45 protein-coding genes, 5 tRNA genes and 2 pseudogenes (1 of these 52 cut by a window edge) are annotated in these 50,928 nt (G+C 61.4%); 28 read left to right on the forward strand and 24 right to left on the reverse strand.

The window, feature by feature from the left end; all coding sequences use genetic code 11:
* Positions 1 to 940, reverse strand: the 5' portion of a protein-coding gene (locus VMH22_01800; protein HTW90430.1) for a M23 family metallopeptidase. Its footprint begins 386 nt before the window's first position; the window shows 940 of its 1,326 coding nt (coding positions 1-940); it begins with the start codon at positions 938 to 940; the stop codon falls past the left edge of the window.
* A gap of 316 nt (positions 941 to 1,256) precedes the next feature.
* Positions 1,257 to 2,114 (reverse strand): hypothetical protein, encoded by an 858-nt coding sequence (locus VMH22_01805; protein HTW90431.1) that lies wholly within the window; start codon positions 2,112 to 2,114, stop codon positions 1,257 to 1,259.
* A 207-nt stretch (positions 2,115 to 2,321) separates the two neighbouring features.
* Here VMH22_01805 and VMH22_01810 point away from each other — a divergent pair, with 207 nt between their 5' ends.
* The 4 genes from VMH22_01810 to VMH22_01825 all read left to right on the forward strand — a co-directional run bounded on the left by VMH22_01810 (position 2,322) and on the right by VMH22_01825 (position 7,690).
* Complete coding sequence (locus VMH22_01810; GenBank protein HTW90432.1) at positions 2,322 to 4,262, forward strand: tetratricopeptide repeat protein; 1,941 nt, start codon at positions 2,322 to 2,324, stop codon at positions 4,260 to 4,262.
* A gap of 215 nt (positions 4,263 to 4,477) precedes the next feature.
* On the forward strand, positions 4,478 to 6,334 hold the full coding sequence (recJ, locus tag VMH22_01815; protein ID HTW90433.1) for a single-stranded-DNA-specific exonuclease RecJ: 1,857 nt from the start codon (positions 4,478 to 4,480) through the stop codon (positions 6,332 to 6,334).
* A gap of 243 nt (positions 6,335 to 6,577) precedes the next feature.
* Entirely contained in the window at positions 6,578 to 7,501 is a 924-nt protein-coding gene (locus tag VMH22_01820) for a polyphenol oxidase family protein (GenBank protein HTW90434.1), read from the forward strand.
* Positions 7,502 to 7,522: 21 nt separating this feature from the next.
* Complete coding sequence (locus tag VMH22_01825) at positions 7,523 to 7,690, forward strand: hypothetical protein (protein ID HTW90435.1); 168 nt, start codon at positions 7,523 to 7,525, stop codon at positions 7,688 to 7,690.
* Here VMH22_01825 and rpsG read toward each other — a convergent pair.
* The 17 genes from rpsG to VMH22_01910 form a co-directional block, all read right to left on the reverse strand.
* A complete protein-coding gene (gene rpsG / locus VMH22_01830; GenBank protein HTW90436.1) occupies positions 7,678 to 8,148 on the reverse strand; it encodes a 30S ribosomal protein S7 in 471 nt (156 codons plus the stop codon). The two genes, VMH22_01825 and rpsG, sit on opposite strands and share 13 nt — an antisense overlap.
* A gap of 9 nt (positions 8,149 to 8,157) precedes the next feature.
* Positions 8,158 to 8,544: a 30S ribosomal protein S12 gene (gene rpsL / locus VMH22_01835; protein ID HTW90437.1), complete on the reverse strand. Its 387-nt coding sequence runs from the start codon at positions 8,542 to 8,544 to the stop codon at positions 8,158 to 8,160.
* A gap of 1 nt (position 8,545) precedes the next feature.
* Positions 8,546 to 12,556 (reverse strand): DNA-directed RNA polymerase subunit beta', encoded by a 4,011-nt coding sequence (gene rpoC / locus VMH22_01840; GenBank protein HTW90438.1) that lies wholly within the window; start codon positions 12,554 to 12,556, stop codon positions 8,546 to 8,548.
* Positions 12,553 to 16,530 carry a DNA-directed RNA polymerase subunit beta gene (gene rpoB, locus VMH22_01845; GenBank protein HTW90439.1) on the reverse strand — a complete coding sequence of 1,326 codons (3,978 nt, stop codon included), beginning with the start codon at positions 16,528 to 16,530 and terminating at the stop codon, positions 12,553 to 12,555. The genes rpoC and rpoB overlap by 4 nt, the downstream gene beginning before the upstream one ends.
* A gap of 89 nt (positions 16,531 to 16,619) precedes the next feature.
* Positions 16,620 to 17,012, reverse strand: coding sequence for a 50S ribosomal protein L7/L12 (rplL, locus tag VMH22_01850; GenBank protein HTW90440.1), 393 nt, complete (start codon positions 17,010 to 17,012; stop codon positions 16,620 to 16,622).
* Positions 17,013 to 17,106: 94 nt separating this feature from the next.
* Entirely contained in the window at positions 17,107 to 17,676 is a 570-nt protein-coding gene (rplJ, locus tag VMH22_01855) for a 50S ribosomal protein L10 (GenBank protein ID HTW90441.1), read from the reverse strand.
* Between the two features lie 2 nt (positions 17,677 to 17,678).
* Positions 17,679 to 18,392 (reverse strand): 50S ribosomal protein L1, encoded by a 714-nt coding sequence (rplA, locus tag VMH22_01860; protein ID HTW90442.1) that lies wholly within the window; start codon positions 18,390 to 18,392, stop codon positions 17,679 to 17,681.
* Positions 18,389 to 18,820 (reverse strand): 50S ribosomal protein L11, encoded by a 432-nt coding sequence (gene rplK / locus VMH22_01865; GenBank protein HTW90443.1) that lies wholly within the window; start codon positions 18,818 to 18,820, stop codon positions 18,389 to 18,391. The genes rplA and rplK overlap by 4 nt, the downstream gene beginning before the upstream one ends.
* A 99-nt stretch (positions 18,821 to 18,919) precedes the next feature.
* Positions 18,920 to 19,444, reverse strand: coding sequence for a transcription termination/antitermination protein NusG (gene nusG, locus VMH22_01870; GenBank protein HTW90444.1), 525 nt, complete (start codon positions 19,442 to 19,444; stop codon positions 18,920 to 18,922).
* Positions 19,445 to 19,455: 11 nt separating this feature from the next.
* On the reverse strand, positions 19,456 to 19,650 hold the full coding sequence (gene secE / locus VMH22_01875) for a preprotein translocase subunit SecE (GenBank protein ID HTW90445.1): 195 nt from the start codon (positions 19,648 to 19,650) through the stop codon (positions 19,456 to 19,458).
* Between the two features lie 9 nt (positions 19,651 to 19,659).
* A tRNA-Trp gene (locus VMH22_01880) sits at positions 19,660 to 19,732 on the reverse strand.
* Complete coding sequence (rpmG, locus tag VMH22_01885; GenBank protein HTW90446.1) at positions 19,731 to 19,877, reverse strand: 50S ribosomal protein L33; 147 nt, start codon at positions 19,875 to 19,877, stop codon at positions 19,731 to 19,733. The genes VMH22_01880 and rpmG overlap by 2 nt, the downstream gene beginning before the upstream one ends.
* 9 nt (positions 19,878 to 19,886) lie before the next feature.
* On the reverse strand, positions 19,887 to 21,089 hold the full coding sequence (tuf, locus tag VMH22_01890; GenBank protein HTW90447.1) for an elongation factor Tu: 1,203 nt from the start codon (positions 21,087 to 21,089) through the stop codon (positions 19,887 to 19,889).
* A gap of 74 nt (positions 21,090 to 21,163) precedes the next feature.
* Positions 21,164 to 21,236 (reverse strand) — tRNA-Thr (locus tag VMH22_01895).
* Between the two features lie 211 nt (positions 21,237 to 21,447).
* Positions 21,448 to 21,518 (reverse strand) — tRNA-Gly (locus tag VMH22_01900).
* 104 nt (positions 21,519 to 21,622) lie between these two features.
* A tRNA-Tyr gene (locus VMH22_01905) sits at positions 21,623 to 21,706 on the reverse strand.
* Between the two features lie 18 nt (positions 21,707 to 21,724).
* A tRNA-Thr gene (locus VMH22_01910) sits at positions 21,725 to 21,797 on the reverse strand.
* Positions 21,798 to 22,016: 219 nt separating this feature from the next.
* On the opposite strand from VMH22_01910, the gene lolA reads away from it, so the two are divergent.
* The 10 genes and pseudogenes from lolA to VMH22_01960 all read left to right on the forward strand — a co-directional run bounded on the left by lolA (position 22,017) and on the right by VMH22_01960 (position 27,844).
* Entirely contained in the window at positions 22,017 to 22,625 is a 609-nt protein-coding gene (gene lolA, locus VMH22_01915; GenBank protein ID HTW90448.1) for an outer membrane lipoprotein chaperone LolA, read from the forward strand.
* Positions 22,626 to 22,709: 84 nt separating this feature from the next.
* On the forward strand, positions 22,710 to 23,114 hold the full coding sequence (locus VMH22_01920; protein HTW90449.1) for a PaaI family thioesterase: 405 nt from the start codon (positions 22,710 to 22,712) through the stop codon (positions 23,112 to 23,114).
* Between the two features lie 48 nt (positions 23,115 to 23,162).
* A complete protein-coding gene (gene rimO, locus VMH22_01925) occupies positions 23,163 to 24,650 on the forward strand; it encodes a 30S ribosomal protein S12 methylthiotransferase RimO (GenBank protein ID HTW90450.1) in 1,488 nt (495 codons plus the stop codon).
* A 162-nt stretch (positions 24,651 to 24,812) separates the two neighbouring features.
* The gene (locus VMH22_01930; protein HTW90451.1) at positions 24,813 to 24,968 is read left to right on the forward strand and encodes a hypothetical protein; all 156 of its coding nucleotides are present in this window, start codon (positions 24,813 to 24,815) and stop codon (positions 24,966 to 24,968) included.
* A 651-nt stretch (positions 24,969 to 25,619) separates the two neighbouring features.
* Positions 25,620 to 25,985 (forward strand): hypothetical protein, encoded by a 366-nt coding sequence (locus tag VMH22_01935; protein ID HTW90452.1) that lies wholly within the window; start codon positions 25,620 to 25,622, stop codon positions 25,983 to 25,985.
* Positions 25,986 to 25,987: 2 nt separating this feature from the next.
* A complete protein-coding gene (locus VMH22_01940) occupies positions 25,988 to 26,197 on the forward strand; it encodes a DUF2281 domain-containing protein (GenBank protein HTW90453.1) in 210 nt (69 codons plus the stop codon).
* On the forward strand, positions 26,182 to 26,661 hold the full coding sequence (locus VMH22_01945) for a PIN domain-containing protein (protein HTW90454.1): 480 nt from the start codon (positions 26,182 to 26,184) through the stop codon (positions 26,659 to 26,661). Before VMH22_01940 ends, VMH22_01945 begins: the two co-directional genes overlap by 16 nt.
* 29 nt (positions 26,662 to 26,690) lie before the next feature.
* Positions 26,691 to 26,876, forward strand: a pseudogene (locus VMH22_01950) (hypothetical protein).
* 94 nt (positions 26,877 to 26,970) lie between these two features.
* Positions 26,971 to 27,174, forward strand: a complete 204-nt coding sequence (locus VMH22_01955; GenBank protein HTW90455.1) for a helix-turn-helix domain-containing protein — start codon at positions 26,971 to 26,973, stop codon at positions 27,172 to 27,174.
* Between the two features lie 301 nt (positions 27,175 to 27,475).
* Positions 27,476 to 27,844, forward strand: a pseudogene (locus VMH22_01960) (site-specific DNA-methyltransferase).
* 49 nt (positions 27,845 to 27,893) lie between these two features.
* On the opposite strand, the gene VMH22_01965 reads toward VMH22_01960, so the two are convergent.
* On the reverse strand, positions 27,894 to 28,496 hold the full coding sequence (locus VMH22_01965; protein ID HTW90456.1) for a restriction endonuclease: 603 nt from the start codon (positions 28,494 to 28,496) through the stop codon (positions 27,894 to 27,896).
* A gap of 33 nt (positions 28,497 to 28,529) precedes the next feature.
* Here VMH22_01965 and VMH22_01970 point away from each other — a divergent pair, with 33 nt between their 5' ends.
* The 7 genes from VMH22_01970 to VMH22_02000 all read left to right on the forward strand — a co-directional run bounded on the left by VMH22_01970 (position 28,530) and on the right by VMH22_02000 (position 37,001).
* Positions 28,530 to 28,829, forward strand: a complete 300-nt coding sequence (locus VMH22_01970; GenBank protein ID HTW90457.1) for a hypothetical protein — start codon at positions 28,530 to 28,532, stop codon at positions 28,827 to 28,829.
* A 6-nt stretch (positions 28,830 to 28,835) separates the two neighbouring features.
* Positions 28,836 to 31,187 carry a hypothetical protein gene (locus tag VMH22_01975; GenBank protein HTW90458.1) on the forward strand — a complete coding sequence of 784 codons (2,352 nt, stop codon included), beginning with the start codon at positions 28,836 to 28,838 and terminating at the stop codon, positions 31,185 to 31,187.
* Positions 31,188 to 31,453: 266 nt separating this feature from the next.
* Positions 31,454 to 32,296 (forward strand): DNA damage-inducible protein D, encoded by an 843-nt coding sequence (gene dinD, locus VMH22_01980; GenBank protein HTW90459.1) that lies wholly within the window; start codon positions 31,454 to 31,456, stop codon positions 32,294 to 32,296.
* A 374-nt stretch (positions 32,297 to 32,670) separates the two neighbouring features.
* Entirely contained in the window at positions 32,671 to 33,324 is a 654-nt protein-coding gene (locus VMH22_01985; GenBank protein HTW90460.1) for a CPBP family intramembrane glutamic endopeptidase, read from the forward strand.
* A 688-nt stretch (positions 33,325 to 34,012) separates the two neighbouring features.
* Positions 34,013 to 34,498: a hypothetical protein gene (locus tag VMH22_01990; GenBank protein ID HTW90461.1), complete on the forward strand. Its 486-nt coding sequence runs from the start codon at positions 34,013 to 34,015 to the stop codon at positions 34,496 to 34,498.
* Between the two features lie 481 nt (positions 34,499 to 34,979).
* A complete protein-coding gene (locus VMH22_01995) occupies positions 34,980 to 35,576 on the forward strand; it encodes a hypothetical protein (GenBank protein ID HTW90462.1) in 597 nt (198 codons plus the stop codon).
* Positions 35,577 to 35,690: 114 nt separating this feature from the next.
* Positions 35,691 to 37,001, forward strand: a complete 1,311-nt coding sequence (locus VMH22_02000) for a tetratricopeptide repeat protein (GenBank protein ID HTW90463.1) — start codon at positions 35,691 to 35,693, stop codon at positions 36,999 to 37,001.
* Positions 37,002 to 37,092: 91 nt separating this feature from the next.
* On the opposite strand, the gene VMH22_02005 is transcribed toward VMH22_02000, so the two are convergent.
* Positions 37,093 to 37,419: an RNA-binding protein gene (locus VMH22_02005; GenBank protein ID HTW90464.1), complete on the reverse strand. Its 327-nt coding sequence runs from the start codon at positions 37,417 to 37,419 to the stop codon at positions 37,093 to 37,095.
* Between the two features lie 392 nt (positions 37,420 to 37,811).
* A complete protein-coding gene (locus VMH22_02010; GenBank protein ID HTW90465.1) occupies positions 37,812 to 38,294 on the reverse strand; it encodes a YbhB/YbcL family Raf kinase inhibitor-like protein in 483 nt (160 codons plus the stop codon).
* Between the two features lie 259 nt (positions 38,295 to 38,553).
* On the opposite strand from VMH22_02010, the gene VMH22_02015 reads away from it, so the two are divergent.
* The 7 genes from VMH22_02015 (at position 38,554) to lnt (ending at position 47,117) form a co-directional block, all read left to right on the forward strand.
* Entirely contained in the window at positions 38,554 to 40,824 is a 2,271-nt protein-coding gene (locus tag VMH22_02015; GenBank protein HTW90466.1) for a glycosyltransferase family 4 protein, read from the forward strand.
* Positions 40,821 to 41,780: a glycosidase gene (locus VMH22_02020; protein ID HTW90467.1), complete on the forward strand. Its 960-nt coding sequence runs from the start codon at positions 40,821 to 40,823 to the stop codon at positions 41,778 to 41,780. The genes VMH22_02015 and VMH22_02020 overlap by 4 nt, the downstream gene beginning before the upstream one ends.
* A gap of 7 nt (positions 41,781 to 41,787) precedes the next feature.
* Positions 41,788 to 42,717: a 1-phosphofructokinase gene (gene pfkB / locus VMH22_02025; GenBank protein HTW90468.1), complete on the forward strand. Its 930-nt coding sequence runs from the start codon at positions 41,788 to 41,790 to the stop codon at positions 42,715 to 42,717.
* A complete protein-coding gene (gene fba, locus VMH22_02030) occupies positions 42,714 to 43,634 on the forward strand; it encodes a class II fructose-1,6-bisphosphate aldolase (GenBank protein ID HTW90469.1) in 921 nt (306 codons plus the stop codon). The genes pfkB and fba overlap by 4 nt, the downstream gene beginning before the upstream one ends.
* Before the next feature lie 231 nt (positions 43,635 to 43,865).
* Positions 43,866 to 44,507, forward strand: a complete 642-nt coding sequence (gene purN, locus VMH22_02035) for a phosphoribosylglycinamide formyltransferase (GenBank protein HTW90470.1) — start codon at positions 43,866 to 43,868, stop codon at positions 44,505 to 44,507.
* Entirely contained in the window at positions 44,500 to 45,516 is a 1,017-nt protein-coding gene (locus tag VMH22_02040; GenBank protein ID HTW90471.1) for a Gfo/Idh/MocA family oxidoreductase, read from the forward strand. The genes purN and VMH22_02040 overlap by 8 nt, the downstream gene beginning before the upstream one ends.
* A 110-nt stretch (positions 45,517 to 45,626) precedes the next feature.
* Positions 45,627 to 47,117 carry an apolipoprotein N-acyltransferase gene (gene lnt, locus VMH22_02045; GenBank protein HTW90472.1) on the forward strand — a complete coding sequence of 497 codons (1,491 nt, stop codon included), beginning with the start codon at positions 45,627 to 45,629 and terminating at the stop codon, positions 47,115 to 47,117.
* Between the two features lie 858 nt (positions 47,118 to 47,975).
* On the opposite strand, the gene VMH22_02050 is transcribed toward lnt, so the two are convergent.
* Positions 47,976 to 50,339: a YncE family protein gene (locus VMH22_02050; protein HTW90473.1), complete on the reverse strand. Its 2,364-nt coding sequence runs from the start codon at positions 50,337 to 50,339 to the stop codon at positions 47,976 to 47,978.
* A gap of 9 nt (positions 50,340 to 50,348) precedes the next feature.
* Positions 50,349 to 50,928: hypothetical protein (locus VMH22_02055; GenBank protein HTW90474.1), on the reverse strand; the 580-nt coding region annotated here is incomplete at its 5' end.

Genomic DNA, 50,928 nt, shown 5'->3' on the forward strand with positions numbered 1-50,928 from the left:
TGGGCTGGGCCATGGCAACCGTCCCGTCGGCGATTGCGCTCACCGGCGTACCGGTCGGCGCTCCGTAGTCAACGCCCGTGTGCTCCCGCCATGTCCGGAGGATTGGATGATATCTCATGCCGAAATAGGACGTCACCTTGGCAAACTGCAGAGGCGACCGCAGCACGGTCTTGCGCAGCGACTGTCCCTTGTCGTTGTAGTAGTCCCAGTGCCCGGACGGACCTGCGTAGTAGAAGCCGTAGAAGTTGCCGGCCTTGCCCTGGAAGTGCGCAGCGTAGACGCGACCGTCCTTGTAGAACTCGGAGTCGACGTAGCACTTGTCGACCAGCAGCTCAAAGGAATCACCCTCGTTGACCTCGGTCAGGAAGTCCACCTCGTAGCCCAGAATCTCGGCGAAATTCACAATCAGCGCGGGCGTCTCGCCGAGGTCGGTCATCGAGTTCCAGAGTGACCCCTTGATGGTGCCGCGAACTACCACGCAGGTGGTGTCGACCGGCTTTGTCTCCTTGCTCGCAGTCGAGCCGTTTGAGTCAAAGTGCACCGAGTAGAATGTCACCGGGTCCTTGCTGTAGGTAACTGCTGAGAGGTTCAAACCCCGGTACGTGAACTTCACCCTGTCTCCGGCCTTCATGCTCCTGAAGTTGAAGTCAGTCTTCGACAGGGCCGTGCAGACATCTTTGACCTGGTCGGCAGAGAGACACCAACGGGCAAGTACCCCGGCCAACACCTCGCCCTTGCTCAAGCTGTCCTTGGCAGCGTAGGTCGAGTCGGAACTGGGAACGTCCGGCCCGCACACCGGACGCTTCACACTGCGCCGCCGGGCGAACAGGAACATCCCCGCCAACAGCGCCAGCAGGACAAGAACCAACCCGACCCACAAGAACGAGCGGGGTTGTCGCACCGGCTTGGAAGGCCCAGTCGGCTCGATGTTCTGTTCCATGGCGACTATCCGGCAACTCCAAATCCGGCCACTGCCGGGCAGGCAGTAAGAGATGGCATGCCGGTTCGGACGCTCAACGGCATCATTGAGTTGTAACTTCTGTGTGCACCAGTCGGGTAAGACTAGCGGCTCAGAAGTCTAAGGCAACACCTGCCGTCCGAAATCCGACACAGGAGATCACCATAGAGGCACGAAGACACCTAGAGGGTGATGATGGTAATCGACACTCTCCGTGGGCGCTCCGCATGCCTGTCCGCGCTTCGGACACTTCTGACTTCTGAAATCTAGCTTCCGGCTTCTGACTTCGTCCAAGAGCCTACCGCGGCAGGTCTTCCTGAATTGTCACGCCCGCCTTCACGGCTGCCACGACGTCCGACGCCCGGCCGAAAGTCGTCACGTCGCCGGACACACTCGATCGCGAGGCGTCGCATTCCGGGCAAGGATGGAATGTGACCGAGAAGTCCCCGCGTAGGGCCCAGCTTTCGACTATTGACTTCTCCCCTTTCGCTTCCCGGACCTGCAGATAGAGCATCTCGGGCAACTCGACTTTGGCGAACGACGCCACGGTCCCGCACTGCTCGCACGGTCTCTGGACTCTGGTTCCGACCTCGAACCTGGCCTTCTCCAGCACTTCGTCGGGCAGGTCATTGTACTCGTATGTGCGTATCAACTGCCGACCTCCGCCCGGGCCGGAACCCTCTGCCATCATCAGCCATATCTTGTCGAGCACGGGATTGTCGTCGTGGACGGAGAGCACATACCGAGCCCTCTCCTCACCGGTCAATAGTTCCCGCGCCCGGCGCTCATCGAGCTCGGCGCTCTTGATCGTCTCCTGCCTTAGCTTCACCCTGCGCCGGCCCTCGGCAATGAACCCGGCCAGCTCTTCATCCTCGTACCTGAGCTTCGGGTCCATGTAGCGGATGAGCATCTTGATACGGTAGATGGCCGTACGGTCGAAGAAGAAGATGGCAGGCCAGGCCACGACGTACGCAAACCCGCGGAGAATCCCGACCAGGATGTCGAGCGAGAACTCTGAATCCGAGCGGTACTCACCATCCAGATAGTACAGACTGAGGTGATACAGAACGGCTATGGTGATTCCGGTCAGGAACCAGAGGGCGAAGATAGGCACCGCAACCGATACGAGTTCCCGGGCCACATCTGTATCAAGCATCGCTCCCCCTTTCGGCCCTGGTCGGTCCACTGGTCGCCGCGACGACCAGCCGCTGAGGGCGGTCTGGCAAGCCACCCGCGACAACGCCTGCAGGTATCATCGTACCTCTTCACAGGATAGACATCCGCCATGCACAAGTCAAATCGGATACACACGGCGGTCGCTGGCCTTGACCGGACAGGGCACGCCTCATATACTCCCGCAACGATGTCACGCCCGGAGAAGCGGCTCACCGGCCTGGGACGCAATTCCAAGCCTCAGAATGGCTTGGGTCGTGTCACGCGCCAGGACAGCCGCACCTGGCTGTTCTTCGCACTCGCGCTCACGTTCTTCATGCGTCTCTGGTTCATCCTCGGTATGCGCGGCAACCCCTTTTCGACTGTCGGGCCGCAGATGCTCGATTCCTATTACTATCACCGCTGGGCAATCGAGATAATATCGGGCAACTTCTGGGGCTCGGACGTCTTCTTCCTGCGGCCGCTCTACCCCTACCTGCTCGCGCTCATCTATGCCGTTTTCGGCCGGCACGTCTTCGCCGTTCAATTCATCCAGACTGTGCTTGCCACCATCTCCTGCCTCCTTCTCTACGAAACGACCCGGCACGTCTTCGGCAGGAGACCCGCCATCTTCGCGTCCTTCGGCTTCGCCCTGAACGGAATCCTGGTATTCTACACCGGCACGCTGCTCTACGTCGAAATCACAGTCCTGCTGAGCCTGCTCTTTCTGTGGCTGCTGCTCATCGCGGGCAAACGCATCTGGCTCTGGATTGCGGCGGGCGTCTGCTTCGGCCTGCTCGTCGTGTGCAGGCCGGAGCTGCTCCCGATTCTGCCATTCACGCTTCTGTGGCTATGGCGCAGACAGACCGCTGACCGCCAACCGGTGACCGCCAACCGCGCCCTCCTCAATCCAACCCACTCCCCAGAAGAGCAAGGAAGAACATGGACACGCGGACCAGCCGCGCTGACGGTTGCGGCGCTTGTGGTGATCGCGGTCGTGCCGATACGGAACTACGTCGTCGCCCGTGACCCGGTCCTGTTCACGGCCCACTCCGGCATCAACTTCTACTACGGGAACAACGCCTCGGCAGACGGAACGTGGCAGCCGACCGCCGAACTCGAACGCGGCCCCGGATTCTCACACGAACGGCTGAAGCGCGTCAGCCGGACCATCAACGGCCGTGAGCTTAGCTGGTCCGCGGCATCAGCCTACTGGACCAAGCAGGGCCTCAGTTTCATCACTCACCAGCCGCTCACGTACTTCCGCCTGCTCGGCCGCAAACTCCTCCTCTTCCTGAGCAACTACGAGGTGCCGAATGACTACTACCCGGAGACCGCCCGTGCCGCATCTTTGCCGCTGAGGTTGGCCTTTGTAAATCTTGGGCTTGTGCTTGGGCTTGGGCTCCTGGGCATGATCTGGGCATGGCCGAAACGCCGACAGGCGCTGCCTGCGTATCTGTTCGTCGCCGCGTATCTCCTCTCTTCCTTTCTCTTCTACGTGCTCTCGCGCCTCCGCGCGCCGGTGATTCCATTTCTTCTGATGTTTGCTGGCTTCGGCCTGAACGAACTGGTCGGAGCATACCGACAACGCCGCCTCGTTCGAGCCGCAACCGGCCTCGCGATTGCCGTCGCGGCCTACCTTGGTTCCGGCCTGATTCCGGTCCAGCGACAGACCTACTCGGCCCAGGCATGGACCCAGGTGGGCAACACGTTCCTCAGTGAACGCAAGATCGGGCCTGCCATCGACGCGCTCACCCGCGCACTCACGGTCCAGCCGAATTCGTATGCGGCCCGCTACAGCCTGGTCATGGCCCTGGCCGGCGCGGGCAAAACGGACCAGGCAGAAGCCGAGTTCTCAGAACTGGCCAAGGCTGCTGCCTCGTCTTCAGAGGGACAAGCCCTTGCCCGCCTCGCTGCGGCCCGCATCGCCATCGCCCGCCGCGATTTCGCACAGGCAGCCGCACTCTATCGACAAGACCTTGCCCAGTACCCGGACGATGCCGAGACCTGCTACATGCTCGGCCTGGTTTACATCAGCATGGACAGCCTTGCACAGGCCCGCGAGCAACTGTCCCGAGCCGTTGCTATCGACCCGGGCCAGGATGCCGCCCGCGATGCACTGAAGGCGGTCGAATCGCGGCTCCAGCATTGAAGCAAGAACCCCGTGCGGAGATCTCACCACCAAGACACCAAGGCACAAAGAGACATTACCACGGATTGACACTGATCAGCAGGGATGGATGCAGCGTGAATTCCAACTGTCCGCGAACCGCATCTGTGAGTATCCGTGTTCATCCGTGTTTCACCAAGTCGTCCTGCTTTCTTCGCCCCGCTTGACCCCGAGGCCCATACTCAATAGAACTTACCGTGCCCACGGTTAAGCCCACTCACCGCTGGCGGCTTCCCGCGCCGCCGGGAGACGACGCATCCACTCTTAGCCTTGAACTCCATCTCCCCGAATTGGCCGTGGACCTCCTCCTGCGCCGAGGATACTCGACTGCGGAAGATATCCGTGCCTTCCTCGACCCATCCCCTGCCCGACTTCGCAAACCCGACCTGCTACCCGACATCGTCCCCGCGACCGAGCGCATAATTGCCGCAATCAACCGACGTGAACGCATCCTCATCTACGGAGACTACGACGTTGATGGCGTGACCGGCACTGTCCTTCTGGTTTCTGTTCTCAACCAGCTCGGAGCCGATGTCCTATACTACCTGCCGCACCGTGAGGCCGAAGGCTACGGTTTCTCGGCTCAAGGCCTCCAGTTCGCGGTCGAGCAGGACGCAAGGCTGATTGTCACCAACGACTGCGGCTCAAATGACCACGACACTCTGGCTGCGGCGAAGGACGCAGGAATCGACGTCATCGTCACGGACCACCATGAACTGGCAGTGGCCAAGGACAAAGGACAAAGGACAAAGGACAAAAGCGGACTCCCCCCGGCGCTGGCGGTAGTCAACCCGAAGCGGGTGGATTCGAAATACCCGTTCCGCGAGCTGGCCGGCGTGGGGGTGGCATTCAAGCTCGCCTGGAGTGTACTCTCTGCCCTGAACCGCACCAAGGAAGAACTCCTCGCCCTGCTCGACCTCGTTGGGCTCGGCACCATCGCCGATATCGTCCCGCTCACGGATGAAAACAGAGTCCTCGCACGCATCGGCCTCAACGCCATCCGGCGCAGCTCTCGTCCGGGCATGCAGGCGCTACTCAGAGTCGCCGGCATCACGGACAAGGCCCTCACTTGCTACAACATCGGGTTCATGCTCGCCCCACGTCTCAACGCCGCAGGCAGGGTCGGCCACGCCGAGATAGCCGCACGGCTGCTCCTGACGCAGGACGAATCCGAAGCCGCCACCCTCGCGGCTGAACTCGACAGTCTGAATCGGTCACGCCAGTCGCTCGAAGAGAGAATCCTCACCCAGGCAGCCGCACTGGTCGAAGCCGGGCGGCTTGCTGACCGCCGGGCGATTGTCGTCGCCGCCGAGGGTTGGCACGAGGGGGTCATCGGCATCGTCGCGGCCAAACTGGTTGACCGCTTTTCCCGTCCCTGCATCGTGGTCGCGTTGAAGGACGACAGGGGCAAGGGATCGGGACGCTCGGTCACCGGCTTCAATCTCCACGCCGCGCTTACCGCCTGCTCCGGGTACCTGCTTACCTTCGGAGGGCACAAATACGCGGCGGGCCTGAGCCTCACGCGCGAGAACCTCTCTGGCTTCAGTTCGGCTCTCGCCGATTACGCGGACGGGTTTCCCGAGGAAATTTTCGAGCCGACCCTGCACATCGACGCGGTTGCGGCGATTGAACAGGTTGACGACGCGTTCGTCACCGCGCTAGAGAAATTCGAGCCCTTCGGCCCGGACAATGCCACTCCGCTCTTCGCCTCGCTCGGCATCGAAGTTGTGGGCTTTCCGCAGGTAGTCGGCAAGAGCCGGAATCACCTGAAGCTCAAGGTTCGCGCCGGCGAGCGCACGATCGACGCCATGGCCTGGGGCCGAAGCGCGGAAATCGTCAACCTCGGGGAACAGACTGAGGCTAAGGTCAAATCCGGCGCCTCTACCTTGACCTCGACCTCAACCTCTGCGAAGCTCGACATCTGCTACTCGGTCGGCCGCAACACCTGGAACGGCCGCACGTCAACCCAGCTCACACTCCGCGACCTTAGAACGGCCCAGGCTGCTGGGCCAGACTCAGGGACCGGGGATCAGGAATCGGGGGACAAGGATTGAACAAAGCGAAGCCGAATACGCGTGCAATGAGGTCGCAGACTCCAACCGCCGTGAATCCGCGACGATCTGCCAGACTGGTGATGCTTCTCTCCTGGTCCGCAAGTCCGCAGCTTGCTCTTTGCATCCTGCATCTTCTTGGCCTGTCTGCCTCATGACCCATCAGCGTAGTCTGCAACTGGTCATCACCGCGTCCTTGGTCCTACCTTCTGAGTTCTGCCTTCTGCCCTCTGACTTCGGCCGCCCATGATTCCTTCCTGGCATCTCTCGTCTGCGAACGAAGTCGAGTACTTCGAATATTCGCCCAAGTCTCGGCTCGTGCTCGCCTTCTTCACGCGCCGCGGCGGCGTGTCTAGTGGCGTATACGAATCGCTCAACACCTCGTTCCAGGTCGGTGATGATGCCGGCAACGTGGAGAGGAATTTCGCACGCGTCCGCCTAGCTCTCCGGCTGCCCGCGATACTCACGGTGAGACAGACGCACTCGGACATCGTCCTGCCCATCACCGATGAACCGACTCCGTCAGAGGCACTCGAAGGTGACGCCTGCATCACAAGCCGCGCAGGGCTTGGCCTCGGACTAAAGGTCGCAGACTGTCTGCCGGTGTACATGTACGCGGCCGACTCAAGCTGCATCGGCATCGCCCACTGCGGCTGGCGCGGTACCGTTGCCCGACTTGCGGAGAAGACCGCGCAACGGATGTCGCGTGAATACTCGGTGCCCCTGCACAATCTGAGATTCGCGCTCGGTCCCTGTATCTGCCCCGACCACTACGAAGTCGGCCAAGACGTGCGGCAAGAATTCGCCAAGACATTCCCCGACCCGGACCGATTCCTGTCGCCGGTCATAGAGACTGACTCTGCTCGCCACTCGCCATCCGAATCGAGACGGGGACTTTCCAGTAGCGAAACAGGGACAGTCTCGCGACACGTTCCTCGCGTCGCCCCGTGCGCCTGTCCCCGTCTTCGCGACTCCCAGGCACTGTCCCCACTGCCGCCAGTCAAGCTCCGTCTCGATCTCCGGGACGCCAACCGCTGGCTGCTGACCGAGATTGGTCTGACCGAGTCCGAGTCGCTGTCGCTCTGCACGCTTGAGGACGAGAAGCTCTTCTACTCTGCCCGCCGCGACAAGGTCACCGGCCGCAACCTCGCCGTCATCGCCCTCCACTGAGCCGGAAGGCTCGATCCGTTGATGAACACGGACGTGCAGATGTGTAAGGACGTCATTCGCGCTCGCATGGCCATCGGTACTTGGCGACTGTTTCTATGCTGGGTCGGAAACTCGGGAAAAGGGACGCGGCACGGGAGTTCGTGCCGCGTCAAAGTCGCAGTGCTGGCGCTAGTTCGCTACCAGCGGTAGTGGGCGAAGGCGCGGTTGGACTCGGCCATCTTGTGCGCGTCTTCCTTCTTCTTGACCGCCGCGCCTTGGTTGCGGCTGGCGTCGAGGAACTCGCTGGCGAGCCTCTGGATCATCGTGTGCTCGTTGCGAGCGCGGGCCGCCATGATGGTCCATTTGATGGCGAGGGCGTCGCGCCGCTTAGGTCTGACCTCCATCGGTATCTGGTAGGTAGCGCCGCCGACCCTGCGCGGCCTCACTTCGAGCACCGGCTTTACGGCGTTCATGGCCTTCTGGAATATGGCGTAGCCGTCCTCCTTGGCCTGTTCCTGAGCCAAGTCAAGCGCTCCGTAGAAGATGCGCTGAGCCGTGGTCTTCTTGCCCTGCCACATGAGGTTGTTGATGAACTTCGTTACAAAGGTCGATCCGTGACGCGGATCAGGTACCATCGTCCGCTCTTCGGCAGTACGTCGTCGTGACATGATTCTGCCTTATGACGCCGCGCCCGGCTTGGGCCGCTTGACGCCGTATTGAGAGCGCGCCTGCTTCCGGCCTTCAACGCCGGTCGTGTCCAAGACCCCGCGAACGACGTGATAGCGGACGCCGGGCAGGTCCTTGACACGGCCGCCCCGCACGAGCACGATGGAGTGTTCCTGCAGGTTATGACCTTCACCCGGAATGTAGCAGGTAACCTCGTACCCGCCTGCAAGCCGTACCTTACACACCTTGCGCAAGGCCGAGTTGGGTTTCTTGGGTGTTGTTGTGTAGACCCGCGTGCAGACGCCGCGTTTCTGGGGGTTGCCCATCAGGGCCGGCGTCTTGGACCGGCTGTGTATTGCCGTCCGCGGCTTGCGGACGAGCTGGTTTACTGTCGGCATGCTATAAAGCCTCCTCTACCTTCTCCTGCGACTCCTCGGCGACCAGTTTGATGCGGGCATACTCGCGGTATCCGGTGCCCGCCGGAACCAGCCGACCGACAATTACGTTCTCTTTCAATCCTTTGAGCTTGTCTTCCTTGCCGGAAATGGCGGCCTCGGACAGCACCCGCGTCGTCTCTTGGAAGGATGCGGCGGACAGGTAACTCTCGGTCAGGAGCGCGGCCCGGGTGATGCCCAGCAGTATCGGCTGGTAGCTCGCCGGCCGCATGTTCTCGGTGATGAGCTTCTGATTCTCGTCCAGCACGCGGCGGCGCTCGGCGATCTCGCCTTCGATGAAGTTCGAGTCGCCAGCATCCTCGACTTTTACCTTGCGCAGCATCTGCCGGACGATGACCGAGATGTGTTTGTCGTTGATCTTGACCTTTTGCAGACGGTACACGGCCTGGATCTGGTTGGTGAGGAACTCCTGCACCGCCATCCAGCCCCGCACCCTGAGCACTTCGTGCGGATCGACCGCTCCTTCGCAGAGCTTGTCGCCGGCGCCGACCGGGTCACCGCTCTGAACGAGCAGGTACTTGCCGTACGGGATTTCGTACTCTTTCTCGGTGCCGCCTTCGGACATGACTTTGACCTCGCGGATACCCTCGCGCGGCTCGCCGACGTTCACGGTGCCGTCGATTTCCGATATCGTCGCTGGTTCCTTGACGCGTTTGGCCTCGAACAGCTCGGCGACCTTGGGTAGACCACCGGTGATGTCGCGGGTCCGGCCCATTTCGCGCATCAACCTGGCCAGGGTGTCGCCGGGCAGCACTTCAGACTTGTTGTCGACCACGAGGTAAGCCCCGGCCGGCAGCGCGTGCGATTCTAGCACTTTGCCCTTGGGCCCGACAACGGCGACGCGCGGGTGGAGCCGGTGGCCTCTGTCCTCGGTGATAATTCGCTGCATGCGCTCGGTCCGCTCGTCGATATCCTCGCGCAGGGTCACGCCTACCTCGACGTCGTGATACATTATCTGACCCTTGGACCGGGCCAAAATCGGGATCGAGTAAGGCTCCCACTCGAACAGGGTATCGCCCTCTTTGACTTCCTGGCCGTCGTGAACGCGGACGGTGGCTCCGGCCGGGACGCTGAACGGAACCATGCGGTCCTTGGCCACGAGCACGAGCCTGCCCTGGTCCGGTGCGACAGTCTCGCCATCGGTTCGCTTCACCGTGACCAAGCCCTCGTACTTGACCTTGCTCGGGAACTTCGCGGTCGCCTTGGTCTGTTCGGCCACACGGGATGCAACGCCACCGACGTGGAAAGTCTTGAGCGTCAGCTGGGTACCGGGCTCACCGATGGACTGGGCAGCGACCACGCCAACCGCTTCTCCGATTTCGACGACCGAGCCGGTCGCCATGTTCCGGCCGTAGCACTTGACGCACAGACCGGAACGTGCTTCGCAGGTGAGCACCGAACGCACCCGCACCGACTCGATACCGTAGTCTTCGATTTCCTCAGCTGCCTTGTCGCTGATCTCACCACCGGCGGCAACGATAACCTCACCCGACACCGGATTCACGACGTCGTCGAGCGAGAATCGTCCGGCGATACGTTCGGACAGAGGTTCGACGATGTCCGCACCTTCGCGCAGCGCCGTCACTTCCTGCCCCAGAATCGTACCGCAGTCGTCGGTAGTGATAACCACGTCCTGTGCGACGTCAACCAGCCGGCGGGTGAGGTACCCGGCCTCGGCGGTCTTTAGGGCGGTGTCGGTGAGCCCCTTGCGCGCGCCGTGAGTCGAGATGAAGTATTCCCAGACCGACAAGCCCTCACGGAATGAGCTCTTGATCGGTGTCTCGATAACTTCCTCGCCGACCGACCGTCGCTGCGGCTTGGCCATGAGTCCGCGCATGCCGCCGATCTGGGCGGCCTGGGTGCGCGAGCCGCGCGCGCCCGAGTCGATGAGCATGAACACCGGGTTGAAACCGCCCTGGTCCTCGCTCAGTCGTTTCATCAGAGCCTCTTCGACCTCGGCGGTTGCAAGGGTCCAGGTGTTGACGACGAGGTTGTACTTCTCCGCGTCGGTCATCAGTCCGCGGTCATAGGCCCGGTGTACCTTCTTCAGGTCACGCTCGCTGCGTTCCAGAATCTCGTACTTCTCCCTTGGCACCACGACGTCGTCCACGCCGATTGAAAGTCCGGACCGCGTCGCCTGCTCGAACCCGATGTCCTTGACCGCGTCAAGCAACTGCGCGGTCGCCTCAAGACCCATGTTCCGGCTGCAGTAATCCACAAGTGCAACCAGCTTGTCCTTGGGAAAGTCCTCGTTCACGAAGCGGAGCTGGTCGGGCAGCACCTCGTTGAATAGCACCCGCCCCACTGTCGTGTCGTATATCTTGCCGTTGTATCGGAATCTCACCGGGTCGTGTACGACAAGCTCACCAAGGTCGTAGGCCGAGTGGACGGTCGCGAACTCGTCGAAGGAACCGACGGGCTCGGTGCGGTCACGTCGTTTCTTAGTAATGTAGTAGACGCCGATGACGATGTCCTGCGACGGCGTCATCAGCGGCCGGCCGTGGGCGGGCGACAGAATATTGTGCGATGACAGCAGCAGTACCGACGCCTCGATAATCGCCTCAGGAGTCAACGGCACGTGGACCGACATCGTATCGCCATCAAAGTCGGCGTTGAACGGCGGGCAGACGAGCGGATGGATGCCGATCGCACGGTGCTCAGCCAGAATCGGGAAGAATGACTCAACCGACACCCGGTGCAGGGTCGGAGCACGATTGAGCATCACCGGGTGGTCTTTGGTGACTTCCTCGAGCACCTCCCAGACCTCGGGCGCTTCGCGTCGGTACATACTCTTTGCCCCGCGCTCACTTTCGGCTAGACGGCGTTCTTCCAGCCGCCGCAGGATCATCGGCTTGAACAATTCGAGCGCCATCTCCTTGGGCAGACTGCACTGGTGGAGTTTTAGAGCCGGGTCAACGACGATGACCGAACGGCCCGAGTAATCCACGCGTTTGCCGAGCAGGTTGCGTCGGAACCTCCCCTGCTTACCGCGCAATGCTTCGCAGAGAGACTTGAGCGGCCGGTTGCCGCGTCCCCGAACCGGGCGCGGTCTGGTCTCGTTGGAGAAGAGGGTGTCAACCGCATCCTGCAACATCCGCTTCTCGTTCTTGAGAATGATGTCCGGGGTCCGGATTGACAGCAAGTGCTTGAGCCGATTGTTGCGGACTATCACCCGCTTGTAAAGGTCGTTCAGGTCCGACGTGGCGTAGCGGCCGCCTTCAAGCGGCACTAGCGGCCTCAGGTCAGGCGGAATCACCGGCAGCACGTCGAGAATCATCCACTCCGGGCGCGCGCCCGAAGCACGGAACGCCTCGACGACGCGCAGCCGCCTGAGCAGGTTGAACCGGCGCGAAGTCTCGTGCTTGATCCTTGCGCGCAGTTCCGCAGCCAGATCGTCGAGCTCGATCCGCGACAAGAGGGTCTTCAGCGCCGGCGCGCCCGAAGCCGCCTCCAGACCATCGGACTTGGGGCTGATCTTCTTCAGCTCATCCTCGGTGATCAGGTCCATCTTCTTGTAGGCAGAGTTACCCGGTTCGATGACGACATAGGCTTCGTAGTTTAGTATCGTCTCGACCTGGTTGATGGAGAGCGCGAGCATCAAACCAATCTTCGAAGGTGGCACCTGGTAGAAGAGCGTATGGGCCACCGGCACTACCAACTCGACGTGCCCCATCCGCTGCCGGCGCACCGCCGAGGTCGTGACCTCGACCCCGCACCGGTCGCAGACTATGCCCTTGTACCGGATCTTCTTGTACTTGCCGCAGTTGCACTCGTAGTCCTTGACCGGCCCGAATATCCGCTCACAAAAGAGCCCGTCGCGCTCCGGCTTCTGGGTCCGGTAGTTGATGGTCTCGGGCTTGATGACCTCGCCGCTCGACCAACTCCGGATTGTCTCGGACGAGGCGATTCTCAGTCTGAGCGAGTCGAAGTCGAAGAAATCCCGGTCGGTCATCATGCGGTCTCCTTTCCCCGTTCGGGGATGAGCTCCAGCCCGAGCCCCTGCAACTCCTTGACGAGCACCGCAAACGAGGCCGGAGTCCGAGGCCGCGGCGGGTTCTTGCCGCGAATCAGGGACTCGTAGAGCGCGCTCCGTCCATCGACGTCGTCGGACTTGATGGTAAGCATCTCCTGCAGAGCGTGAGCCGCACCGTACGCCTCCAGCGCCCAGACCTCCATCTCGCCGAACCGCTGGCCACCGAACTGGGCCTTGCCGCCCAACGGCTGCTGGGTGATAAGCGAGTAGCGACCGGTCGAGCGGGCATGAATCTTGTCATCCACCATGTGGATGAGCTTGACCATGTACATCATGCCGACTGTCACCTTGCCGTCGAACTTCTGGCCGGTCCGCCCGTCATACATCGCTATCTTGCCTTCCTCGGGCAGGCCTGCCTTGCGCAACTCGACCTTGATCTCCTCCGGCGTCGCGCTCTCGAATACCGGGCAGAACGCCTGATAGCCGAGCACCTTCGCCGCCCAGCCGAGATGGGTTTCGAGTACTTGTCCAAGATTCATGCGGGACGGAACGCCAAGCGGATTCAGAACCATGTCCACGGGCATGCCGCGCATGCCGCGGACGGTTTCGCTGGATTCTTTGCTGTCGGCCTCGACCGAAATGTAGGGCATATCCTCGACCGGCAGCACTTTTGAAACCACGCCTTTGTTGCCATGCCGGCCTGCCATCTTGTCGCCGACGGCGAGCTTACGCTTCTGGGCGATGAAAATCGTTATCCACTTCAGCACGCCGTGCGGCAGCTCGTCCCCGCGCGTCACGCGGTCGGCCTCCTGCTTCCGTTCTTCTTCAGCCGAGACCAGTGCCTCGTCATAGTCCTTCGCCGCCGCCCGGATTTCGGCCTGCAGCTTCGGGCTCGATACAAGCTGCTCAATGTTGCGGACGTCGGTGAACTCCTCGGACCGCAGGAACTCGTCGGTCATCGGCTGCCCGGCCTTGTGCAGAATCTTGCCCTTGCCGTCCTTGGCATTGGCAGCCGCCTTCTGCCCGCGCAGAGCTGACCGCACGCGTTCGTCACGTCGTTCCTGCAGGAACTCCTTCTTGAGGTTGTAACGGTGCCCGGCTTCGGCCACGCGCTCTTTCTCCAGCCGCCGGCTCATCGCGTCGCCGAGCTTGCGCGAGAGAATCCGCTGCTCAATCACTACGCCGAACACCCCCGGTTCCACGCGCATGGATGTGTCGCGGACGTTGGCCGCCTTCTCTCCGAATATGGCGCGCAGCAGCCGTTCCTCGGGCGTGAACTCGGTTTCGCCCTTGGGTGTGATACGGCCGACCAGGATGTCGCCCGGTCCGACCTCGGCTCCGAGCCGGATCACACCGAACTCATCCAGATTGCGCAGCTCGTCCTCGGTCGCGCCCGGGATGTCGCGAGTTATCTCCTCGGAGCCCAGCTTGGTCTCGCGAGCCTGGATTTCGAACTCCAGGATCTGAATCGAGGTGAAACCGTCTTCCTTGATCAATTCCTCGGAGACGACGATGGCGTCTTCATAGTTGTAGCCGCGCCACGGCACGAATGCGACGAGCACGTTGCGACCCAGCGCAAGCTGGCCGTCCTGCGTGGCCGGACCGTCCGCCAGCAGGTCGCCCTTCTTCACGCGGTCTCCGGCCCTGACCACCGGTCGCTGGGACAGGCACGTGTACTGGTTTGACTTCTTGTACTTCCTGAGCTTGAACTCGGTCGGCCCGTGGTCGGTGCGAAGGACAACGGACCGCGCATCCACCCGCGTTACCACTCCGTCGCTGGGAGCGAGCAGTATCGCACCCGATTCGGCCGCGAACTTGCCTTCGACGCCGGTCGCGACCAACGGCTTCTCCGGCAGGAGCAGCGGCACGCCCTGACGCTGCATGTTGGCGCCCATTAGCGCCCGGTCCGCGTCGTCGTGCTCAAGGAAAGGCACCATCACCGTCGACGGCGCGAAGATCTGCTTGGGCGAAACGTCCATGAAGTCGACCTGGTCCGGCGGCAGCGACACGACGTCACCCCTCCGGCGGCAGATAACGTCCTCATCGGCGAAGCGGTGGTCGGGCGTCAGCTTGCTCGTGGCCTGCGCGATCGCATAGTGGTCCTCTTCATCCGGGTTGAGATAGACCTCCCGGCCCTTGCCGACCATGACCTTTCCCTCGCTCACCCGCCAGTACGGCGTGGTCATGAATCCGTATTCGTCAACCCGACCATAGGTCGCCACCGTCGAGATCAGTCCGATGTTCGGGCCTTCTGGTGTCTCAATCGGACAGATCCGGCCGTAGTGAGAATAGTGGACGTCCCGCACTTCGAAGCCCGCAGTCTCTTTGGTCAGTCCACCCGGACCCAGGGTTGACACCCTCCGCTTGTGCGTCAGCTCGGTCAGAGGGTTGGTTTGCTCCATGAACTGGCACAGCTGGCTCTGGGTGAAGAACTGCATGATGGCATTGGCCACGACGCGCGTGTTGACCAGTTCCTGAGGCGTCAGCAGGCTGTCATCGATGAACGCTGCCCGCTCACGGATATTCTGCGCCAGCTGCATCAGGGCGGCGCGGAACTGGTTCTCGAGCAGTTCGCCCACGCGCTTCACCCTGCGGGCGGAGAGATGGTCAACGTCGTCAGCCTGGTACCGGATCGGTTCGGCAACCGTCTTCCGGCCTCTGGCACCCACGATTTTCTCGGCCTTCTTGCCGCGCCCCTCGTCGTAGTACGTCATCTCAAGTTCGGCCCTGCGCTCGTACCAGTGGTACTGGTCCGGCAGCAATTCCTGTTCCTTGAGTCCGGCGAACGTCTTGTCGCGTTCCTCCGACGAACCGGCATCGTAGCGGATCTGGTACAGCCGGCCTTCACCGGCAAACAGGAGGAGGTGCGAGACAATCTCCAGCACGTCATTCCTCTGCAAGCCGGTCTGGCTGAGTGGGACCTTGGCCATGAGCCGCTGGTTTAGCTTGTACCGTCCGACTGCGCCAAGGTCAAACCGCTTCTCGTCGAAGAGCATGCCGAGGATTACCGACTCGGCCAGTTCAATCGAATGGGGCGCGATTGAACGCAGCCGGTAGTAGATGCGTTTGATGGCATCTTCCTTCGACGTGGTTCGGTCCGAGCGCAGAGTGTTGGCTACGATGTCGAGCCCGGCCGGGTTTCCTTCGACCACCCATCCCTCGGTGACGTCCTTCGACGACAGGAAGTCAAGCAAACCCTCAGTCACGTACTCGCCGGCGCGCGCCCATGACTCGCCCGACTCGGACTTGATGTCCCGGGCCAGAACCTGCCCGGGCGCGAACGCCTGCTGAGTTACGCGAAACAGCTTTGCGACGATGTCTTCGTGGGAGTAACCGATCGCCCGCATGAAGGTCGCGGCGGAGATCCTCCGCTTTCGGTCAAGCAGCACGAGCATTGAGTTATGTTTGTCCACGACCAGCTCGAACCAGGCGCCGCGCAGCGGCACCAGCAACGCCGAGAACTCGTCGCCGTCGCGGGAGAAATAGACGCCCGGCGACCGGTGGAGCTGACTGACGATCACCCGCTCGACCCCGTTGATGATGAACGTACCGTTGGCGGTCATCCATGGCAGCTCGCAGATGAAGACTTCCTGTTCGAGGATGTCCTTGACTCTATCGCTGCCCGGCGCGGCCTGCCCTTCGGCTGAGACGAACTCCTTCTTGACCATCCGAAACACGACCTTGAGCGGCATCGAGTAGTTGACGCCCTTGGCCATGGCTTCGTCCGGTGTGTACTTCGGCTCGCCGAAATTGTAGCCGACGTACTCCAGCCGGAAGTTCTTGTGCGCGTCCTCAATCGGGAACGTCTCCCGCAGCACGCCCTCGAGCCCGCGCGGCTCGCGCCGTGCCGGGTCGCTGTCGAACTGGGCGAACTCTCGGAAGGAATCGAGCTGCAGCGAAAGCAGGCTCGGAATCTCTAAGTGAGTAGAGCTCCTAGAGAAGTCTAGCTGTTCCATTCTGCGAGCCTCCCCCGTGATCGGTCGATAACAGGAATGACTGACTGCGAATCACGAACCGTGATTCTGACTCTCGTCACTCGCCGCTTCTACTTGATCTCGACCTTGGCGCCCACCTCTTCGAGCTTCGCCTTGATCTTGGCGGCGTCTTCCTTCGTCACGTTCTCCTTGACCACGCTCGGGGTCTTGTCGATGATGTCCTTGGCCTCCTTCAACCCGAGCTGGGTGACAGCACGCAGTTCCTTGAGCACCTGTATCTTCTTGTCACCGACCGATACCAGCGTCACGGTGAACTCGCTCTGCTCCTCTGCCTTCGCTTCGGCCGGGGCAGCAGCGCCGGCCGCCGGCATCGGGCCGGCCGCCATGAACGCCGGAGCCGACACGCCGAACTTCTCCTTCAAGGTCTTCACCAACTCTGCCAATTCGGTAACTGTCAGGCCTTCGATTGTCTCGATGACCTGCTGGATTTTGGTTTCCGCCATCAATCCTCCTGGACTGTTAAACTGCCGCAAGCGACTGCGGCAAACCTATCGATCCCGTCGTTATGAAGCAGCAATTCTATTCTCAACTCTTGTCTCACGCGGCAGCCGGCGCTTCGGAAGCAGGGGCTTCGGAAGTCGGAGTCGCAGGTGTCGGCCGGTCTTTGACCTGGTCGAGCACCCAGACCAGGTCAGACAGCAACCCGTCGAGGCTCATCACAAGCCCATAGATGGGACCCTGGAGCACGCCCACGACCTCGCTGCGAAGTTCGCTCTTGGTCGGCAACCCGGCGATGAAATCGAACTGGCTGGCCGGGTACAGCACCCGGTCCAGGTACGCTCCCTTCACCTTCAGGGCCGCCATCTTCTTCATCTGCTCGCGGATGGTCCGGGCCGGTGCGACCGGATCGTCGCCGGCGAATACCAGCGACGTGGGCCCGGTCAGGAGCTTCTCAATGTCGGCCGGCACGCCGCTCTCGATCAACGCCCGCAGCGCCAGCCGGTTCTTGACGACGCGCACCTTCACCTTCGACTCGCCCAGCTTGCGGCGGAGGGCGTTGAAGTCGTTGGCGGCGAGCTTCGTGAAATCAATGAAGTAGAGAGCCGAGGCCTTGCCGATCCTTTCCTTCAGCCCGGCTACGGCATCAACCTTCACCTGCTTGGGCATGGCTAAGCTCCCTTCCTGGCTGTATCAAGGAACTCGCGGACGTCGACTCTGACGCCCGGTCCCATGGTCGACGACAGCACGATATTGTGAACGAACTGACCTTTGGCCGTCGCCGGCTTGGCCCGGACTATTTCGGCAACAAAACTGCGAACGTTCTCAGTAAGTTTGTCCGGCTCAAACGATGCCTTACCAACTAGCGCGTGAATGTTGCCCGTCTTGTCGGTGCGGTACTTGATTCGGCCGCCCTTCAGACTCTTCACGGTCGGGGTCACATCAAATGTCACGGTCTGGGTCTTGGGCGACGGCATCAGGCCGCGTGGCCCCAGTACCTTGCCCAGGCGGCCCACCGCCGACATCGTGTCGGGTGTGGCAACCGCGACATCAAAGTCGAACCAGCCGCCTTGGACCTTCTCCACCAGGTCTTCGAAGCCCGCGTAGTCGGCCCCGGCTGCGAGCGCCTCATCCACCTTCTCGCCCTTGGCAAAAACCAGCACCTTCACCTGTTTGCCGGTGCCGTTGGGCAGGGAAACCGTGCCCGAAACGAGCTGGTCGGTCTTCTTGGGATCGATTCCCAGCTTGATGGCGATGTCGACCGATTCGTCGAATTTGGCCGTCGCGTTCTGCTTGACCAACCCGACCGCCTCGGCAAGCGGATGCAGTTGCTGGTGCTCGAGCTTCTCCGCGAGCGAACGGAAGCGCTTGCTGTGCCGTCTCATGATTCCGCCACGTTCATGCCCATCGCGCGGGCCGTTCCTTCGATAATCTTCATCGCGGCTTCGATGTCCGCCGCGTTCAAATCACGCATCTTCCGTTCCGCAATCTCCCGGACAGCCTTGCGGCTGACCGTGCCGACCGTTGCCCGGTTAGGCTCTCCCGAGCCCTTGGCCAGGCCGGCCGCCTGCTTTAGGAGTACGGACGCGGGTGGGGTCTTGGTGACGAACGTGAACTTCCGATCCGAGTAGACGGTCAGAACAACCGGGATCACCATGCCGGGAGTCTCCTTGCGGGTCGCCTCGTTGAACGACTTGATGAACTCCGCAATGTTTACTCCGTGTTGGCCCAGGGCCGGGCCGACCGGCGGTGCCGCGGTTGCCTGGCCGGCCGGGATCTGGAGTCTCACGACCGCCGCAACCTTCTTAACCATTACTCGCTCCTCCTAGCATCATTGTCGAATGCCGAATGACGACTGCCGAATTGCGGAACGTCCGGTAATCGGAAATCGTCAATCTCAAATCGTAAATCCCTATATTGGCTGGACGTCAAGGAAGTCCAGATCAATGGGTGTGGGCCGACCGAAAATCGTGACGATGACCTTCACCCGTCGGCGTTCGGCGAATAGTTCATCCACCGTTCCCGTGAATCCGGCGAACGGTCCTTTGGCCACCTTGACATTCTCGCCCTTCTCAAACGGAGCCTCGGGCTCGGCCTGGTCGCGCCCCCGCTCGATCTGATCGAGCATGGCTGTCACCTCGTCCTCGGACAACGCCATCGGCTCGATCTTCGTCCCCAGCAGATGGGTAACCCCGGGCAGAGAGGTAATCATCGTCAGCGACTGCTCGTTCAACTCCATCTCGACTACGATGTAGCCCGGATACAGCCGCCGCTCCTCGGCGACGATCTTCGACTTGCGCACCCGCGCCACCTTTTCGGCCGGCATTATCACACGGCCGAACAGCCCAGGCTGATTGAGCCGTTCAATCGCCTTCTCCAGCAACTCTTTCACCCGCTTCTCGCGGCCGGTATAGGTATGGACGACGTAGAACTTCATGCGTCCTGAGCCTACTTGAGGATAGCGCCCAGCAGGTGGGAGAAGATGAAGTCGAAGACTCCGATGAATAGCGACATCACGGCCGAGAACAGAAGCACTACCAGCGTCGTGGTCCAGAGCTCCTTGCCCCGCACCCACGACACCTTCTTCATCTCGGCCACCACATCGGCCAAGTAGTTCTTTATCTGCTTGTAAAGATCCTTCATCTGCAGTTACAGGCCAGGAGGGATTTGAACCCCCAACCTACGGATTTGGAGTCCGCCGCTCTGCCGTTAGAGCTACTGGCCTATTTAACCTCCTTGTGCAACGTATGCTTCCGGCACGAAGAACAGAACTTCTTCGCTTCGAAGCGCTCAGTCTTCTTCTTGTTCTTCGTCGTGTGATAGTTCCGGTTCTTGCACTCGGAGCACGCCAGCGTAAGGAAGGTCCGCATTTCGCCCGACTACTCGACGATCTGAATCACTGTGCCGGCGCCGACGGTACGACCACCCTCGCGGATGGCGAACTTGGAGTTCTGCTCCAGCGCCACTTCGCTGATGAGCTCGATGTCCATCGTGACGTGGTCACCCGGCATCACCATCTCGACGCCCGCAGGCAGCGTGCAACTGCCGGTGACGTCGGTGGTCCGGATGTAGAACTGCGGCCGGTAACCCGGGAAGAACGGAGTGTGACGTCCGCCCTCTTCCTTCGTCAGAATGTACACCTCGCCCTTGAACTTCTTGTGCGGCTTGATCGAACCCGGCTTGGCAATGACCATTCCGCGCTCGACGTCTTCCTTGGCCACGCCGCGCAGCAGCAGCCCGACGTTGTCGCCGGCCCGGGCGTCCTCGAGGATCTTGCGGAACATCTCGACGCTCGTCACCACGACCTTGTCGTGCTTGCCGAAACCGATGATATCGACTTCCTCGCCTGCCTTCAACATGCCCCGGTCGACACGACCGGTCACGACCGTGCCGCGCCCGGTGATCGAGAAAATGTCCTCAATCGGCATCAGGAACGGCTTGTCGGTGACGCGAACCGGTTCGGGAATGAACGTGTCCAGCGCTTCGACCAGCTTGAGGATCGAGTCAAAATCCGGACCGGAATCGGCGGAGATAGCCTTGAGCGCGCTGCCACGGATAATGGGCGTCTTGTCGCCGGGGAAACCGTACTTGGTCAGGATGTCGCGAATCTCGAGTTCGACCAGGTCAATCAGGTCCGGGTCGTCGACCAGGTCGACCTTGTTCAGGTAAACGACCATCGCCGGAACGTTCACCTGCGTCGCCAGCAGCACGTGCTCGGTCGTCTGGGGCATCGGGCCGTCCGCGGCCGAGACCACGAGGATGGCGCCGTCCATCTGCGCCGCGCCGGTGATCATGTTCTTGATGTAGTCGGCGTGGCCCGGGCAGTCGATGTGCGCGTAGTGCCGCTTGTCCGACTCGTACTCGACGTGTGCGACGGCGATGGTGAGAATCTTGGTCTCATCGCGCCGGCCCTGCGACTCAGAAGCCTTTGCGATATCGTCGTAGCTCTTGTACTTCGCCAGGCCCTTCTTCTCAAGGACCTTGGTGATTGCCGCGGTCAACGTCGTCTTCCCGTGGTCAACGTGACCAATGGTGCCGACGTTGACATGCGGCTTGGTTCGCGAAAATTTTTCCTTCGCCATCTGGCCATTTCCTCCTTACGGACTTATCTGCTGGTTCTCAATTAGCGACAGCCAATTCGAGGCTGGGCAAAATGAGCCCACGGCCGGAATTGAACCGGCGACCTCTTCCTTACCAAGGAAGTGCTCTACCGACTGAGCTACATGGGCGTGACCGGTGCAGGGTATTATATTGATAACCCTCGCCCTGTCAATAACTAAATGCAAACGACGCCTGACGGCCAATTAGCCGTCCTGGCGCTCAGTTTCCCGGCCCGGCGAGTGCGTGTTTCTCCGGGCCTAAACTGTTGTACTAACTAGCATTACCACGGCACTACGGCCGTGTCGACAACCGTGGTCAGTCTTGACGCCTGTCCGGTACAGCGGGCGATGGGAGTCGAACCCACGCAAACAGCTTGGAAGGCTGTTGTGCTACCACTACACCACGCCCGCACTGAATGGCGGCGCAGACGGTCCGAACGATTGTCGATCTCCGCAGCCGACTGGGGTGCGGACTCCCGCCGGGCCGGTGCAGCAAGAACCGGCTCGGTCGGGAATGGACGGGGAAGGATTTGAACCTCCGTAGGCGTAAAGCCAGCAGATTTACAGTCTGCCCCCTTTGACCACTCGGGTACCCGTCCGCAATCTTGGCAATAGTCAGCCGACAGAGGGATTCGAACCCCCGACCTGTGGTTTACAAAACCACTGCTCTGCCAACTGAGCTATGTCGGCGTATCCACGCCCGGGTCTGGCGGCGTGGGCAGTGAAATATAGCCCAAAAACCCTGAGCGTCAAGAATGCCCGGCAGACAACCCTCAACTACCGACCACCGGGCACCGATGTGGAGTCGATTCCCACCGAACTTGTGAATGACACGCTGATTCGCGACGGGGGGGTCGACATCTTTCGCCGCTTCGTTTGACTTCCGGCCTGCGTCAAATATCCTCAAACATGCGACGAATCGTACTGCTTCTTGGTTTCTGCACCTGTCTTGCGGTTGCGGGCAGCAACCCGATGTGGGATAACGTCCGCTCCAGCTACCTTGACCTGAAGACGCTTTCCGGCTATTTCAAAGAGACCATCTGCTCGGGAAACCAGGGGTCCTGCCTGGAGTTCAACGGCCGATTCGCGATTTCTGTCCCCGACCGATACCGCATTGAGGTCACCGAAGGTACTCAGCAACTCTTCGTCTCGGACGGCACGACCCTGTGGATATACATCCCCAAATTGAAGCAGGTCATGAAGCGTTCGGGCGGAGGCTTCGCTCCGGTGCTCGCCTTCCTCCAGCCTGTCCTCGATTCCACTGTCAGCGTCGAAGTCGCCAAGGATAGCACCGGGAAGTACGTCGTGAAGGCCCTCGTCGAAGATGAGATGTCGGCGATGCAGGACCTCGTGCTTGAACTGAGCGATGACGGTACGCTCATCACCGGCTTCTCCTTCACCGACGGCACGGGCCAGAAGTTCCACTTCAGCTTCTCCGACCAGCAATGGAACACCGAGCTGGACGCCACGATGTTCAAGTTCACGCCGCCCAAGGGCGTGACCATCGTCAAGGAGTAGACGGACCGGCGCTGTGGCCGAACAATGCAGAAGTCAGAAACTCGGGCGATTCTGCGTTCTGAATTCTGACTGGTTCGGCTCCTCATGCTGAAGGATTCCGGCCGGTGCTTCGCCTGCGGGAAAGAAAACCCGCAGGGCCTCAGGCTGAATGTCAGAAAGACAACATCCGGGGTCGAAGTTGACTGCGTACTGCCCGAGCACTTCGCCGGCTGGCAGGGAATCGCGCACGGCGGCATCGTCGCGACGATTCTCGACGAACTGCTTGCCTGGGCCTGCACCAACACCGGTCGTAATTGCGTGACCGCCGAGATGACGGTCCGCTACCGCAAGCCGGTCAAGACCGGCAGCCCGCTCAGGGGCTTCGGCCGCGTGACCGGCGAAAAGGGCAGGCTCATCTACGCCGAAGCGCGCCTCCTTGACGAAGCCGGCGTTCTCGCGGCCGAGGCGACCGGCAAGATGATGCAGGTCTCCGACGCGAGTGTCCAGTGACCAGTTTGCAGTTCCCAGTGTAGCCGAATCCGCCATGAGCCGGACGCCTTGACTGCAATCGACAATCCAAAATCCAAAATCCAAAATCGGCATGCCTGCCTCGTCTTCCTCGGCTGTCCCAAGAACCAGGTTGACTCCGAGCACGTACTCGGCTCGCTGACCGAGGCCGGATACAGCCTCACAACTGACCCGCACGCTGCCGACCTCATCGTCATCACCACCTGCGCCTTTCTCCAATCCGCGGTCCGCGAATCCGAAGCCGCCATCCGGGAGGCGCTCAAGCACAAGCAAGAAAGCCCAGGCAAGAGGATTGTTGTCGCCGGCTGTATCGTCGAGCGCTACGGCAAGAGCCTGAAGCACAAGTTTCCGGCTGTCGACCTCTGGGTCCCGCTGAGCGACATGAGTCGAATTCCTCAACTCCTTGCCAATCGCCGATCGCCAATCGCTATTCGCCGACCGCCTTTCGCCTCTCGCCCCGGACGCTCTGCAATCTGCACTCGTCCTCCCGGCTTATCCTTCATCCCTCATCCTTCATCCTCTCCTCGCGTCCTCTCAACTCCTTCGCACTTCGCCTATCTCAAAATCGCCGACGGTTGTGACAATCGCTGCTCATACTGCATGATTCCCGACATCCGTGGCCCATTCCACTCTCGCCCGATGCGCGACATCGTTGCGGAAGCCCGCGACCTCGCCCGCGCTGGAGTGAAAGAACTGATCCTGGTCGCACAGGACACGACCCTCTACGGTACGGACCTCGGCGGAGGGTCTTTGCTTGCGCAACTCCTCGCCGAGCTCGGCAAGCTGGACGGCATCCGCTGGCTCCGGCTGATGTACACCCATCCCGCGCACCTGACCGAAGATGTGATTGATGAGTTCGCCTCGAACCCAAAGCTCTGCCGCTACATCGACCTGCCCATCCAGCACGTTGCCGACCACTTGCTGGCGAAGATGAACCGCAGATACACACGGGAAGACGTTGAACTACTGCTCGAATCACTGCGGGCCATTCCGGACATTCACATCAGGACAACAATCATCGTCGGCCTGCCCGGCGAGACCGAAGCGGGCTTCAACGAACTACTTGCCTTTGTACGCGCCGCCCGGTTCGACCGTCTCTCCTGCTACGCATACTCGCCCGAACCCGGCACGAAGGCCACCCGCCTCTCCGGTCAAGTCTCCCCCGCCGTGAAGAAAGAACGCGTGCGACGCCTCATGCTGGCGCAGGCCGCCATCTCCCGCGCCAATCTCAAGCAGCTCGTCGGCCGCAAGCTCACGGTGCTGGTTGACTCACCCGACGCGGAAAATGGGGACTGTACCGCGCCGAGTCAGACGCAGGCGCTCGGTGGGACTGTCCCCGATTTTCCGCCAGCAAAGAACTACCACCGACGCCAGGTCGCTGTCGGCCGGACCGAGTGGGACGCGCCCGAGATCGACGGAGTGGTCAGACTCTCCGGTCGCAAGGTTCGCCCCGGCAGTTTCGTTCAGGCTCTCGTCACCAGTTCCTCCACGCACGATCTCACAGCCCGGGTCCTGTAGAACCGCATACCGCTGCCCGCTCTCCGCCACTCGACCCCTCGATTTCTCTCCCCAAAGCTCGTTGAAAAGCTCATCGGAAAGCTCGTCGGAAAGTTCCTTCGGAAGCTCCTCCGAAAGCGCAGTCGAAAGCTGACTTCAAACCTCGTTTCATCGCTTAGCGCATTGCTCGTTCAGAAGCTCCTCGCAAAGCTCGGTTCAAAGCTCGCTAACAAGCTCGCGCAAGACCTTACTCCAAAGCTTGGTTCAAAACTCGACGCAAAGCGCGTTTCAAAGCTCAGTCAGAAGCTCGGTTCAAACCCCGTTCCAGACCTCGTCTGAAAGCAGCCCAGGGGGCAGTCCCTCCTCCATGGGGTGGGCGGCAGAATTGTGGTCAGGGACGGTAGGACCACTACATGTAGACAGAGCTACGCTGCAGCAGAAACCTGTGCTCGCCCTACTCGGCCGACCGGCGGATTATACGACTTTGTATACTGAACAGCCGGGCCAAAAGACAGCTCAAGTGACCAGATCGTAGACAGTTAGCCAGCAAGCGGCCGAATGTACCCCTGCGCGGGGCAGAGACTCTGCCCAACTCTTTGGCAGGCTCTCTGGCAAGCTCTCTACCAGACTCTCTCCCGAGCTCTTTACCAGACTCTCCGGCAAGGACTCTCCCAAGCTCATTGCCCTGTTCTCTGCCCAAGTCTCTGCCCTGCTCTCCGGCAGAGTCCCTCCCAAGCTCATTGGCAGGTTCTCTCACTCGCTCTTCGCCGGACTCTCGGACAGACTCCCTCCCAAGCTCATCGGCAGATTCTCTGCCGGACTCATTGGCAGGTTCTCGGGCAGACTCTCTCCCAAGCTCGTCGGCAGACTCTCTGCCCAAGCCTCTCCTCAGCTCCTTCGTTCATTCCCTGCCATACTTCCGTGTCGGCTTGACTTCGCTTCGCCGGACAATATCCTAGAGCCTCCACGGGAGCTTCACCTCCCGCACTGGTGGCTGACCTTGTCGAGCGGTTTGAAAGAGACCGCAAGGTCTTTCTGTCCCCGGACTATCAGATTGGGGCTAGGGACCGGGGACTAGGGACTTGGGACTCGGACCCTAGTCCCGAACCCCCAGCCCCTAATCCCTCCTGCTTCCAGCCCGTCATCCACGAAGAGTCAATCAACGCCTGCCCTGAGCGAAGTCGAAGGGTCGCGGGCGCGACCAAGGCCCCGGACTACACCTTCCGCATCGGCGGCCGCCGCGTCTTCTTCGCCGAGGCCAAGAAGCCGGCCGTGAACATCGCCGGAGACGCCCGCACTCTTGACCCGGCGGCGAGAAGGGGTATATTGACCAAGCAAACACGAGGTGAAACGTGAAGATGCTTGATGAAGTAATCGAATCAACGAAGGAGCTGCCTGAGGAGCTGCAGACAGAGGTCAGGGACTTCGCGCGGTTCCTCCGGGAGAATCGGGCTCCTCGCCCGCGCCGGAAGCTGCGGCAGGATTGGGCCGGAGGACTGCGCGAGTTTCGCGACAAGTACACATCGCTTGAGCTTCAGAAGAAGTCCATCGAGTGGCGGGGCGACTGACTGTGTTCCTTGTTGACACGAACGTATGGCTGGAGCGGCTGCTTGACCAGGAGCGGTCAGAGGAAGTCGGGCGCTTCCTGGACCAGATTCCGCCCGCGCAGTACTGCCTGACTGACTTCGCACTCCACAGCATTGGCATCTCTCTCCTTCGTCTCGCGAAGAAAGACCTGCTGCTGAAGTTCGTGCGCGACACAATCAGCGACCAGACGGTAGTGCTTGTGCGTCTCGGTCCGGAAGACATCGAACGCATAGTGGCGGTAACGGAACGATTCAAGCTCGACTTCGACGACGCTTACCAGTACGTTGCAGCCGAGAAGCACAACATGACTTTGGTCAGTCTCGACGCCGACTTCGACCGGACCGAACGCGGGCGCAAGACTCCGGCGGAAGTGCTGGAAGAACCGTCCGTCGTCAGCGACAAGCCGCCGACGAAGCCCGCCCGCCGTCGTAGCCGCAAACCGTGAGCGGTTGGTCCTCGCAGGCCTCCGACCTCTCTCCTCACTCCTCGATCCTTTCTTCAGACATCCTCGGCCAGGTCTACGAGCAGTTCCTAGGTAAGGTCATACGACTCACAGCCGGACATCAGGCAAAGGTAGAGGAAAAGCCTGAGGTCAGGAAAGCCGGCGGCGTCTACTACGCGCCGCAGCATATCGTCAGTTGCATAATCAAGAACACCATCGACAAACCGCCTGAAGGCAGTACGTCGGCCGACGTCTCCAGGCTCCATGTCCGTCCTGTCCGGCGAGGGCGAAGGGAGTCAGTCTCCGTAGTGCATGGCTAGACTCCACACCACCGAATCCGCAGCCGCCCTCCTCGGCGTGACGCCTGCCAGAGTGAGGCAGTTGATTCTGGCGGGCACACTGAAGTCGGAGAAGCACGGCCGCGACCACCTCATTCGTGAAGCTGACCTCAGGGCCTATACAGCGAACAGAAGGAAGCCGGGGCGCCCGACAAGAAAACACTTGCGCGTGCGTTAGAATTATGTATACTGGTCGCGTGAAAGTACGCCGTAAGTCGCCAACTGGTAGGGCGACGACCGACCTTGTGTTCTCCGCCTACGCCGGTGACAATGCAGAAGTCTTCCCACAGGTCTTGCGTCTGCACGTGCCTCGCGGGTCGAAGGTGGCCGACGTCACTTACGGCAAGGGCGTGTTCTGGAGAGACATCCCTCCCGATGAGTACGAACTCCTGCCATCAGACCTCAAAACCGGTGTCGATTGCCGCAGACTACCTTATGCCAAAGGAACGATTGACTGCGTTGTTCTGGACCCGCCATACATGGAGGGGCTATACAGAAGCGATGAGTCATTTGCCGGTAACGGAACGCACTCGTCATTCCGCGACCACTACTCGAATGGAGACCGCCCGGCGGACCTGAACAACAAGTGGCATGACGCCGTACTTGAGCTCTATGTACGGGCTGCCGCAGAGGCGAAGCGAGTCCTGAAGCCAAGCGGGGCGTTGATCGTCAAGTGCCAAGACGAAGTCAGTGCCGGGGTGCAACGCATGACGCATGTTGAGATCATCATGAACCTCATGCGACTTGGCTATTACGCCAAGGACATCTTCGTGATGGTCAGGCGGAACAGACCTGGCGTGACGCGCGTGGTGAAGCAGCTACACGCCAGGAAGAACCACTCCTATTTCCTTGTGTTCCGACTTGGGGCGCCGAAGTCGAAGCTCAACTCGGTCAGAATCATGAACGACCTGACAGACGTTCGAGAAGGGGAATTGGACTTTCGACATACGGAGGCTCCAACGGCAGAGTCACAGGCATTAGCGTTGCGAGAAGCTGACGACGAACCGCGGGGGGATACTTCTGATAGTTGCTTCGTGGCAGATCGGAGTTCAACGCGAAGGCGAACCGCCACTTCTCCTCGAAGGCGAAGAGGTTCACGGCGATGATATCGAACTCTCCCACACGGAGGCAAGTGGTCTCCACGCTACGACCACGACGCAGCTTGATGGTCCGCCGGTCGCTTGCATCACATTGATATCTGCCTTCGTATCCGGTCTCGGTCTTCTTGACGCTGTTCGTCTGCAAAGACTTGCACTCGATCCGGAACTCGTGCCCTTTGTACGTCACGGTCAGGTCGCCTTTCCGGCTTCTATCGTGGTCGTCGGCCTTGTGGACGTTCGTGAACACGGGATCTGAGAAGTGCATCTTTCGCAGCTTGTACTCCGCGACATACCCGAGCATGAGGCCCCGCATGCTGGGATTCTGACGGACGATGTCCGTGAGTTCCTGCTCGGTCAGATCCCACCGTTTGAGAATGCTCTCGCGCTGCTCAGGTGACATACCATAGACTCCTGTTTTCTGCTTCTTTCGGCATTGAGAAGTAAGCAAGCATACGGCGGCCCCGGCGAACGGTCAATGCCTGCGGCGCGGCATGACAAGATGATCGAACTGGTGGACCGGATGCTCGACCCTTCGGCAGGCTCAGGGCGGGCTCTGTGCAAGCAGTTGCCCAAAGCCAAGACCCCGCACGGGCAGGAATCCCTCAAGCGCCAGATTGATACAACCGACAAAGCCGTCGACGCGCTGGTGTACGAGCTGTATGGACTGACTGATAGAGACGTCGGCGTAGTGGAGAGTGCTTCGTGCAGAACTGCCCGTGAGCATGCGGGTTGAGAGAGTGTGAAGAAAGCCACATCCAGGGAGAGAGTGGAGGATCCGATCCATGCTGCTGAAGCGGAGCTTCGCGCGCTCGCACGTGAGATGCGTGAGCTTGCGGCTGGGAGAGTAGATGCTGATGGGAGGAGTGACAGGTTCGCCGACAGCGCGCGGCAGATGAAGCCTGGCTCTGCTGAGGCAGGCACGACTTTGGAGCCAGTTGGCCCCATGCACGCAGCTCTCGCCGTTGAGAAGGTGGCGCTGTTAGCGAGTGAAATCGAAAGAATCCTGTGCATCTACAACTCCTTCGACATACTCGCAACTGTCAGCTTCACCAACATGTACTTCAATCCCGAAAAGGACAAGGAGTTCACACAGGTCGGTTTACAGACCTATGCGGAGTACGTCGCCCTGCTGTGTCTGAAACGACCGTTCATCCTCAGTCAGAGGAGGTGGGTAGACCCTGAAGATAGTGACCGTATTCAGGAACTCGTCGCGAAGATCTTCAGGCTAGGACACCTGTCTGCGGTGATTGAAATGGCTTCTTCCAGCCCGTCGAGGCGCCCCGGGGCTTACAGCATGTTGCAGCTATCCGCGAGGAACCGTGAGGTGACGGTCAGAGGAATGGCCTACCCAAGTCACTTGCATGAGGTTATTCGGGGGCTTTTCACGGACTTTGATCGCGTCCTCCTTGACCGGGCTGGATTCACGTCTGACGACGCACTTCGTCTTGCCGGTGGCATCGTTGACCTCATGAGACGCAAGCTGCATGCCAGACGCGACGATGCGAGAAATCATCAGGCCCAACTGATGAGACTAGTCAAAGCATTCAGAAGAGGTGAATGCACTTCCGACATGACCGATTCCGACGCTCGTCTCATGCGCGAATTGGCTCTGTGCCCGGATCGGAAAATCAGGAAGCGCACCAAGATGCTCTCTATTGGATACCTCTTCTCTGAATTCGGTGACACGTGGTCATTCACGGCACCTGAGCTTGCGGGCCTGACTGGCCTCCCAACTGAGAGAACGGACGCGTTCCTGAGAGGCTTCCGCGTCGAGTTTGGCAGTATACCTGCGGACTTCGTCATGCCTGAGCCGATTCATCCGCTCAGATCACGTCCACTCATGTTCCACGAAGACCGGTACATGTCGGTCGCGCCACGTCTGTTGGATTGGGCACTCCGCCCGGCTCTCGAAGAAACTTTGAAGGCCGCGCCCGACAACACTTGGCATAGATATGAACAGCATAGGCACCGCTATCTCCTTCGGAAGTCGGTTGGACTGATGAAGAGGTCCATGCCGGACGCGGCATTCGGTCTCAACCTCCAGTACCCGACGAGCGCAACTGGTACCGAAGCTGCCGAGATTGATGCTGTAGGCATCTATGACACGGCGCTTTTCCTCGTTGAAGCCAAAGGCGGTGTTTTCTCCGACAGGGGACGTTCTGGCCACGGCAGAAGGCTTGCTACTGACATCAAGAGGCTCGTTGGCGATGCGCACGAGCAGGCCCGCCGGGCATTGTCCTACGTCGAGTCTAGTGATCGACCTGTATTCCTAGCCGACCGAGGAACCAATCCTGCCCGCGTCGAGGTAGAGAAATCCGCCATGAGAGATGTGTTCCTCGTTTCACTCACGCTTGAGCCGCTGCCAGAACTGGGGGAACTCGTGGGCGGAGGTCGTGAGGCAGGCTTGTTCCAGCACGGCGGCATACCGTGGGTAGTTTGCTTGTTCGACTTGATGGTAATGGCCGACATGGTCGAGCATCCATCTCAGCTTCCACACTACATCCGTCAGAGGATTCGGACAGTTCGCGAGAATCGCGTGACGGCAGCCGATGAACTCGACTTCTTTGGTATGTATCTGCAGGAAGGACTGTACTTCGAGCCTACTGCCAAGCGCGAGCTACACATTCTGTTGAACCGCACCACTCAATTCGACGATTACTATCACTACCTAGACGGATACCGAAGGACCCCAACGCCCAAACCCCGACAGCCTATGCCTGAGTGGTTTGAGGCGTTGTTGACATCACTGGAGCGGTCGAAGCTCCCCGGGAGACTAGACGCTGCGATGCGTCTGCTAGACCTCGGAGGCGAAAACCGGCACCAAGTCGCGGAGATGTTCAAGGACATGGTTGAGATGCCGCTTGTGGCAGGGAAGCTGGCGTGCCGGCTCCTGCGACTGGAGGGAGACGAAATCAGCGCAATCGCGCTGGCCCGTGGGAATCGTGCGGACATGATCCAGCGTCGCCTAACAGAAATCTGTGACATTCTCATGCGCCGGGAGCACCTCCGACGCGTACTCGCAGTTGGAGGCGTCCTCAAGGACAAGTACGAGGCTCAGGCGCTGTTGTGTCTCACACAGGAATTGCCATAGTGCTAGAGAGGGCCATGGGGGGGAATTCCGGGTACTGCAAATGATTATTGACACGGCGAGGGTCGTTGGCTTCGGCCGCCCCTGTCTGACAGCGCATCGTTGCTTGGCCTCCGCGGCCCTGTCCAACAGCGCGTCCATCGTCCATCGTTGGGACCGGAGCGGCAGGCTGTGAGCCGTAAGCCGATAGCGGACCGGCAGTCACCCGATTCGATGCCGGCGGAATTCCTCGTTCATCGTTCCTTCGTACATCGTTTAGGAGGTAGTCTGTGAGTGGCAATGTGATAAGGTCGAATGGCGGGCATGAGTCGCCGTTTGAGCGGATTCGCCGGACGAACGCAGGCGGGAACGAGTATTGGGAAAGTCGTGACCTGGCTGAGGTCTTGGACTACACCCAGTACCGCAACTTTGAGGCGGTGGTCGCCAAGGCCAAGCTGGCGTGCTTCAACAGCGGGCACCGGATTGAGGACCATTTTGCCGATGTCAGCAAGATGGTCGACATCGGGAGTGGGGCTCAGCGTGCGATTAAGACGGTACTCCTGTCTCGCTACGCCTGCTACCTGATAGTCCAGAACGCCGACCCGGCCAAGGACATCGTGGCGCTAGGTCAGACCTATTTCGCCATCCAGACCCGGCGGCAGGAGATGGCCGAACTCTCCGGCGAGGAAGAGCGCAGGCTGCTGCTACGAGACGAGATGAAGCTGCACAACGTGAAGCTGGCTGGAGTTGCGAAGAGAGCCGGAGTAGTCACGTCGCTGGACTACGCCATATTCCAGAATCACGGTTATCAGGGCCTCTACGGCGGGCTCACGGCCCAAGACATCCGCGACAGGAAGAAGCTGGGCAAAGGCAAGGACATTCTCGACCATATGGGCAGCACCGAATTGGCGGCGAATCTGTTCCGTGCTACGCAAACCGAGGAGAAGCTCAGACGCGACCGCATCTCAGGCAAAGACGCGGCCTGTCGCACGCACAAAGAGGTCGGAGCGAAGGTCCGCCAGACCATTCGCGACCTTGGCGGAACCATGCCCGAGAACCTGCCTGCGGCCGAGAACATCAAGAGGGTCGAGTCGCGGAAGCGGAAGGCGCTGCGACGAAAGCCGGATGTCTGATGACAGGAATTCCGGGGCATGGTGAATGATTATTGACACGGCGAGGGTCGTTGGCTCCGGCAGCCCCGACAGTGCGCCCATCGTCCATCGTTGGAATCGGAGCGGTAGGCCATGAGCCGTAGGACCGAGAGCAGATCGTCAGTCACCCGACCAACTCATTTCAGATTGATGATTCTAGATTGCAGATTGGCGGAGGCGGACTGCAAGCGGATGATGCCGGCGGCAAGGCGGACTCATTTCAGTTTGGCGATTCCGGATCTTCGCCTGACGGAGATGGTGATTCCAAGGGTGCGCGGACGCTATCCTGCATCGCTTCATCGAAAGTCGGTGGCGGATTGACAACCTTTGGGGGCATTGCCCTTCTCGCAACAGCAGTGTGGCTGGCCACGGTTTTCCTCTGGTTCCGTCGCTCGAACGTCGTGCTGATAAGCGGGCTGGCCGCTATCGGGGTATGTACGCTCATCGCGGTTGCCACCCACAAGGTAGCACCGGCCGAGCTCGGTCTGGCGCTGAGATGGCCCTGGTTGCCGACGCTCGGACTCACGCTGGCGTGGCTTGGGCTGATGGTCGCGTGGAGCCCGGTGGCTGACCGGCTGGCAACCCGGTGGTTCAGAGACCAGCCGAACCTGCGGTCGTTCAGGGTGATCCGCGAATCGCGTCTCAAGCTCGTCGCGGGCATAGTCGTCGCCTGGATACTAGGCGCGGTCCTGGAGGAACTCGTCTTCCGCGGCATAGTCCTCAGCGCGGTCCAGGCGTTGCTGCTTCCGTTGCTGGGCAGCGCGGCTGCCGCGGCAATCGGCGTGGCCGCAGCGGCACTCGGTGCCGGGATCATCCATCTCTATCAGGGCCCGCGCGCCGCGCTGGTCATTATTCAGCTTTCAGTTCTTTTTGGTCTGCTGTTTGTCGTAAGCCGGCACAACCTCTATACGGTCATGGTGTGCCACGGCGCATACGATACGATCGCTTTTGTCCGGTTCGCGAACCGGAAGTCCAGGTACTCACTTTCCGAGACTCCCGCAACGCGATAATGGAAGGGCGGCAATGCACTGGGGAAGAATGAAGGGAAGAACGAGTGACGGTCACCCTATTTGTGAGCGATGTCGGCGCGGCGGGGAGTCGTTCATCGTTGGTTCGTATATCGTTGTTCGTTCCAGGGAGGACAGAGGGCAGCGCCGGCAAACGATGCGCTGTCCGACAGTGACCTCAGAGGTCAACGTTGTACGAGTCCGCCAACCAACGCGACTGGTCGAGACGATGATGACAGCCAGCAGCTTTCGGCCACTGAGGTTCGCCTAAGTAATGGGCCGCCCGCGTCACCCTCACCATTCCCTCCCCCTCAAAGGGGAGGGAGTAGAAGGAGGGGTCAGAGAGTTGCATTGTTTATGCGGAGGTCAGTAACAGCTTACGGCCTCGGTCGGATGCGGTGCATGAAACTCGCAGGAGCCGTGAGACGTAAGCCGATGGTCATCCTTGAAGCACTGGAGTATGAGTTGTACGGAATAACGGAAGAGGAAATCAGAATCGTCGAAGGCGAAGAGAGATGATAGACAGAGTAATACGGCGATTATCCCTGCCAAACCCCCAGCGGTCCGAGATCGCCGGACGCAGCAAGGAACGATGGATGGACGCAGAGTGCTGTTTGGCGGCAGGCACGGAATCCGATGTCGCGGTTTCGAAAATCCGTGGCGGCAAATGTCGGTTCGGAAAGGACGCCTCATGCAACGTGTGATAGCGATGCTGCTGGTTCTTGCGGCTATGGGCTGGGGCACAGCAAGTGCGATGGTCTTCGGTGTCGGACCGATGCTGGGCGAGCCAATGGGGCTGACCGCCCAGGTCTTCCCCAGCAAAGGGATTGCGCTGGTCGGCGGCGTGGGGTATTCGTGGTGGCAGGACACGTCGACCCAGATCCAGGGCGACCTGATCTTCACCGGCCACAACCTCACTTCCAACCGCCATGAGGAAGGCGCGATGGCGGCTTACATGGGGCTGGGCGCCCAGGCAAGGCTCTCCGGGGACCCGGGAAACCCGACGGTCCGGTCGGGCCTCAGGATGCCGCTGGGAATCATCTACATGTTCCCAGGCAATCCGGCGCTCGGGCTCTATCTTGAAGCCGACCCGAGATTCAACCTCGGGACCGACCAGTACCTCAGTTGTGACGCCGTGTGCGGCTTACGCATCTACTGGGGTAGTGTCGGTGATTGATCGCCTGCCAAAGGGCCAGCTTGTTATCGCCCACCGGTAATCGACAATCATTACCGTTCGTGAACGCGACTTCCGGGATGAACACCAGACTACGCAAAGGGCACTTGCGACAGTCGCTCACCTGAACACGGCAAGCCCGGCCTTCGAAGACCCGCACTTCCGAGCGTTGCCAAGGCGCGGCGGGGAGGGCTAACGGCTGACAGCTTACAGCTTGCGGCCCTGGAAGGATACGGGCTCAGAAACACGCCGCAGCGGCTTGCCGTGAGCCGTAGGCCGATGGCGGTTTCGGTCGAGGCGATGAAGGCAGCCGACGTTGCCCGGTGACGCAACAGACGAAACCTGACGCACGTCCATTCTTTGACACGCCCGCACGGGAATCCTAGAATACCGCCCGCGGCCGCCTCTCCGGGTTGTCGAAGCCGCTTGCACATGAGTTGTGCGGGCTTACCGAAGAGGACGCCCGAATCACAGAAGGAGTAACATGTACGAAATCCCACGTCGGAAATGCGCAGCGCCCCGTTGCGCGGGGCTGCTGGTGGCTGCGCTGTTGCTTGTCGCCGCGACCCGAGGCTTCTGTGCCGAGGATATGCAGAAGATTGGTTCCGGCATCACGATTCCCGGAGAGGAACAAGTCACCGGTGTTGACTGCTACTGCTGGCCCCCCAACCACCCGGATGGCACACCGCAAGAAGACAACATAGAGCCCGGCGGATCCGCCGATGTGCAAATGCCCCAAGGTACCGAGCTTTGGGTAGGCCTGATTAGCGGCGCTGGGTCGGCATCATGGACCCTCGAGGTATCATCGTTTGCGGCCGCCTGGGAAGACGACGAGTGGATGACAAACGAGGTCTGGAAAGTCGATTCTCTTACCGACAACCGCATCGCGCCCAACGATAGCGGCCTGCAGTCCTGCGCCAAAGGGTCCGTACCGGTGTCTATCTACAAGAAGCTCGGGCCGGTGGATGGTACGGATGCCGACGTGCTCCGTGTGAACCTGAACAGCAATCCCTCCGGCAATGCAGGCTTCAGGATAATCGTATTCGCGAAGAAGCACGTCGGAGTCAAGACCGGTAGGTGATGCAGGACACGTCCCCGGTTTGACATCGGCCTGCGGTTCACCTGGGATGGAAGACATGTCATTATCCGGTCGCTCGCCCTCGGGCGTCACTCCAAGAAGCGTCCCCGATGACGGATGGCGAAGGACCAGCCTGACATGAACCAGGCCCTGCTTCTGACGCTCATATTCGGGGCCGCCGGCGTCATCGGAACTCTGGTGACCATTTTCGCCTGGATTCTGCCCCGCCGGGCCGAGCTCAGCCGGCAGCAGGAACAGCAACTGGTCGAGGGCACAACCCAGCGGGTAGTATCCGCGCTGCAAGTCTATTTGGGTGACCTGCCGAAGTCCTCGAATCCGGAAATCAAGGATCCGTTCGATGCGGGCCGGAAGCTGATGGCCGAGCACAAATGGGATGCGGCAATCGAGGAGTTCCAGAAGGCCATTGCGCACGCCGAAGGCAGCCAGATAGTCGCGCTCTGCAACCTTATCGGCAACTGCTACTACTCATCCGGGCGGAACGACGAGGCCCGATCCAGCTACCTGCGGTCGCTCGACCTGGCGCGTCTGTGTAATGACCGGGCCGGCGAGGGGAATGCGCTGGGTAACCTCGGGACCATCCATCAACTCAAGGGCGAGCTTGATACGGCGTTGAAGTACCACCAGGACGCCCTGTTGATTGCCCGGGAAACCGGGAACCGCCATGGCACGGCCCAAGACCTGGGAAATATCGGACTCATCTATCGGGGTCGGGGCGACCTCGATGCGGCGCTGACCTCGTTTCAGGAAGCATTGAAGATCCATCAGGAACTTGGCTATCGCCAGGGCGCAGCCAGCCAACTCGGTAACATCGGCCTTATCCATCAGGCTCGGGGGGACGCCGACGCCGCGCTGAAGTACTACGAAGACGCTCTGAAGCTGTTTCGGGAGATATCGTTTCGCCCGGGCGAGGCGAACATGCTGGGCAACATCGGCCTGATTCACCACGCCCGGGGCGAACTCGACGCGGCGCGCGTCTATTTCACGGACGTGCTGCGGATTACTCAGGCAATCGGCGACCGGACCAGCGCGGCCAAGGCCATGTGCAACCTCGGGACCATCTATCAGACGAAGGGCGAACTCGACCGGGCGCTCGAGTACTCTCGGGACGCCTGGAAGATACTGCAAGAAGCCGGCCTGCGCCATGCCGCGACGAGCGTCCTGGCCAATATCGGGCTCATTTATCAGGACAAGGGCGAGCTTGATACTGCGCTTAAGTACCTGCTGGATGCCCTCAAGGTCTTCGACGAAATCCAGGCGACACGGGAACAGGCCGAGGTGTTACGCCGTCTCGCCCAACTGCGGGACAAGCTAGGCAGGACAGAGTTCTCAGCCGCGTGCCTCAAACTCGGCATGCCGCAGACGGACATGGACAAACTCGCGACTCGGCTCGACTCAGTGAGCGTGTGAAACCCGCGCTATCTCATGCATCGTTGGCTCTCGTCCGGGCTAAGCGAGACGGGCGGATCGCCCCGCCCGTCTGAGTAAAATCCGGCAGTTATTACCAGCGCGTGCCGGTACCGTAGCCGCTGGAGCGGTCTTGCGAACGCCCGCCGTAACCACCCCGTGCGCCGCCCTCGGTGCGCTCGCGCGCAACGTTGACGGTAAGCGGACGGTTGTCTAGCGAGTGGTTGGTCAGGGCCGCAATCGCGGCGGTGGCCGCGTCGGCGTTGCTCATCTCCACGAATGCAAATCCCCGGGAACGGTCCGTGAACTTGTCTTTGACTATGCTGACTGACGACACTTCGCCATGCGTCGAGAAGAGCTGGCGGAGCTGGTCTTCGGTTGCGCTGAAGGGAAGATTCCCTATGAAAACGCGCGTACCCATTATAGAACCTCCGAACTTGTTGTGCTTGGGATCGTTGCGGGATCTAGGAGAGCGGTGAAACGAAGCTCACGAACTCACAGGACCGGAACGGGACACAAGCGGCTATGGGGCCATGTCTTACAGTACATCGGCAGCGAGGCCACGATGCGACCGGCGTCAGTTATCGGAGCAGGAAAATAACAACTGTCAAGAAGATCTTCGTCAGGATGGCCCGGAGCAGGACAGCTGACGAAGTGGGCCCGGCGACTAGAGCATGGAGCATACCAAACCGAGCACCCGGCGACCCGAGCGTACAGCTGTCCCACTGAGAGTCTCGGACTGAACTCAGCCGGCGTCAGCCGTGACCCGGAACGTCAAGGTCTGCGCTGCGGCATGCGGTGCGGATGTCGGCGTTATCGCCGGTAGGTCCCCATGAGCCGGGCGGTGGCGAGGACGTGACCTTTCATCATGTCCATCAGCCGGGCCGCCTTGACGCCGGCCTCAACCGGCAGCAGGGCGTCGAGCGCGTAGAGTTCGAAGTGGTAGTCGTGCGGCCGGGCGGGCGGCGGATGGGGACCGCTGTAGCCAACTGTTCCAAAGTCATTCGTGCCCTGGACCGAGCCGTCGTCCAGTCTCTCCTGCCGGGGAACGCCCTCGGGCACGCCGGACGCGGTGCCGGGGATGTTGTAGATGAGCCAGTGGGTAAACGTACCGCCGGGCGCGTCGACGTCGCGAAAGATGATGGCGAAGCTTCGGGTGCCGGCCGGGCCCTTGCCCCAGCTCAGCTCCGGCGAAATATTAGCGCCGTCGGCGGTGCAGGTCCGGCGGATGGTCCGGCCTTCAATGAGAGCCGGGCTGGTCAGATTCAAACCCCTGCGGGTTTCGTTTGGGTTCATGTCAGTCACTTCCCTTCTGTGGGCTCGCATCGGCCCGGTGCGGGTCCGGGTCGACCGATGCGGCGTCTTGGTAGGCTACCCTTGCGGATCCTCGATGCCATGTCCAAGTCTAGAACGGCGCGCCCTGATGTCAATCGCCGGTGTCGCCCGGCCTGCGTACGCTACGCGACCCCACATTCAAGATTCTGGATTGGCCGCCGGGCGCCGGTTTGACTTCGGCTATATCGCGGCTAGACTGACATATCACCATGAACAAACCATGAGCAACCGCACTGCCCAGTTCGGGAAGATAGCGTTCATCGGCAACTACGTGCCGAGGCGCTGCGGCATCGCCACGTTCACGGCCGACGTCTGCGAGTCGGTCGCGCGCGAGGCGCCGGACGTGGAGTGCGTGACCGCGGCCATGAATGACACGGTCGAGGGCTACGATTATCCGGACCGCGTGCGTTTTGAGGTCGCCCAGAACGACCTCGACGAGTACCGGCAACTCGCCGACTTCCTGAACCTGGGCCGGGTCGACCTCGTCTGCATGCAGCACGAGTACGGCATCTTCGGCGGCCCGGCCGGCAGCCACCTGCTGCTGACACAGCGCCGCCTGCGCATGCCGGTCGTGACTACGCTGCACACCGTGCTGCGTGAACCGAGCGATTTGCAGCGCCAGGTGCTGACCGAGATCTGTCACCTTTCGGATCGTGTCGTGGTGATGAGCGAACGGTCCCGCCGATACCTGGGCGAGATCTACGCAGTGCCGGCCGCCAAGGTCGACCTCATTCACCACGGAATTCCCGACATGCCCTTCGTCGACCCCAATTTCTACAAGGACCTGTTCGGCGTCGAAGGCCGGCGCGTCATCCTTACATTCGGCCTGCTCTCGCCCAACAAAGGCATCGAGAACGTCATCCGGGCGCTGCCCGCCGTCGTCGAACGGTTCCCGGATGCGGTCTACCTCGTGCTCGGCGTCACCCATCCCCACGTCAAACGTGAGAAAGGCGAGGAGTACCGCATTTCCCTGCAGCGGCTCGCGCGCGAGCTCGGGGTCGGCGATCACGTAGTATTCTACAACCGGTTCGTCGACATCGGCGAGCTTTGCCAGTTCCTCGGCGCCGCCGACCTCTACGTTACGCCTTACTTGAACGAAGCCCAGGCCGTGTCCGGCACTCTCGCCTATGCGGCCGGGACCGGCAAGGCGGTAGTCTCCACGCCGTACTGGTACGCCGAAGAGCTGCTGGCCGAGGGCCGGGGCCGGCTCGTACCGTTCAACGACCACGCGGCGCTGGCCGAATCCTTCGTCCGGCTCTTCACCAACGAGGCGGAACGCCATTCCATGCGCAAGCAGGCCTATGCGTTCGGCCGCCAGATGATCTGGAAGGAAGTCGCGCGCAGCTATCTCGATACTTTCCACCGCGCCGCCGAGGAACGGCTGCGCAGCCCGGTTTTCGTGGACCGCGTCGCGGTCGAAGACCCGCTGGACATGGACCTGCCCGAACTGAACCTCAACCACCTGCTCACACTCACTGACGACACCGGAATCATCCAGCACGCCCGCAACACCGTGCCCAATCTCGGCGAAGGCTATACCACCGACGACAACAGCCGGGCGTTGATTGTGTCTTTGCGCGCGCTGGAGCACGAGAAGGACACCGCGGTCCTCCACCGGCTCGCCGGTCGCTACCTGGCCTTCATCGACTACGCCTTCAATCGCGAGAACCGGCGCTTCCGCAACTTCCTCGGCTACGACCGCCGCTGGCTGGAAGACACCGGCTCGGAAGACTCCCATGGCCGCGCCCTCTGGGGTCTTGGCACCGTGGTTGGGGCCTCGCGCGACGATGCGTTCGTCGCCCTGGCCATGAATCTGTTCGACATGGCCCTGCCTGCCGTCGAGGTCTTCTCCAGCCCGCGCGCCTGGGCCTACGCGCTGCTCGGTGTCTGTTCCTACATCAAGCGCTTCCCGGGTGCCAGCAACGCCCGCCGGGTCCGTGACGCGCTGGCGCAGCACTTGCTCGGAATGTACCGTGCGTGCGCCACCGACGAGTGGAAGTGGTTCGAGCAGTCCCTCGCCTACGGCAACGCCCGGCTGAGCCAGGCGCTTATCCGCGCCGGCGCCGACATCGGGAACGAGGAGATGACCGCCGCCGGCCTGAGCTCGCTCGACTGGCTGGTCCGTATCCAGACCGCCGAGGCCGGTAACTTCTCACCGATTCCCAACACCGGCTGGAAGCGCGGCACCCCGAGACCCCACTTCGACCAGCAGCCAATCGAGGCGCAATGCACGGTCGAAGCCTGCTTCCGGGCCTGGCGCGTTACCAAGGAACGACGCTGGCGCGAGGCGATGACCACGACGTTCGAATGGTTCCTCGGTCGCAACGACCTCGGCCGGCCCGTCTACGACTACGCGACCGGCGGCTGCCACGATGGCCTGCACCCCGAGGGCGTTAATGCCAACGAAGGGTCCGAGTCCACCCTCGCCTTCCTCGGCTCGCTGCTCACCCTGCGCTATGCCGAAACCGTGGGCAGCGAGGAGGACCGCTGACCGCGAGCGACGGCCTCTTCCAACGCTGGCCGAGCAATCCCATCCTGACCGCCGCGGACTGGCCTCATACCGTCAACGCCGTGTTCAACCCCGGCGCAGTCCGGCTGCCGGACGGCACGACGCTCCTGCTTTGCCGCGTCGAGGACCGGCGGGGCATTTCCAGTCTCTGGGCGGCCCGCTCTGCCGACGGCATCTCCGACTGGCAGGTCGACTCCGAACCGGCCATGCTCCTGAACTCGCACCACCACACCGAGGAAGCGTGGGGTGTCGAAGACCCGCGCGTCGTGTGGCTGGATGAAATAGGGAAGTACGCGACGACATATACCGCTTACTCGTCCGCGGGACCGGCCGTTTCGCTGGCGCTCACCTCCGACTTCCGGAAGTTCGAACGGGTCGGCATGGTGATGCTGCCGGACAACAAGGACGCGGCTCTCCTGCCGCACCGCATAAACGGCCGCTGGCAAATGCTCCACCGACCTAATGCCGGGCTTACCACGGACATCTGGATGGCCGAGTCACCCGACCTGCAGCATTGGGGCGGCTATCGGCGCGTGCTCGGGGCCCGCCAGGGCGCATGGTGGGACGCGTTCCGGATCGGACTCGGGCCGCCGCTCATCGAGACCGAACGCGGCTGGCTGATGCTCTACCACGGAGTACGGCAGACCGCGGCCGGGTGCCTCTACCGCGTCGGCCTGGCGCTGCTCGACGCCCAAGACCCGAGCCGGGTGCTCCGGCGCGGCGATGAATGGGTATTCGGCCCGGAGGAAGATTACGAACGTCAGGGCGACGTCGGCGACGTTGTCTTTCCCTGTGGCACGACCATCGGGCCGGACCGCGATACCCTGAGCATCTACTACGGCGCAGCCGACACCTGCATCGGCCTCGCCACAGCCCGGGTCTCCGAGCTCCTTGCGTGGCTCGACCGCCACCCCTCGACCTCCGCACCCGCGGTCTAAGCGGAACTTGATCTACACAGTCACTCTCAACCCGGCCCTGGATCGGACACTATACGTGGAATCGCTATCGCCCGGACAGACGACCCGAATCCGTCACGAGGAACGCTATGCGGGCGGCAAGGGAATCGACGTGTCGCGGGCCCTCCGCGAAATGGGCAGCGACAACGTCGCGCTCGGACTCGTGGGCGGATTCGGCGGCAAGGAACTCGAAGGCCGGTTGCTGCTCGCCGGCGTCGCCTGCAGGTTCACCCACATCGCCAACGAAACCCGCACCAACATCATCATCCAGGACGAGCCGAGCGGAGCCGAAACCGCGCTGCTGGCTCGCGGCCCCGAGGTGCAACCTTCCGAGTTGATGGACTTCCTCGACGTCCTGGAGAAATCACCGGACATGAGTCTCCTTGTCATCTCCGGCTCGCTGCCGCCTGGGCTCACGCCCGAAGTCTATTCACGGATGATAACCATCGGCAACGAGCGAGGCGCTCGGGTCGTGCTCGATACTGCGGGCGATGCCCTGCGCCAGTCCATCCGTGCCCGCCCGGCCGTAATCAAGCCCAACCGCTTTGAACTAGCTGACCTCGCGGGCAAGGCACTCCCCGACGTCCGCGCCATCTCCGAGTACAGTACGAGCCTCCTGGACTGGGTCGAGACCGTGCTCGTGTCCATGGGCCCGGAGGGAATCGTGATGGTAACCCGACACCAGATCCTCCACGCGAGGCCGCCAAAGGTGGCGGTGAAGAGCAGTGTCGGCGCCGGCGACTGCGCGGTGGCCGGATTCGTGCACGGATTGGCAATCGGAGAGACGGCCGCCGAGGCGCTGCGCCGGGGGGTCGCCGCCGGTTCGGCCGCGACGTTGAACGCGGGCACCGGCCTCTGCCGCTGCGCAGATGTCGACGCCCTCCTGCCGCAGGTCGCGGTTGAGGAAGTCAGGCTGTGAGCCTCGTCCCCGGCAAGGACATCCTCTCCGCTGCCAACGCGAAGGGCCGTGCGGTCGGCGCGTTCAACTTCAGCGACCTGGAATTCATGCAGGCGATTGTGGCTGCGGCACACGCCCGGCAGACGCCGGTGTTCCTCGCCACGAGCGAAAGCGCCATCGAGTACGCGGGGCTTGAGTATGTCGTCGCCATGGCCAGAGCCGCGGCGGAAACGACGACGGTCCCGCTATGCCTCCACCTGGACCACGGCAGAGACCCCGCACTGATCCGACGCTGCATCAATGCGGGCTACACATCGGTCATGATTGACGCCTCGCACCTGCCGTTCGAGGAGAATCTCCGGCAGACACGCGCCGTCGTACAGATGGCTCATCCGGCCGGCGTCTCCGTCGAAGCCGAACTGGGCCGCCTGGTCGGCCGGGAGGACGGCGTCGTTGTCGCGGAACGAGAAGCGCTTTTCGTTGACCCCGTCGAGGCGGCCCGTTTCGTGACTGAGACCGGCATTGACTCCCTGGCCCCGGCCATCGGCACCGCGCACGGCGCGTTCAAGTTCAAGGGCGAACCGAGGCTGGACTTCGACCGGTTGAGGAAGGTGAAAGAAGGCACCGGCGGAATCCCGCTGGTCCTGCACGGCGCTTCATCGGTGCCGCAGGACTTGCTTGAGAAATGCGAACGATACGGTCTGGACGTGAAAGGGGCGCGCGGCGTACCGGAACAGGACCTTGCGCAGGCAATCAAGCTGGGCGTCAACAAGGTCAACGTCGACACGGACCTGCGGCTCGCGTTCGCGGCTGAGGTGAGACACGTGTTCAACGAACAGCCCAGAGACTTCGACCCGCGACACTACCTGGGCAAGGCCCGGGACGCGGTCAAGGAACTCGTCGAACAGAAGATAGACCTGTTCAACCTGGTCGCGTGAGAGCGCTACGGCCGACCCTCGTCGGCCAAGTGCTTCGTTTCCGGACCGCTGCCCCTCGATCTCCCCATCCCTTCATCCCTTCTCCCCTCTACCCCGCGGGTTCCGGAGTGAAGTGCAACCGGGGCCACCGGCGGCGAACTTCTGACCGGCAGCCGGACGCCGCAAGCCGCGTCCCGTTCGGCGCCATCTTCTCGCGTTTGACAAGCACGGGTTAGAGGCTAGAATCGAGCCATGAGCAAAGTTGGCATAGCAGTCCTCGCCTCGGGCCGCGGCACGAACTTCGAGGCGCTGGCCCGCTCGGTCCGGAGCGGTGACACGAACGGCGAGATCCGCCTGCTCGTCGTCAACGTCCCGGATGCGCCGGTACTGAAGCGGGCCGAGGCCGAACATGTTCCCTCCGTACTCATTCCCCACCGTCAGTTCAAGATTCGCGGCGAGTTTGAACAGGCGCTTGCCGCCGAGCTGAGGAGACACGACATCGGTCTTGTCTGCCTGGCCGGATTCATGCGCATCCTCTCCCCGGTCTTCGTCAACGCCTTCGAGAACCGCATCATGAACATCCACCCGTCGCTCCTGCCCGCTTTTGCCGGCCTGCAGGGGATGCAGGTCCATGAGGCGGCAATCGCGGCAGGCGTGAAGGTCTCGGGCTGCACGGTGCACTTCGTGACCCTGGACCTCGACGCCGGGCCGATTGTTGTCCAACGGGCGATAGCGGTATGCGACACCGACACGCCGGAAACGCTCTCGCAGCGGGTGCTGGTCGAGGAACACCAGGCCTATGGCGAAGCCGTGAAGCTCTTCTGCGCCGGCCGCCTCAGGATTGAAGGCAGACGCGTTCTTGTCCGTGGGAACGAGGAAACGACCCGTGGCTGAGAAGAAGCTGCGGGTTGCCGTCGTCGGGTGCGGGACTCAATCGCAGCTTGCCTACATTCCCGTTCTCAGACAGAACCCGTCGGTCGAGATCTCCTCGCTTTGCGACACCGACGTCCGCAAGCTGAACCAGCTCTGCGCGATTCACAAAGTCGAGAAGCACTACGTCGACTTCGACGACCTGAAGGAAGACGAGGCGATTGACGCCGTCGTCATCGCCACTCCCAACCACCTGCACGCGCCGATGGCCCTGGCGGCAATGCGCTACGGCAAGGACGTGCTCTGCGAGATGCCGCTGGGACTTGACGCCGCCGAAGTCAGACAGATGATGAGCTGTGCGGAGCAGGAGAAGCGGAAGCTCATGCCCGCGATGAACACGCGCCTCCGGCCCGACATCCAGACCATCCGCCGGTTCGTCGAAGGCGGAGAATTGGGTGAGCTCTATTACTGCAAGACCGGCTGGCTTCAGGGCCGCGAGTCCTGGTCACTGTCCGGCTGGCGCGGGGAGCGGCTGCGGGCGGGCGGCGGCGCGTTCCTTTCGCTCGGCACTGCCCTGCTCGACGCCTCGCTTGCCCTGCTGGCCCCGCACAAACCGGTTTCCGTCATCGGGGCGGCCCATCATCGGGCCCCGCAATCTGAGGTGGAAGACACCGCCTTCGCGATGATCCGATTCGAGCCGGACCTGACCCTGACGCTCGAGGTCGGCTGGTCCATGCTGCAGGAGAAGGACCTGACGTACCTGAACCTGTTCGGCAACGCCGGAGCGGCGCTGCTCAATCCGACTCAGATCCACAAAGAGATGCACGGACACCTGGTAAATGTCACGCCCCAGATACCGGCCAAGGACTACCAGCGCTCGTCCTGGCGGATGCTCGTGAACCTCTGGGTGGAATCGCTTGTGCGGGGAACGCCGTTGCCCATCGACGCCGCCGAAGCGCAGACGATCAGCCGACTCGCGGACGCCTTCTACCGCTCCCAGTCAACCCGCACCGAGGTCCCCCTAAAGCAGTAGAGCCAGGAGTGAATTGTGAAGAGTGAAAGTCGGACCCGGATTTCACTATTCTCCATTCACTGTTCACCATTGGCCCCCGAGGTCCCGCTCACATCCGAAAAGTCCTGACCCTGGCCGTCTCGGCTGTCGGCCTCGGCGCGTTTGCATTCGCGCCGTTCCCGCTCCGTCTCCTGGCCTTCTTTGCGCTGGTCCCGCTCTTCTGGACGATTCGGGACGCGCGGCCGGGACGTGCGTTCCTGTGGGGCTGGCTGTTCGGCGGGCTGCTCTTCGCCGCCCACCTCTGGTGGCTCTGGTTTCTGGTCGTGCCGGTCCAACCCGTCACGCGGTTCCTGCTGGATATCGGCGTGGTCCTGCTCTTCGCCTACCTCGGCCTGTATATCGCCGTATTCGCGTGGCTCACGCGCCGCTGGGGCCTCTGGGCCGCGCCGCTCACCTGGCCGTTGCTTGAGTTCATCCGCACCAAATCACAGATCGGTTTCCCCTGGGGCCTGCTCGGTTACACGATGACGCCGTACTTACCTTTCATCCAGCCCGCCTCAATCGGAGGCATCTACCTGGTATCGGCATGGCTGGTACTGGTGAATGTACTTCTGTACAAGCTCTACGCTACACGCTTCACGCCCGACGCTCCGGATGCGCGGCGCATGCTGGGTCCTGCCCTTGCGCTAGCCGCCGCCTTCGCCGCACCGCTCATCTTCTCAGCACTCTACATCCGGCCACTCAAACCGTGGTTCAACGTCGCCATTGTCCAACCGAACGTCTCCCCTCTCGACAAAGGGGACTGGGACTCGCGCTCCACCATCGAAGGGGACCTCGCCCGCCTCACCCTGCAATCGGCCGCAACCCATCCCAACCTGATCCTGTATCCTGAAACGGCAACGCTCACCGACGTAACGAGGGCGTCAACCGTCGGGAATGTGGTTCGCGGCCTGGCCGATTCGCTCCGTACCGAGATATTCACCGGCTCGCCCCTCTACGACGAACGCCGGAATTCCTGGCATAACGGCGCGGTGCTCATCCGGCCGGGCGAGCAACCCATCAAGCAGCGCTACTACAAGAATCGGCTGACCCCATTCTCGGAGAAGATACCGTACTCGGACGAGTTGCCGATACTCCGCAAGATACTCGGCACTGCCGACATGGGCGACTGGGCAAGAGGTCACGATTACACCGTATTCAAATGGTCGGGCGGCACGCTCTCGGCGCTCATCTGCTATGAGGCTATCTTCCCGGACTACGCGCGCGAGTTCACCCGCCGCGGTTCGCAACTCCTGGCGGTCGTGACCAATGACGGCTGGTTCGGCCGACTGGTCGGGGCGCAGCAGCACGCGGAACTGGCGGTCTTGCGCACAGTCGAGAACGGCGTGCCGATGATCCGGAGCGCCAACAACGGCGTCTCCTTCATCGTCGACCCCTACGGCAGGATACTCAAGCGCACCCCGCTGTTTGTGCAGACGACCCTTACCGGACCTGTCCCGCGCCCCATCGCGCCGACCCTCTACCGCCGCTACGGCGACTGGTTCATGCTTGTCTGTCTTCTCGGCCTCATTGCGGGCTCTGTTGCTCGACTGGTGAGCGCCCGCAAAGCCCGGCCGCAGTAGCAGGCTGCCCGCCCTCGGACCCGCCCCAGAACAGGAATTCCCGCAGATCACGCAGACGACGCGGCGAGTCGCCCCGACGCCGATGGAGGGGTCTCGCCCGGTCCGGAAGGACAACCGCAGATTACGCAGATGCCACAGATTTCCGGCCAGAACCCCTGAACCCGTGAACCCCGTTCTCTCGACCACTGGACCACCTTCCCCCTATTCTGACATGTCCAATCAGAATCGAGATTTCCTCGCAATCGGAGCAGCAACGGGCAGAGCAGCTCGGGAAGCACTTCTCCGGGCAAATCGGAGAGCAACGGTCGGAGCTTACTCGGGAGCAACCCGGACAGGAACCCGCGGACTTACTCGGGCCGCAACGCTCCGACCAACCCGGAGAGGAACGTGCAGACCAACCTACGGACTAACCGGGAAGGTAACGCGGAGTGCAACCGGTGAAGTAACCCGGCGAATTCCGGTGGAGGTTCATCCGGGAATTGCGGTGGAGATAGCCCTTCGAACGATGTACGAAGCAACGGTGTCCGCAACCTCCTAGACGACGTAGGGGGCGGGGGTGTAGATTTGACGCTAGACGCCTAACGCATTACGCCAGAAGCAGATACACCGAAAGGCCGACTTGGACGAATGATACAAACTCGTCTCATTCCTGCCGTAACTGCTTCCCGCTCGCCCATGGCTGTCTGCCGCGAGCCACAAGCCGCAGGCACATAGCCCGGAGACCCGCCTCCTGCGCTACCCCTCAGAGTTATAGGATTCCCCGCATCTGCCCCCGATCCTCCCCTCCGCAGAACCAAGGGCGGGCTTTCGCCCGCCCCTTCTACTCCTAACTGCTCTCTGCTAACTGCTAACTTCTGCTCACCTTGTCACCACGACCTTGCGTACGGCTTGTGCTTGAGCTTGCGCTTCAGCCGTCCTCACGAAATAGACGCCCGGAGCCACGGCATGCACGTCATTCGCGCCGGCTCTCAGGTCCATCACCTTCCGCCCCGCCGCGTCCAGTAACTCCGCCCTGTCTACTGTCTGCTGTCTACTATCTACTGTTCCGAGCACCAGCGCGCCGCGGACGATGGTCGGCAGTGGCTCGGGACCCCCGACCTTTGGCGTCAGTCCCTCAGCAGTTCCCGCGCCGCCCGAATCGCGCAGGACCGAGATGCTGGAGCTACGGTAATTGGCGACATAGACCCGGTTCTGGGCCGGATTCCACGCAAAGGCGGTCGGCTCGCTATCGACCCTAATGGTCGCAATGACGCTGTCGATGGCGCCGTCTATCACGGTCACGTTGCTGCCGTAGTAGTTCGCGCAGTAGACTTTGTTGTTGGTCGGGTCATAGCACAAGATCCAAGGGTTGTAGCCCGCATTCACACTGGCAGTGACGCTGTCAGTCGCTCCGTCTATCACGGTCACGGTGCCGCCACCATTCGCGCAGTAGGCCTTGTCATTGGTCGGGTTGTAACAGAGGGCGCAAGGTTCGTTGCCTGCAGCCACCGTTGAAATGACCCGGTCGGTTTCCCCGTCTATCACGGTAACGCTGTCGCCGTACACATTCGCGCAATAGATCTTGTTGTTCGTCGGGTTGTAGCAGAGGGCATAAGGGTACTTACCTGCAGCCACGGTGGCGACGACCCCGTTGGTCGCTCCGTCTATGATCGTCACGCTGCCATTATAGCCATTGTTCGCGCAGCAGACCTTGTTATTGGTCGGGTTGTAGCAGAGGGCGCAAGGGGTGTAACCCGCAGTTACGGTGGCGATGACGCTGTCAGTCCGGCCATCAATCACGGTTACGTTGTCGCTGCTATCGTTCGCGCAATAGACCCTGTTGTTCATCGGGTTGTAGCACAGGGCATGAGGGGCGTGACCTGCAGCCACGGTGGCGAGGACGCTGTCGGTCGCGCCGTCAATCACGGTTACGTTGGCAGTGGCGTGGTTCGCGCAGTAGACCTTGTTGTTGGTCGGGTTGTGGCAGAGGGCATAGGGGTAGCCGCCAGCAGCCACAGTGGCGATGACCCGGTCGGACGCGCCGTCCATCACTGTCACGCTGCCGTTTACGCTGCAACTCGCGGAGTAGACCTTCCGGTTGGTCGAGTTGTAGCACAGAGCGTAAGGCAACGCGCCTGTGGCCACAGTCGCGATGACGCCGTTTGCCGCGCCGTCAATCACGGTCACGTTGTTGCTGATACTGTTCGCGCAGTACACCTTGCTATTCTGAGGGTTGCAGCAGAGGACCCAAGGTCCGCTGCCTGCGGTAACGGTGGCGATGACCCCGTTGGTCGCGCCATCAATTACCCTCACGCTGCCGCCGCTGTAGCTCGCGCAGTAGATCTTGTTGCTGGTCGGGTTGTAGCATACGTCATGAGGCCAACGACCTGCAGTCACTGTAGCAACGACCCCGTTGGTCGCGCCGTCAATCACGGTCACGTTGTTGCTGGAGTAGTTCGCGCAGTATACCTTGTTGTCGGTCGCGTTGTAGCACAGAGCCCAAGGGGCACCGCCTGCGGCCACTGTGGCGATGACGCTGTCGGCCCCGCCGTCAATCACGGTCACGTTGTCGTCGCTGAAGTTCGCGCTGTAGACCTTGATGTTGGTAGGGTTGTAGCAGAGGGCCTGGGCATAGTAGCATGCGTCTAGAGTGGCGATGACGCTGTCGGTCGCGCCGTCTATCACCATCATACCCGTACCCCCACCCGTACCCCCAGCGCAATAGACCCTGTTGTTCGTCGAGTTGTAACAGAGGGTGGCCCCACTTGCGTCCACGCTGGCCAGAACGCTGTCGGTCCCGCCGTCAATCACGGTCACGTTGCCGCCGCTGTTCGCGCTGTAGACCTTATTGTTGGTCGAGTTGTAGCACAGGACCAGAGGGTCGCTACCCGTGGCCACGGTGGTGATGACCCTATTCGTCTTGCCGTTTATTACGGTCACATTGCTGTCGTCATAGCTCGCGACGTAGACCTTGTTGTCGGTCGGATTGTAGCAGAGAGCCTCTACAACCGCCCCGGCTGGGATTCGGGCAATCCTCTGGTTCGTGGCCCCATCAATCGCGAGCACGCAGTCCCCAAATCCGCCGGCGACATAGACGGTGTTGTTGGCTGAGTCATAGACCAGGCACTGCGGGCTTTCCAGCCCGCCGAGCGAATCCGGCAGATAGATGGTCTTCTCCAGCCACTGGGCATGGACGGCTGACAGCGAACAGCTAACAGCTAACAGCACAACTGCGGACTTCATGATACCTCCCTATCTCGTGATGATGACCTTAGAGACGCTCGACGCCTGATGCTCTACGCCGGACGCCCGACGCACGAAGTAGACGCCCGGAGCTAGGGCATGCACGTCATTCGCGCCCGGACGAAGGTCGAGCACCCTACGACCCATGGTATTAAGCAGCTCCACCCTGTATGCTGAATGCTGTCTACTATCTACTGTTCCTAGCACCAGCACGCCTCGGCAAGGGCTGGGCGCTATCTGCAATGACGCGGCCGGAACCGCGTTGCGGCGTTCGACGGCCCCATCGCACGTGGTGTCCATGTCTGCGAGTTCGTGCAGGTAAAGCAGGACGCGGACCTCGTCCTGCACTTCCTGGACCTGAGGTATCCAGACCGGCGGGTTCGATATGTCGTAGACATGATTTGCCGGGTTCATCGCCGAGTCGTTGACCCGGGTCCAAGGGCTGATGCCTGCACCACCATAGACAACGGCGGTGGCGCTGTCTATCAACTGGATGGCGTGCTGGTTCTTCCTTATCTTCGGGTTGCTGTCGACCTGCGGCTGAATCCGCAGGTACGCGCAGGGCACCTGCTTCATGAATCGGCCTGCC

The organism is bacterium, assembly GCA_035505375.1.
In the GTDB taxonomy this organism is placed as follows: domain Bacteria; phylum Hydrothermota; class Tepidihabitantia; order Tepidihabitantales; family Tepidihabitantaceae; genus UBA2258.

Bases quoted from the DNA above. Each gene is read 5' to 3' on its own strand.
- VMH22_01805 (HTW90431.1), bottom strand. From the start codon at position 2,114: ATGCTTGATACAGATGTGGCCCGGGAACTCGTATCGGTTGCGGTGCCT.
- VMH22_01810 (HTW90432.1), top strand. From the start codon at position 2,322: ATGTCACGCCCGGAGAAGCGGCTCACCGGCCTGGGACGCAATTCCAAG.
- VMH22_01820 (HTW90434.1), top strand. From the start codon at position 6,578: ATGATTCCTTCCTGGCATCTCTCGTCTGCGAACGAAGTCGAGTACTTC.
- VMH22_01825 (HTW90435.1), top strand. From the start codon at position 7,523: ATGAACACGGACGTGCAGATGTGTAAGGACGTCATTCGCGCTCGCATG.
- rpsG (HTW90436.1), bottom strand. From the start codon at position 8,148: ATGTCACGACGACGTACTGCCGAAGAGCGGACGATGGTACCTGATCCG.
- rpsL (HTW90437.1), bottom strand. From the start codon at position 8,544: ATGCCGACAGTAAACCAGCTCGTCCGCAAGCCGCGGACGGCAATACAC.
- rpoC (HTW90438.1), bottom strand. From the start codon at position 12,556: ATGATGACCGACCGGGATTTCTTCGACTTCGACTCGCTCAGACTGAGA.
- rpoB (HTW90439.1), bottom strand. From the start codon at position 16,530: ATGGAACAGCTAGACTTCTCTAGGAGCTCTACTCACTTAGAGATTCCG.
- rplL (HTW90440.1), bottom strand. From the start codon at position 17,012: ATGGCGGAAACCAAAATCCAGCAGGTCATCGAGACAATCGAAGGCCTG.
- rplJ (HTW90441.1), bottom strand. From the start codon at position 17,676: ATGCCCAAGCAGGTGAAGGTTGATGCCGTAGCCGGGCTGAAGGAAAGG.
- rplA (HTW90442.1), bottom strand. From the start codon at position 18,392: ATGAGACGGCACAGCAAGCGCTTCCGTTCGCTCGCGGAGAAGCTCGAG.
- rplK (HTW90443.1), bottom strand. From the start codon at position 18,820: ATGGTTAAGAAGGTTGCGGCGGTCGTGAGACTCCAGATCCCGGCCGGC.
- nusG (HTW90444.1), bottom strand. From the start codon at position 19,444: ATGAAGTTCTACGTCGTCCATACCTATACCGGCCGCGAGAAGCGGGTG.
- secE (HTW90445.1), bottom strand. From the start codon at position 19,650: ATGAAGGATCTTTACAAGCAGATAAAGAACTACTTGGCCGATGTGGTG.
- rpmG (HTW90446.1), bottom strand. From the start codon at position 19,877: ATGCGGACCTTCCTTACGCTGGCGTGCTCCGAGTGCAAGAACCGGAAC.
- tuf (HTW90447.1), bottom strand. From the start codon at position 21,089: ATGGCGAAGGAAAAATTTTCGCGAACCAAGCCGCATGTCAACGTCGGC.
- lolA (HTW90448.1), top strand. From the start codon at position 22,017: ATGCGACGAATCGTACTGCTTCTTGGTTTCTGCACCTGTCTTGCGGTT.
- VMH22_01920 (HTW90449.1), top strand. From the start codon at position 22,710: ATGCTGAAGGATTCCGGCCGGTGCTTCGCCTGCGGGAAAGAAAACCCG.
- VMH22_01940 (HTW90453.1), top strand. From the start codon at position 25,988: ATGCTTGATGAAGTAATCGAATCAACGAAGGAGCTGCCTGAGGAGCTG.
- VMH22_01955 (HTW90455.1), top strand. From the start codon at position 26,971: ATGGCTAGACTCCACACCACCGAATCCGCAGCCGCCCTCCTCGGCGTG.
- VMH22_01965 (HTW90456.1), bottom strand. From the start codon at position 28,496: ATGTCACCTGAGCAGCGCGAGAGCATTCTCAAACGGTGGGATCTGACC.
- VMH22_01990 (HTW90461.1), top strand. From the start codon at position 34,013: ATGCAACGTGTGATAGCGATGCTGCTGGTTCTTGCGGCTATGGGCTGG.
- VMH22_01995 (HTW90462.1), top strand. From the start codon at position 34,980: ATGTACGAAATCCCACGTCGGAAATGCGCAGCGCCCCGTTGCGCGGGG.
- VMH22_02000 (HTW90463.1), top strand. From the start codon at position 35,691: ATGGCGAAGGACCAGCCTGACATGAACCAGGCCCTGCTTCTGACGCTC.
- VMH22_02005 (HTW90464.1), bottom strand. From the start codon at position 37,419: ATGGGTACGCGCGTTTTCATAGGGAATCTTCCCTTCAGCGCAACCGAA.
- VMH22_02010 (HTW90465.1), bottom strand. From the start codon at position 38,294: ATGAACCCAAACGAAACCCGCAGGGGTTTGAATCTGACCAGCCCGGCT.
- VMH22_02015 (HTW90466.1), top strand. From the start codon at position 38,554: ATGAGCAACCGCACTGCCCAGTTCGGGAAGATAGCGTTCATCGGCAAC.
- purN (HTW90470.1), top strand. From the start codon at position 43,866: ATGAGCAAAGTTGGCATAGCAGTCCTCGCCTCGGGCCGCGGCACGAAC.
- VMH22_02050 (HTW90473.1), bottom strand. From the start codon at position 50,339: ATGAAGTCCGCAGTTGTGCTGTTAGCTGTTAGCTGTTCGCTGTCAGCC.